General features: G+C 32.1%; 57 protein-coding genes and 1 other RNA gene (1 of these 58 running past the window's edge). 23 read left to right on the forward strand and 35 right to left on the reverse strand.

The window, feature by feature from the left end:
- Positions 1–93: 93 nt before the first annotated feature.
- The 10 genes from hpf to OS188_RS09355 all read right to left on the reverse strand — a co-directional run bounded on the left by hpf (position 94) and on the right by OS188_RS09355 (position 10,147).
- Positions 94–396 (reverse strand): ribosome hibernation-promoting factor, HPF/YfiA family, encoded by a 303-nt coding sequence (hpf, locus tag OS188_RS09310; RefSeq protein WP_267148566.1) that lies wholly within the window; start codon positions 394–396, stop codon positions 94–96.
- Positions 397–436: 40 nt separating this feature from the next.
- A complete protein-coding gene (locus OS188_RS09315) occupies positions 437–1,327 on the reverse strand; it encodes a tyrosine-type recombinase/integrase (protein WP_267148567.1) in 891 nt (296 codons plus the stop codon).
- Positions 1,328–1,463: 136 nt separating this feature from the next.
- A complete protein-coding gene (rpsU, locus tag OS188_RS09320; protein ID WP_267148568.1) occupies positions 1,464–1,658 on the reverse strand; it encodes a 30S ribosomal protein S21 in 195 nt (64 codons plus the stop codon).
- A 194-nt stretch (positions 1,659–1,852) separates the two neighbouring features.
- Positions 1,853–3,277 carry a carboxypeptidase-like regulatory domain-containing protein gene (locus OS188_RS09325; RefSeq protein ID WP_267148569.1) on the reverse strand — a complete coding sequence of 475 codons (1,425 nt, stop codon included), beginning with the start codon at positions 3,275–3,277 and terminating at the stop codon, positions 1,853–1,855.
- Between the two features lie 19 nt (positions 3,278–3,296).
- Positions 3,297–4,463 (reverse strand): acyl-CoA dehydrogenase family protein, encoded by a 1,167-nt coding sequence (locus OS188_RS09330; RefSeq protein ID WP_267148570.1) that lies wholly within the window; start codon positions 4,461–4,463, stop codon positions 3,297–3,299.
- A gap of 14 nt (positions 4,464–4,477) precedes the next feature.
- Entirely contained in the window at positions 4,478–5,353 is an 876-nt protein-coding gene (locus OS188_RS09335) for a ComEA family DNA-binding protein (RefSeq protein WP_267148571.1), read from the reverse strand.
- A gap of 6 nt (positions 5,354–5,359) precedes the next feature.
- On the reverse strand, positions 5,360–7,435 hold the full coding sequence (locus OS188_RS09340; protein ID WP_267148572.1) for an amino acid carrier protein: 2,076 nt from the start codon (positions 7,433–7,435) through the stop codon (positions 5,360–5,362).
- Positions 7,436–7,546: 111 nt separating this feature from the next.
- The gene (locus tag OS188_RS09345; RefSeq protein WP_267148573.1) at positions 7,547–8,566 is read right to left on the reverse strand and encodes a potassium channel family protein; all 1,020 of its coding nucleotides are present in this window, start codon (positions 8,564–8,566) and stop codon (positions 7,547–7,549) included.
- A 6-nt stretch (positions 8,567–8,572) separates the two neighbouring features.
- A complete protein-coding gene (locus OS188_RS09350; RefSeq protein ID WP_267148574.1) occupies positions 8,573–8,800 on the reverse strand; it encodes a PspC domain-containing protein in 228 nt (75 codons plus the stop codon).
- 75 nt (positions 8,801–8,875) lie between these two features.
- Positions 8,876–10,147 (reverse strand): DUF2851 family protein, encoded by a 1,272-nt coding sequence (locus OS188_RS09355; protein ID WP_267148575.1) that lies wholly within the window; start codon positions 10,145–10,147, stop codon positions 8,876–8,878.
- Positions 10,148–10,341: 194 nt separating this feature from the next.
- Here OS188_RS09355 and egtB point away from each other — a divergent pair, with 194 nt between their 5' ends.
- The 4 genes from egtB to OS188_RS09375 all read left to right on the forward strand — a co-directional run bounded on the left by egtB (position 10,342) and on the right by OS188_RS09375 (position 13,724).
- A complete protein-coding gene (gene egtB / locus OS188_RS09360) occupies positions 10,342–11,490 on the forward strand; it encodes an ergothioneine biosynthesis protein EgtB (protein ID WP_267148576.1) in 1,149 nt (382 codons plus the stop codon).
- 5 nt (positions 11,491–11,495) lie between these two features.
- Positions 11,496–12,443, forward strand: a complete 948-nt coding sequence (locus OS188_RS09365; RefSeq protein ID WP_267148577.1) for an L-histidine N(alpha)-methyltransferase — start codon at positions 11,496–11,498, stop codon at positions 12,441–12,443.
- Positions 12,444–12,447: 4 nt separating this feature from the next.
- Positions 12,448–13,116, forward strand: coding sequence for an aspartate/glutamate racemase family protein (locus OS188_RS09370; RefSeq protein ID WP_267148578.1), 669 nt, complete (start codon positions 12,448–12,450; stop codon positions 13,114–13,116).
- 194 nt (positions 13,117–13,310) lie between these two features.
- Entirely contained in the window at positions 13,311–13,724 is a 414-nt protein-coding gene (locus tag OS188_RS09375; RefSeq protein WP_267148579.1) for a hypothetical protein, read from the forward strand.
- A 114-nt stretch (positions 13,725–13,838) separates the two neighbouring features.
- On the opposite strand, the gene OS188_RS09380 is transcribed toward OS188_RS09375, so the two are convergent.
- Positions 13,839–14,819, reverse strand: coding sequence for a PLP-dependent cysteine synthase family protein (locus OS188_RS09380; protein ID WP_267148580.1), 981 nt, complete (start codon positions 14,817–14,819; stop codon positions 13,839–13,841).
- Positions 14,820–14,963: 144 nt separating this feature from the next.
- Positions 14,964–16,199, reverse strand: a complete 1,236-nt coding sequence (locus OS188_RS09385) for an ABC transporter permease (protein ID WP_267148581.1) — start codon at positions 16,197–16,199, stop codon at positions 14,964–14,966.
- On the opposite strand from OS188_RS09385, the gene OS188_RS09390 reads away from it, so the two are divergent.
- Positions 16,200–17,468, forward strand: a complete 1,269-nt coding sequence (locus OS188_RS09390) for an exo-beta-N-acetylmuramidase NamZ family protein (protein ID WP_267148582.1) — start codon at positions 16,200–16,202, stop codon at positions 17,466–17,468.
- A 4-nt stretch (positions 17,469–17,472) separates the two neighbouring features.
- Here OS188_RS09390 and OS188_RS09395 read toward each other — a convergent pair whose 3' ends face one another.
- From OS188_RS09395 to OS188_RS09410, 4 genes are all read right to left on the reverse strand, one after another.
- A complete protein-coding gene (locus tag OS188_RS09395; RefSeq protein ID WP_267148583.1) occupies positions 17,473–18,261 on the reverse strand; it encodes a hypothetical protein in 789 nt (262 codons plus the stop codon).
- Positions 18,262–18,492: 231 nt separating this feature from the next.
- Positions 18,493–18,852: a hypothetical protein gene (locus tag OS188_RS09400; protein WP_267148584.1), complete on the reverse strand. Its 360-nt coding sequence runs from the start codon at positions 18,850–18,852 to the stop codon at positions 18,493–18,495.
- 66 nt (positions 18,853–18,918) lie between these two features.
- On the reverse strand, positions 18,919–19,773 hold the full coding sequence (locus OS188_RS09405; RefSeq protein WP_267148585.1) for a sterol desaturase family protein: 855 nt from the start codon (positions 19,771–19,773) through the stop codon (positions 18,919–18,921).
- A 67-nt stretch (positions 19,774–19,840) separates the two neighbouring features.
- The gene (locus OS188_RS09410) at positions 19,841–20,335 is read right to left on the reverse strand and encodes a YkgJ family cysteine cluster protein (RefSeq protein ID WP_267148586.1); all 495 of its coding nucleotides are present in this window, start codon (positions 20,333–20,335) and stop codon (positions 19,841–19,843) included.
- A 100-nt stretch (positions 20,336–20,435) separates the two neighbouring features.
- On the opposite strand from OS188_RS09410, the gene OS188_RS09415 reads away from it, so the two are divergent.
- Positions 20,436–21,131, forward strand: coding sequence for a class I SAM-dependent methyltransferase (locus tag OS188_RS09415; RefSeq protein WP_267148587.1), 696 nt, complete (start codon positions 20,436–20,438; stop codon positions 21,129–21,131).
- A 289-nt stretch (positions 21,132–21,420) separates the two neighbouring features.
- Here the strand turns inward: OS188_RS09415 and OS188_RS09420 are convergent, their stop codons facing one another.
- From OS188_RS09420 to OS188_RS09430, 3 genes are all read right to left on the reverse strand, one after another.
- Positions 21,421–23,043: an amidohydrolase gene (locus OS188_RS09420; protein WP_267148588.1), complete on the reverse strand. Its 1,623-nt coding sequence runs from the start codon at positions 23,041–23,043 to the stop codon at positions 21,421–21,423.
- 213 nt (positions 23,044–23,256) lie between these two features.
- On the reverse strand, positions 23,257–24,990 hold the full coding sequence (locus OS188_RS09425) for a TonB-dependent receptor (protein ID WP_267148589.1): 1,734 nt from the start codon (positions 24,988–24,990) through the stop codon (positions 23,257–23,259).
- A gap of 101 nt (positions 24,991–25,091) precedes the next feature.
- A complete protein-coding gene (locus tag OS188_RS09430; protein ID WP_267148590.1) occupies positions 25,092–28,121 on the reverse strand; it encodes a tetratricopeptide repeat protein in 3,030 nt (1,009 codons plus the stop codon).
- 220 nt (positions 28,122–28,341) lie between these two features.
- Between OS188_RS09430 and OS188_RS09435 the strand changes: the two genes are divergently transcribed.
- The 6 genes from OS188_RS09435 (at position 28,342) to OS188_RS09460 (ending at position 33,668) form a co-directional block, all read left to right on the forward strand.
- Entirely contained in the window at positions 28,342–29,070 is a 729-nt protein-coding gene (locus OS188_RS09435) for a glycosyltransferase (protein WP_267148591.1), read from the forward strand.
- 1 nt (position 29,071) lies between these two features.
- Complete coding sequence (locus OS188_RS09440) at positions 29,072–30,418, forward strand: hypothetical protein (RefSeq protein ID WP_267148592.1); 1,347 nt, start codon at positions 29,072–29,074, stop codon at positions 30,416–30,418.
- Positions 30,396–31,085 (forward strand): cell division ATP-binding protein FtsE, encoded by a 690-nt coding sequence (locus OS188_RS09445; protein ID WP_267148593.1) that lies wholly within the window; start codon positions 30,396–30,398, stop codon positions 31,083–31,085. The genes OS188_RS09440 and OS188_RS09445 overlap by 23 nt, the downstream gene beginning before the upstream one ends.
- A 126-nt stretch (positions 31,086–31,211) precedes the next feature.
- Complete coding sequence (locus OS188_RS09450; RefSeq protein ID WP_267148594.1) at positions 31,212–31,742, forward strand: hypothetical protein; 531 nt, start codon at positions 31,212–31,214, stop codon at positions 31,740–31,742.
- Between the two features lie 93 nt (positions 31,743–31,835).
- Positions 31,836–32,729 (forward strand): glycosyltransferase family 2 protein, encoded by an 894-nt coding sequence (locus OS188_RS09455; protein WP_267148595.1) that lies wholly within the window; start codon positions 31,836–31,838, stop codon positions 32,727–32,729.
- Positions 32,730–33,668 carry a glycosyltransferase family 2 protein gene (locus OS188_RS09460; RefSeq protein ID WP_267148596.1) on the forward strand — a complete coding sequence of 313 codons (939 nt, stop codon included), beginning with the start codon at positions 32,730–32,732 and terminating at the stop codon, positions 33,666–33,668.
- Here the strand turns inward: OS188_RS09460 and OS188_RS09465 are convergent.
- Complete coding sequence (locus tag OS188_RS09465; protein WP_267148597.1) at positions 33,651–34,061, reverse strand: sugar 3,4-ketoisomerase; 411 nt, start codon at positions 34,059–34,061, stop codon at positions 33,651–33,653. The genes OS188_RS09460 and OS188_RS09465 overlap by 18 nt on opposite strands.
- Positions 34,058–35,161, reverse strand: coding sequence for a glycosyltransferase (locus OS188_RS09470; RefSeq protein ID WP_267148598.1), 1,104 nt, complete (start codon positions 35,159–35,161; stop codon positions 34,058–34,060). Before OS188_RS09470 ends, OS188_RS09465 begins: the two co-directional genes overlap by 4 nt.
- 103 nt (positions 35,162–35,264) lie before the next feature.
- Here OS188_RS09470 and OS188_RS09475 point away from each other — a divergent pair, with 103 nt between their 5' ends.
- Positions 35,265–36,413, forward strand: a complete 1,149-nt coding sequence (locus OS188_RS09475) for a glycosyltransferase (protein WP_267148599.1) — start codon at positions 35,265–35,267, stop codon at positions 36,411–36,413.
- Here OS188_RS09475 and OS188_RS09480 read toward each other — a convergent pair.
- Genes OS188_RS09480 through OS188_RS09490 form a run of 3 tightly spaced genes read right to left on the reverse strand, consistent with a single transcriptional unit; the run spans position 36,410 to position 39,798 of the window.
- Positions 36,410–37,720: an O-antigen translocase gene (locus OS188_RS09480; RefSeq protein ID WP_267148600.1), complete on the reverse strand. Its 1,311-nt coding sequence runs from the start codon at positions 37,718–37,720 to the stop codon at positions 36,410–36,412. The two genes, OS188_RS09475 and OS188_RS09480, sit on opposite strands and share 4 nt — an antisense overlap.
- A complete protein-coding gene (locus OS188_RS09485; RefSeq protein ID WP_267148601.1) occupies positions 37,721–38,821 on the reverse strand; it encodes a DegT/DnrJ/EryC1/StrS family aminotransferase in 1,101 nt (366 codons plus the stop codon).
- Positions 38,818–39,798: a GNAT family N-acetyltransferase gene (locus OS188_RS09490; protein ID WP_267148602.1), complete on the reverse strand. Its 981-nt coding sequence runs from the start codon at positions 39,796–39,798 to the stop codon at positions 38,818–38,820. Before OS188_RS09490 ends, OS188_RS09485 begins: the two co-directional genes overlap by 4 nt.
- Positions 39,799–40,074: 276 nt before the next feature.
- On the opposite strand from OS188_RS09490, the gene OS188_RS09495 reads away from it, so the two are divergent.
- Complete coding sequence (locus OS188_RS09495; protein WP_267148603.1) at positions 40,075–41,295, forward strand: hypothetical protein; 1,221 nt, start codon at positions 40,075–40,077, stop codon at positions 41,293–41,295.
- Complete coding sequence (locus OS188_RS09500; RefSeq protein ID WP_267148604.1) at positions 41,279–42,439, forward strand: glycosyltransferase family 2 protein; 1,161 nt, start codon at positions 41,279–41,281, stop codon at positions 42,437–42,439. The genes OS188_RS09495 and OS188_RS09500 overlap by 17 nt, the downstream gene beginning before the upstream one ends.
- Positions 42,440–42,442: 3 nt before the next feature.
- On the opposite strand, the gene OS188_RS09505 is transcribed toward OS188_RS09500, so the two are convergent.
- Together OS188_RS09505 and typA are read right to left on the reverse strand one after the other, a co-directional pair.
- Positions 42,443–42,673, reverse strand: coding sequence for a uroporphyrinogen decarboxylase (locus OS188_RS09505; protein WP_267148605.1), 231 nt, complete (start codon positions 42,671–42,673; stop codon positions 42,443–42,445).
- An 83-nt stretch (positions 42,674–42,756) separates the two neighbouring features.
- Positions 42,757–44,556: a translational GTPase TypA gene (gene typA / locus OS188_RS09510; RefSeq protein WP_267148606.1), complete on the reverse strand. Its 1,800-nt coding sequence runs from the start codon at positions 44,554–44,556 to the stop codon at positions 42,757–42,759.
- Between the two features lie 230 nt (positions 44,557–44,786).
- On the opposite strand from typA, the gene OS188_RS09515 reads away from it, so the two are divergent.
- The 3 genes from OS188_RS09515 (at position 44,787) to OS188_RS09525 (ending at position 47,077) form a co-directional block, all read left to right on the forward strand.
- Positions 44,787–45,149 carry a hypothetical protein gene (locus OS188_RS09515; RefSeq protein WP_267148607.1) on the forward strand — a complete coding sequence of 121 codons (363 nt, stop codon included), beginning with the start codon at positions 44,787–44,789 and terminating at the stop codon, positions 45,147–45,149.
- Between the two features lie 33 nt (positions 45,150–45,182).
- Positions 45,183–46,001, forward strand: a complete 819-nt coding sequence (gene kdsA, locus OS188_RS09520) for a 3-deoxy-8-phosphooctulonate synthase (protein ID WP_267148608.1) — start codon at positions 45,183–45,185, stop codon at positions 45,999–46,001.
- A gap of 242 nt (positions 46,002–46,243) precedes the next feature.
- Positions 46,244–47,077 (forward strand): hypothetical protein, encoded by an 834-nt coding sequence (locus tag OS188_RS09525; RefSeq protein ID WP_267148609.1) that lies wholly within the window; start codon positions 46,244–46,246, stop codon positions 47,075–47,077.
- 24 nt (positions 47,078–47,101) lie between these two features.
- On the opposite strand, the gene OS188_RS09530 is transcribed toward OS188_RS09525, so the two are convergent.
- Genes OS188_RS09530 through OS188_RS09540 form a run of 3 tightly spaced genes read right to left on the reverse strand, consistent with a single transcriptional unit; the run spans position 47,102 to position 49,478 of the window.
- Positions 47,102–47,461 carry a DUF1801 domain-containing protein gene (locus tag OS188_RS09530; protein WP_267148610.1) on the reverse strand — a complete coding sequence of 120 codons (360 nt, stop codon included), beginning with the start codon at positions 47,459–47,461 and terminating at the stop codon, positions 47,102–47,104.
- A gap of 11 nt (positions 47,462–47,472) precedes the next feature.
- Entirely contained in the window at positions 47,473–48,255 is a 783-nt protein-coding gene (locus tag OS188_RS09535; RefSeq protein WP_267148611.1) for an SDR family NAD(P)-dependent oxidoreductase, read from the reverse strand.
- A 17-nt stretch (positions 48,256–48,272) separates the two neighbouring features.
- Positions 48,273–49,478: an NAD(P)-dependent oxidoreductase gene (locus tag OS188_RS09540; protein ID WP_267148705.1), complete on the reverse strand. Its 1,206-nt coding sequence runs from the start codon at positions 49,476–49,478 to the stop codon at positions 48,273–48,275.
- A gap of 288 nt (positions 49,479–49,766) precedes the next feature.
- Here OS188_RS09540 and ssrA point away from each other — a divergent pair.
- Positions 49,767–50,161: a transfer-messenger RNA gene (gene ssrA / locus OS188_RS09545) on the forward strand.
- A 187-nt stretch (positions 50,162–50,348) separates the two neighbouring features.
- Here ssrA and OS188_RS09550 read toward each other — a convergent pair.
- Positions 50,349–50,612 (reverse strand): hypothetical protein, encoded by a 264-nt coding sequence (locus OS188_RS09550; RefSeq protein ID WP_267148612.1) that lies wholly within the window; start codon positions 50,610–50,612, stop codon positions 50,349–50,351.
- A gap of 471 nt (positions 50,613–51,083) precedes the next feature.
- Positions 51,084–51,311 carry a hypothetical protein gene (locus tag OS188_RS09555; RefSeq protein ID WP_267148613.1) on the reverse strand — a complete coding sequence of 76 codons (228 nt, stop codon included), beginning with the start codon at positions 51,309–51,311 and terminating at the stop codon, positions 51,084–51,086.
- Positions 51,312–51,428: 117 nt separating this feature from the next.
- On the opposite strand from OS188_RS09555, the gene OS188_RS09560 reads away from it, so the two are divergent.
- Complete coding sequence (locus OS188_RS09560; protein WP_267148614.1) at positions 51,429–52,316, forward strand: helix-turn-helix domain-containing protein; 888 nt, start codon at positions 51,429–51,431, stop codon at positions 52,314–52,316.
- On the opposite strand, the gene OS188_RS09565 is transcribed toward OS188_RS09560, so the two are convergent.
- From OS188_RS09565 to OS188_RS09580, 4 genes are all read right to left on the reverse strand, one after another.
- Positions 52,313–52,699 carry a rhodanese-like domain-containing protein gene (locus OS188_RS09565; protein ID WP_267148615.1) on the reverse strand — a complete coding sequence of 129 codons (387 nt, stop codon included), beginning with the start codon at positions 52,697–52,699 and terminating at the stop codon, positions 52,313–52,315. The two genes, OS188_RS09560 and OS188_RS09565, sit on opposite strands and share 4 nt — an antisense overlap.
- Before the next feature lie 45 nt (positions 52,700–52,744).
- Positions 52,745–53,059 (reverse strand): rhodanese-like domain-containing protein, encoded by a 315-nt coding sequence (locus tag OS188_RS09570; RefSeq protein ID WP_267148616.1) that lies wholly within the window; start codon positions 53,057–53,059, stop codon positions 52,745–52,747.
- Positions 53,060–53,153: 94 nt separating this feature from the next.
- On the reverse strand, positions 53,154–53,753 hold the full coding sequence (locus OS188_RS09575; protein WP_267148617.1) for a thioredoxin family protein: 600 nt from the start codon (positions 53,751–53,753) through the stop codon (positions 53,154–53,156).
- 5 nt (positions 53,754–53,758) lie between these two features.
- Positions 53,759–54,277, reverse strand: a complete 519-nt coding sequence (locus OS188_RS09580) for a TlpA family protein disulfide reductase (RefSeq protein WP_267148618.1) — start codon at positions 54,275–54,277, stop codon at positions 53,759–53,761.
- 382 nt (positions 54,278–54,659) lie between these two features.
- On the opposite strand from OS188_RS09580, the gene OS188_RS09585 reads away from it, so the two are divergent.
- The 3 genes from OS188_RS09585 to trpD form a co-directional block, all read left to right on the forward strand.
- Entirely contained in the window at positions 54,660–56,063 is a 1,404-nt protein-coding gene (locus OS188_RS09585) for an anthranilate synthase component I family protein (RefSeq protein WP_267148619.1), read from the forward strand.
- A 131-nt stretch (positions 56,064–56,194) separates the two neighbouring features.
- Positions 56,195–56,782 carry an anthranilate synthase component II gene (locus OS188_RS09590; protein WP_267148620.1) on the forward strand — a complete coding sequence of 196 codons (588 nt, stop codon included), beginning with the start codon at positions 56,195–56,197 and terminating at the stop codon, positions 56,780–56,782.
- Between the two features lie 54 nt (positions 56,783–56,836).
- A protein-coding gene (trpD, locus tag OS188_RS09595; RefSeq protein ID WP_267148621.1) for an anthranilate phosphoribosyltransferase crosses the window boundary here: on the forward strand, positions 56,837–57,671 show its 5' portion. Its footprint extends 164 nt past the window's final position; the window shows 835 of its 999 coding nt (coding positions 1–835); the start codon lies at positions 56,837–56,839; its stop codon lies beyond the right edge, outside the window.

Raw genomic sequence — 57,671 nt, forward strand, 5'->3', positions numbered from 1 at the left:
AAAAAAAAAGCCCGCTATTTCTAACGGACTGCAAATGTATAGATTTATTTTCTTTTTCAAAACATTTTTTCTGAAAAATTTACTAATAATTTATTATATATGTGCTCTAAGTTTTTCTTTTCTTTTTTTAAGTTGTCTTTCTAAAGAAGCAATTGCCATATCTGTACCTTCTTCAAACGTTTTACATTGTTTCTTTACTATCAAGCTATCTCCCGGAACATTAACGCGAGCTTCAAAAATTTTATTTTCTTTATCGCTTGTGTTTTCTAATTTTAAATAAACATCTGAGCTGATTACTTTGTCATAAAATAAATCTAACTTATCCATACGCTTTTGAACAAAGTCTATCAATTTCTGATCTGCATTAAAATTGACTGATTGCGTGTTTACTTTCATACTTCTTTTATTTTTTGATTAGACAATAAATTAAACTGTTTTATTTTTTACTTCTGGGATGCGAATTTAGATACACTTTTTTTAATTCGGATATACTATTATGTGTATATACCTGTGTAGCAGCTAAACTAGAATGCCCTAAAAGTTCTTTAACAGCATTTAAATCTGCACCCTGGTTTAGTAAATGAGTGGCAAACGAATGTCTTAATATATGAGGACTCTTTTTTACCTTACTAGATGCTAAACTAAAATACTCATTAATTATGCGGTAAACAAGTGTTTCGTAAATTTTAACTCCTTTTTTTGTTAAAAAGAGAGCTTTAGAATTTGTTATTACTTCAAGCTTATTCCTGTGTTCCAAATAGACTTTTACAGACTCTATAACTTTGGGCAACAAAGGCACAAAACGTTCTTTATTTCTTTTCCCTAAAACTTTTAAGGTTTTATTGGAAAAGTCAATGTCTTTTAGTTTGAGTTCTATCAACTCAATTCTTCTAATTCCGGTGGAATAGAAAAGTTCAATAATCAATTTGTTTCTTACACCTTCAAAATCGGATTCAAAATAAAGTTCGTCTAAAACAGTTGTGATTTCATTTTCGGAAAACGGAACTTGAATTTTTTTACTGGTTTTTAATGCTTTATGTTTTGCTAAGGGGTTTGCCTGAATGCTTTCTGTTTTTAATAAGAATTTATAATAGGAGTTTAAAGCCGATACCTTTCTATTAATAGTTCTATTAGAAATACCTTTTTCAACCAAACTTACAATCCACGATCGAATTTGAGGATAATTAACGGTTTCAATTGATGGGGTGTCAAATTCTAATTCTATAAAACTTAAAAATTCAGTTAAATCATTTTTATACGCTTGTATAGTAAGCTTAGAGTAATTCTTCTCAAGCAACAAATAGTCTATAAAAGGTGTAAATGGCATAGCATATATATATGATTAAGTAAATATATAGATTTAAAAAAGAAGACAACTACTTGTACAAAAAAAATCCTGTCTAACCATTGCAAATGCTTTGGTTAAACAGGACTTTATGTGGATTTAACAAAAATTAATGAGATTAGATATTCTCTTGATCTCTTAAATTCTGAATGTATTGTGCTTTTGAATTCTGAGCTCTTTTAAGAACTGAAGGCTTATCAAACTGTTTACGAGTTTGTAGTGCACGCTTAGTTCCAGTTCTATCAAACTTTCTCTTATAACGCTTTAACGCTCTATCTATATTTTCTCCTTCTTTAATTGGTATTATTAACATAGTGTCTTAACCTCCTCTCTTTTAGATTTTCAAGGCGCAAATATAGAAACATTTTAATAATCAGCAATCAAAAAATTAAAAATTATTATTTAGCACAAATTTCTGTTAAAACAATAAGCATATATAGACTCTAAAAACCTATTAACCAGCCTAATAAAACTAAATTAAAAAATTGCTTCAAGACCAAATTACTTTTATTCCTTATATAATGATGAGCGTTTTGTTAAATCCTGAATAAGTTTTTCTTCTTCTTCACTTTCTAACAAGGTATTATAGTTTTTCCAAAACTCTTTATTATAAGGTCTGGACATAAAAATATCTGGATCCCAAGGTGCATCTAAAGCTTCCTTAATTTTTTCTTTATCAAGGATAATCTCTGTAAATAAAATTTCTTGAACAGTATAATAATATCTTTCTTCAGGATTGCTTTCTACTTCTTCTCCTTTTGTACTAGTTCCAACCTTTGAGCCAACATTTACAAGTTTTGGGGTTTCGTAATATATATAACTAGGATACATCTTATCTTGATATTCCATATAGTTAATAATTAATTTATGGTTTACCTGAGTTCCGAAGAGCGTTTTACTTCTGCTTTTTTGAGCACTAGAAGCTGCAACTAATTCGTATTCAATTTTCTTAATAGCATACGTATCCCAATAAATATAAATCCAACCATTGGCGTTATAACCGTCGTTGTATATACCTTTTGTTTCAAGGTTGATATACTCTTTCCCTTTATTAATTTTAATCTTGTAAATTTTTCTGTCGTTATCCACCAAAACGGTGTCTAAAGAAAACAGATGTTGATCTAAGATATTTTCGTTAAATAAAGCTCTTGGATTATTAGAGTTTCTAACTAGGTTTAATTTTCCTTGAAAAAAATTCTCCAAACCATTAATTCTAGTGTCATTCCATTTAATAGCCTTTACTAAGGAAGAGGTTTTTATTGTATCTCTTCTTAAATTTCTTGCTTTTAAATTTCTATTATTAGACTTATCTTTTAAGTATGCTGTATAAGTTAATAAACTATCTACATCTCTTAAGTCGTAACTTTTTCTAACCTCATCGACATTAATCTTAAGAAACTCCGAAGTTTTTGTTTGGTAACTAGAATCGTACAATGTAATAGCGCCTTCAACTAACCATTTAAACTCCTTTTTATTACGTTCTTTATGCCTAACAAAACCTTTTTCTATATAAGCAGAGTCCGGTAAATTTTCGGACAACCTTTCAATGGCACGAAGCACAATATCGTTCCCTGTTTTTGGTCTCGAGTCTGCCACAAGAAGTATTTCGTCTAAAGAAGCCACATCTGGCTCTAAATAAACATCAAAAGAACTGTCGAATTCATTAACAGGAACTTTATAGCTTTTAAAACCAATGGATGACACCACCAAAGTATCGCTCTTATATTTTTCCGGAACGACTAAAACAAACTTCCCATCGGCATTAGTAATAGTACCAATAGTTGTATTCTGAACATAAACACTAGCACTTTCCATAGGCTGAAAAGTTTCTGCATCCAAGACTGAGTTTTTAAGTTCAGTTTGAGAAAATGCTGAAATCCCACATAATAGGACAAGGGCTCCAAAAAGATGTTTGATATATTGAGGCTTCATAGAACTATTTACTTAAAATTTAGGTTGCAGGTTTATAGTTTTTATCGTCTAAAATCATTTTAGCTAAGATTTCACGAAGAATCTCTGAAGTTCCTCCTCCAATTGGTCCTAATCTACTATCGCGTAATAATCTTGCCATTGGGTATTCTTCCATATATCCATAACCTCCTAAAAACTGAAGGCAATCGTAAATAACTTCGTCTGCCATTTTAGTTGATTTCAACTTAGACATAGTAGCTTGTTTTACTACATATTCACCTTTATCAAGTCTATAAGCTACAGAATAATTAAATTCTCTACAGATTTCCATATCTGCATATAACTCTGCGAACCTATGTCTTAAGGCCTGGAATTTATCAATAGTTTTTCCAAAAGCTGTACGCTCACTCATATACTGCTTAGCATAATCCAATGCAAACTCTGCCCTGGCATGCGAGTTAACTCCCATAATTAATCTCTCTAAAGCAAAATGCTGCATAATATATGGGAAACCTTTTCCTTCTTCACCCATTAAATTACCAGCAGGAATAGTTACATTATCGAAAGCAATTTCTGCAGTATCACTAGCTCTCCAGCCTAATTTATCCAATTTAGTTGCTGAAATTCCTGGCGTATCTCTATCCATAATAAAAATACTCATTCCTTTATGTCCAGCTTCCGGATCTGTTTTGGCTGCAACTACTAAATAATCGCTATAAACACCGTTAGTTATAAAGGTTTTAGAACCATTAATAACATAGTTATCGCCTTTTTTAACAGCTGTGGTTCTCATTCCCGCAACATCACTACCTCCAAAAGGCTCTGTAATGCACAAGCAACCAATTTTATCTCCAGCAATACTTGGAGTTAGATATTTTTCTTTTATTTCGTGATTTCCTTCTTTATTAACATGGGTCATAGCTAAATAGGCATGTGCCCACATATTTGCAGCAAATCCACCTGAATTTATTTTTTGAAGTTCTTCTAAAAATATGACGGTGTAAAATAAGTCGAGATTTAATCCGCCATATTCTTCAGGATAGGCCAAACCAAAAAATCCCATATCGCCAAACTTTTTCCATATAAAGCGCTCTACAGTTCCTTCTTTCTCCCATTTCTCAATATGTGGAACAACTTCCTTTTGTAAAAAATCTTTAAGACTTTCTCTAAACAATTGATGTTCTTCTGTGAAGTACATACTATTCATACCTTTTTTCTTTATTAATTTAGCTTCAAATATAATTTAATTATATCGATTTTGTTTGATGGGAAGCTTTTAACTTTCAACAAATCGTCCAGAGATTGATATCCATCCCTTAAGGTTCGTTGCTCTATAATGTGGTGTGCTATCTCGTAATCAATATACTGAATAGTAACGAGTTCCTCTATAGTAGCGGAGTTCAAGCTTATTTTATCAACTTCTTTGGGCGTTTTTACTGTGAATTGCTCTGTGAGTCTCTCAATAACTTCTGGCGACAAGCCATAAATCTCTTGCAATTGGACATCGGCAATAAAACCACCATACTTTTCTCTATATGCTACAATTCGTTTTGAATATGCTTCGCCAATACCATTAACCTTTTGTAATTGTGTGGCTGAAGCTGTATTTAAATCTTGTTTTTGAGTATAGGTTTTTGGCTGATTATTATTTTTATAGGCATATTCCTTTTTGGGTTTTGGGTTTGTAACCCATTCCGGAAACTTGAAGTACGGTGAAATTTTTGACAGGAAAGAATCTGACACCTGAGTGACATCCTGAAACTCTTTAGCAGAATTAACCCATTTATCTTGTTTTCTGAAAGCTAATAATCTGTCAATTTCTTCATTAGTCATTCCCAAAGTATAACCCTTGTAATCGGTTATATAGTTAGGATTAAACGGATAGATTTTTGGTTTTCTCTTTTCAATTTCTACCAAACGTAAAGAATCTATCTCTTTTTGGAAGGCTTGCAATTCGTCTTGATTTACTTGAACATCTTCTGAAGAAAAACTAACAAAAAAATAAACAGCTTGCAATCCAACTATAATTAAAACCAATAAAAAAATCCCATTCCGTTGTTTTTTTGAAAACGTAAAATGGGATTTAAAATTTTCCATGATTGGTTATTTTTTAGTCTCTATCTGTTTTCGAAACAGCAGATTTGCTTTTAATTTTTTAGTATAGGCATCTAAATCGAATTTAACCTCCTTAGACATAATATACAGTCCTATAATATTTGGAAAGGACATAGCAAGAATCATCATATCTGAGAAGTCTAAAACAGCTCCTAAACTTACCGATGCTCCAATAACTACAAATACTAAGAACAACATTTTATAAATAAACTCAATTTTTTTACTCTTTCCAAATAAGTATGTCCAAGCTCTCATTCCATAATAAGACCAAGAAATCATAGTTGAAAAAGCAAATAAGAAAACTGCTAATGCTAAAACGTAAGGGAACCAAGAGATTTGACTTCCAAAAGCATCAGAAGTTAATTGAGCCCCAGCCATTCCTTCTACCTCATGCATTCCAGTAAAGATAAGAACTAATGCTGTTAAAGTACACACAACTACTGTATCTATAAACGGTTCTAATAAAGCTACAAAACCTTCAGAAGGCGGGTGATTCGTTTTAGCTGTACTATGTGCAATAGCTGCCGAACCTACACCTGCTTCGTTTGAAAAAGCTGCACGTTGAAATCCTACGACTAATACTCCAATAATCCCTCCTTTTAATGCAGACGGACTAAAAGCACCGTCGACAATTGCAGAAAATGCAGGTCCTATATTTTGAATGTTCATGATAATAACAGCTAAAGCAGCAACCACATATATAGAAGCCATAATTGGCACCACACGACCTGTTACCTTTGCAATACTATTAATACCTCCAATAATTACTACACCTACTAAAATAGCAGTTATAATACCGAAATAAAATCCATTTCCTTCTAACATTGGAAACTGTCCTGCTAATTGCTCGAAAGACTGATTGGCTTGGAACATATTTCCACCACCAAAAGAAGCTCCTACGGCAAGAACAGCAAACATTCCAGCTAGGACTTTCCCTAAACCTTTCATATTTCGTTTTTCCAGTCCGTGACGTAAATAGTTCATTGGGCCACCAAAAACACGGCCATCAGGTAAGATATCTCTGTATTTTACACCTAAGGTACATTCTACAAATTTGGTAGACATCCCTAATAATCCACAAACAATCATCCAAAAAGTTGCTCCTGCTCCCCCTAAGGAAACAGCTACGGCTACTCCAGCAATATTACCAAGACCAACGGTTCCGGAAACAGCTGTTGCCAAAGCCTGAAAATGTGTTACTTGTCCTGGTGCGTCCGGATCGTCATATTTTCCTCTTGCCAAATCGATAGCATGCTTAAATCCGCGAATATTAATGAAACCCATTCTTATAGTAAAAAACAAAGCTCCAAATACCAACCAGATAACAATAAAAGAAATAGGTTTAGTAAGTGGATCTCCATTTGGGTGCGTTAAAACAATAGGCTTATCGTATGCTATTTCTGCAAAAATATGCGCTCCTTGCTCTATAACGTGTTTTTTATTTTCAGAATTATAAATGGTTTGACCTGGTTGGGTAAAATGCTTTAATGTTCCGTTTGCCAAAGAGTTTACGGTAATTTCTTTTTCGCTTTTATCTGTAATAACAGCTATAGCTTCTCCTTTGGACACATGAGCTCCATCTTGAACTAACCAGTCTTTTAGTACATACTTATTATCTACTTCGTTTGTCCAATTAGGAATTCCTACTTGTTTAGAATCTGCGTAAACTACAGGGTCGTAAATTCCAACAGCTGCAAATGGATCCCAAAATAATATGGAACCTAATGCACTAACTGCAGGTGTCATTGCGCCGTTAAAAACCTCTGTAATGGCTTCAGTTTTTACAGTAAAGACAGCTGTTTTTGTATCTCCAACAGCATCTGTAACAACAACTGTATATGGGATACCTTCGGTTAATCCAGTGGATCTATTAGAGGTTAAAGCTGTATTTTGATTACTCCATCTGTAAGTATATGGTTCTACACCTCCAGTTACTTTTAAGGTTACAACACCATCGTTAATAGACTTTGATGGATTAGATACAAGTCCCTCAACATTAAAGTCTTGAGCAAAAGCTATTATAGGTAATATTAATGTGAAAATTAAAAGAAGAACTTTCTTCATAAAAATTTATTATTAGTTAGTTTTGAGTTTTTAAGGACAGCAAGATGCTAAAAAAAAATGGTTTATTAAAGTTTCAACTTTAATTTAACGCTATAAGAAATAATTTAAATATTATAAATTATATAATGAATTTAATTTTTGAATTTGTTCTGGCCTACCTAAAACAATGATTTTAGACTTAGAAGTTAGTTTTAATTCTGCTTCGGGATTAATAATATATTCTCCTTTTTCGTCTTTAAAACCAATAATACTACAGCCTGTTTTATTTCTTAAATCTAAATCTCTTATAGTTTGAACTTCTGAAGTGTTATAAAGTTGCTCCACAGCTATTTCTTCTATATTGACATTCGCTTTTCCAACTATAGACAAATTATCTATAAACTCCAACAAGCCAGGTACTACTACTAAAGAAGCCATGTGATCTCCTCCTATTTTATCTGGAAGAATAACATTATCAGCTCCGGCAAGCTTTAGTTTTTTGTAGGAGGCTTCTTGAGAAGCACGACTAATTATATTTAATTTGCTATTTAATTGCCTGGAAGAAAGAACAACAAATAAATTATCCGCATCGTTTGGCAAAGCTGATATTAATGTAACTGCATGCTCTATTCCAGCGTGCAAAAGTGTTTCATCTTCGTTAGCATTTCCAATTATAAAAGGAACTTCTTCACTTTGATGCTTTTCTGCCAGCTCTTTATTTCTTTCTATAATTACAAACTCTTTATTGTACGCTAACAGTTTCTTTGCTGCTTGTTTTCCGTTTCGCCCATAACCACAAATAATAATATGATTTTTTAGACTGTCTATTTTCTTTTGCATCTTTCGTTGTTTTAAACCTTCAAAATTGTTTCTGCTTAAAATATATTCGGTAATTACACTAATGGCATAACCAACAATTACAACACTAGTTAGAATTAAGAAAACTGTAAAAACTTTAGAACTTTCGTCCAAAGGTTGCACCTCTCCAAATCCAACCGTAGTAATAGTAATAACTGTCATGTATAAAGCGTCAATCCAACTTAGTTGAGATAGAATTCTAAAACCAATAACCCCAGCGCTCAATAGCAGTATTAACAGTGCTATTGCTGTATAAATTTTAGATCTTAGAAGCTTTATTAATGGGTTATGCATGATGTTTTATAAATCGAAAACCGAAGATCGCTTGGTGTATAACAAATCTTTAATATGCATCCAGAACGCAATAAAAAGATAAAGAGCGAAGCCAAATCCAAGAGTTACAAAGGTTAAATACATAAAAGATGTTCTAACAACTTTGGCTCTAATCCCTATTCTATCAGCAATTCTCTGACAAACATAATAGCCGTGTTTTTGAAAAAAAAGGAGGATTTTATAAAAAATGTTCATGTTGCAATGTACTTATAAAAATTAATAAAATTAAATCCAAAAAATTAAAGAAGCCAAATAATATTGTATGTCAGTTTATGAAACAATTAAAGTATTACCGATAGCACATTCTAGACATTTATTTTTATCACAATATTCGGTTTTTAACTGAATTAAAGCCTGAGATTCCAACGCAGAATGCGACACCTTTTTCAAATTATTAAAAGCCGAAACAATGCTGTTCTTCTCTGAAGGAATTTGTTTGACTAACTCCAACAAGCCGTCATTCTCATCCTTACCTTGAAATCTTGCATAGGCAAATTTAATAGGGATGATTGTATTTATTAAAAGTAAATCGACAAATGACTTTGCGATGCTTTTTGACGATACTTTAGATTCTTTTCCAAAGGTGAAATGAGATTTCCAAAAAGAAGACGTGTTTACGTGAAAGAGCTCGTAAAATTCTTTTCTAGAATTAAATTCTATAACTTTTGAAAATAAATTATGCTGTAAATGATAAAGAGTTGCTAGTTGTGATAAACGGATAGTTGGAAAGTTCTGTGGTCTCAATCTAAAGAATTGAATGGACATGACATCGTTATTAGTTAATTTAAATTTTTGTTTTAAAAAACCATACTCTTTCTTAAGTTCTAAAAAATAAGACTCTTGTATATCTTCTTCCAATAAGCCAGATTGTCCAAAAAACAAGGCTTCCAAAGCTGTTTGATTAGTTTGTAGTTTTCTAATTATGGTATAATCAATTGTTTTTGCCATGCTAAAAAAAGCATCTCCATTTACTTTCAGTCCAAAATTTTTAGCAAGCATTCTAAATAAAACGGCTTCCCAATTATTTTTGGAATATTTTAATAAGTTCTCGACAACTTCAGATTTTCTTTCAAGACGCTCAAAATACAAGCGTTCCAACCAATTTTCTATGACAAAATTATCAACCTCTGCAAAATCTGATTCACAATTAATCCATTTGTTTTGAGAAGACATTAATCTGATATAGTTTTTAAAGAGCTCTTTATCTACAACATGTTTTAATTCCAAAGTTGGAATTATAGAATTATCCTTTCTAAATATTTCGGTATCGTGTTCCCAAACTACATGTAAAATCACATTGTCATATGCCTGATCTGTTTCATGATGGTGCACAAACCAATCGCTAGAATTAATATGAATTTCAACATTTCCAGCCCAAAGTTGACCAGCTATTTTTAGCTGAGCATTAAAAAAGTCTGGTCCCGAATTGGTATTATGTTGTCCAACCGAAACTATTTCTAAGGCTTCAAACTGAGTTGTTTTTAAATTAACAACAGCCATTTTTTTATATTGCCAGATATAATGTAAAAATGATTCTTGCATAATCTAAAAATACTAAATTATCTTGTATATTTAACTAATTACTAAGGGATTGTTATTATAAATACACGTAAAAATTAGCAGCCTCCATTTTGAAAGTAAAGTCTTTAAAATTAAAGCATTTTATTATATAGGTATTGTTAAAGTTATCTTACTCTATATCTAGTTTTCGTAAAACCTTTTTATATTTAAAGTATATGGAAATATTAATACAATTATATACATCTACAAGGAATAAAACCCAAGATCTCTGTAAGCCCTTAAAAAAAGAAGATTATACACCGCAATCTGCCGAGTTTGCAAGTCCTCCAAAATGGCATTTAGCACATACATCTTGGTTTTTTGAAGAAATGATTCTAAAAGCTTACTCTAATGCTTATCAGGTTTTTGATGCTTCTTACAGCTTCCTATTTAACAGTTATTACAATAGTGTTGGAGAAAGAATTGAAAGAAAAAACCGAGGATTAATAACAAGACCTTCTATTGATAAGGTTTATGAATATCGTGCTTATGTAGACAAACATATGACAGCGCTTCTACAATCAAATCCATCTAAAAAAATTGAAGAACTAACCGTTTTGGGGGTCAATCATGAGCAGCAACATCAAGAACTATTAATAACCGATTTAAAACACACATTTTCCTGTAATCCTATTTACCCAAGATATTCCGAAACAAATTATATGGATGCCCAAAACAAAAGCAACGGCTGGGTAGAAATACCAGAAGGGGTTTATAATATAGGTCATGACGGAACCAATTTTTGTTATGATAATGAGCTTGGAAAACATCGGGTATTTTTAGAACCCTTTAAAATGTCTAAAGCTTTAGTTACAAATGCCGATTATATAAAGTTTATAAACGACAATGGATATGAACAAGTAAAATATTGGCTGGACGATGCCTGGCATTGGATAAAAGAAAACAAAATTAAAAGTCCCTTATATTGGAAATTAATTGATAATGTTTGGCACCAATACACCTTATCTGGCTTACAGCCTGTAAATCCTGAGGCTATTTTAACACATATTTCTTATTACGAAGCAGCTGCTTATGCGTTTTGGGCAGGATATAGATTACCAACAGAATTTGAATGGGAAATAGCTTCCAAACAATTAGATTGGGGATCAGTCTGGGAGTGGACCAATTCGGCTTACCTACCATACCCAAATTTTGAAATTGCAAAAGGAGCCGTTGGGGAATATAACGGGAAATTTATGGTCAATCTCATGGTACTTCGAGGCGCATCTTTAGCAACGGCCAAAAACCACAGTAGAAATACCTATAGGAATTTCTTTTCCCCTAGTACACAATGGCAATTTTCCGGAATACGATTAGCTAAATAATCTCTATGAACAAAAAATTTAAAAATGATATAAATGAAGGTCTTAGCAAGTTATCAAAAACCTTACCTTCAAAATATTTCTACGACAAAATTGGAGACGCCTTATTTGTAAAAATAATGAATCTCCCAGAATACTATTTAACAAAAGCTGAATTTGATATTTTTAAGAATCAAACTAAAAACATCATTTCATCTTTAGATATAAAACCCAACACCTATTTTGAGTTAATAGAATTAGGTGCTGGAGATGGCACAAAAACCAAAGAACTTCTTAAAGTCTTATTATTAGAAAATTTTCAGTTTGAATATCTTCCTGTAGATATTTCACAAAACGCTCTCGACAACCTAGAAGCTAATTTAAACAAAGAATTGCCAAAACTGAAAGTAACAAAAAAACAAGGCGATTATTTTAGTGTTCTAGACAGTTTAAAAACATCTAAACATCCCAAAGTTGTTTTGTTTTTAGGTTCCAATATAGGGAATATGGAAGACGAAAAAGCCAGTAGATTTATTACAAACCTAAGTAATAGCTTAAACACTAAGGGCAAAATACTTTTAGGAGTCGATTTAATAAAAGCCCAAGACATAGTTTTACCTGCATACAACGATAAAGCAGGAGTAACTAAAGCATTCAATTTAAATTTATTACATAGAATTAATAGAGAGTTGGATGCGAATTTCAGTATAAAAGATTTCTCGCATCAACCTGAATACTCAGAAAAAGAGGGCATTGCAAGAAGTTATATTGTAAGCAATATAGACCAAGATGTATCCATTGGCGCTTTAAACAAGGTTTTTCATTTTAAGAAAGATGAAAAAATCTATACGGAAATCTCCAGAAAATATAACGATCTTGTTTTGAATGAGATTTTAAAAAACAGTGAACTTAAAATTGTGACAAAACTATTGGATGCTAAAGGGTATTTTGCAGATTATATTCTTATAAAAACATAAAATCATGCTCAAAACCCAAAATATTTTAGGAATTCTAGGCTTGGGCAACAGAAGTACCTTGTTTTATATAGATACATTAAATACTGCGTATAACAATGAAGAGAAAGCATATAGCACCTTCCCTTTTTTACTTTACAACACAGATTTTAATGAAATAAATCCGTATTTACCTGATAATTTTAAAAAACTACTTCCAACACTTTCAGAATGTTTTAATCAATTAGAAAGACTTCCTATAAGTCATCTTTTAGTTCCAAATATCACGTTGCATGAAGCTATTGACAAACTTAAAACACCTTTTCCTATTCTTCATCCATTAGCTTTAAGCCTTAATTATTTAAAGGAAAACAAAAAAGAGCAAGTAGTGATTTTTGGATCAAAATATACAATGACTTCCAGATATATTTCAAATTACTTAGCTAAGGAAGACATTGAAGCAACTTCGCCTTCAAAAAAAGATATGGAATTTATTGATAATTTAAGAACCAAAATCTATTCAAATTCTGAAACTCCTTCAGAAATAGAAGCCTATAATATGTTGGTAAAGAAATATAGTCGAAATGCTCTTGTTATGATTGCTTGTACAGAGCTATCCATTTTAAAAAGCTCTATAGACGTTTTAGACTTGACATGCCTTCAAGTTGAAAAAGCTTTAAAACTCCATAAAAATTGAAACTCTTCTCATAGAATTAAATTATTTCAAACTTACTATTTAATGTTTAATAAATATGACAGAGAGCTAAGAGTAAAAAATAGTAATCATTGGTTCATATGGAAGAAGTTTATAATTTTATATATTCGCATCTTTACATAATCAGCCATTATTTAACTAGAATTAAATTATAATGGCGTATAAACCTTAAATCTATGAAGACATATTTAGCAGTTTTATTATTCGGTGTATTTTTATTTTCCGGATGCGAACAATCTAATTCTAAGAAATCAGACACTAATACAGATCAGACTGTTACTAAAGAAGAGCAGGTAAATAATGCTCCTGAAAGTAGTTCTGATAATGGTTCTGATACTCCAAAGCCTGCCAAGGCAGCTACAGGTTTGAATCCAGCTCATGGTCAGCCTGGTCACGATTGTGCTATTCCTGTTGGAGCGCCATTGAACAGTAAGAACAATTCATCGCCTATGGTAAACCCTGGAAGCTCATCTCCTATGGTAAATCCAGGAAGCTCATCGCCTCTTAAGGCTGCCCAAGGCACGAATCCTGCTCATGGACAACCAGGTCACGATTGCGCAATTCCAGTTGGTGCCCCATTAAATAAATAGTTTTCTGACTTAATTATTTACAGTCAAAAAACTAATAAGAATTAATAAAAAAACCTGAGCATTTGGATCAGGTTTTTTATTATGTATTGTTTTTCTGTCCTACTAAAAGTTATATTATTCAATATACCCCATTTTCTTCATCCAGTCGTTGTTAAACATTTTACCCACATATCTACTACCATGATCGTGAAATAAAACCACCACCACATCATCTTTTGTAAAATGTTCTTTTAATTGCAACAAACCTTTAATAGCAGCTCCGGCAGAGTTCCCAAGAAACATACCTTCTTCTTTAGCTAATTTTTGAGTATATACTGCTGCATCTTTATCGGTTACTTTAGTAAACCCATCAATAATATCGAAGTCTACATTTTTTGGTAAAATATCTTCTCCAATTCCTTCGGTTACATAAGGATAGATTTCATTTTCATCGAAGATTCCTGTTTCATGATATTTTTTAAACACAGAACCATAGGTATCAATTCCCCAAACTTTCACATCCGGGTTTTGTTCTTTCAAATATCTACCAACTCCAGAAATGGTTCCCCCTGTTCCAACTCCAACAACAAAATGAGTGATTTTTCCATCAGTTTGTTTCCAAATTTCTGGTCCCGTGCTTTGGTAGTGAGCTTTTGTATTACTTAAATTATCATACTGATTTACGTACCACGAATTTGGTGTTTCTTCACCTAAACGTTTAGAAACAGAATAATAAGATCTTGGATCGTCTGGTTCTACATCTGTTGGACAAACAACCACCTCTGCTCCTACAGCCCTCAACATATCAATCTTTTCCTTGCTTTGCTTGTCGGCCATTACAAAAACACATTTGTAGCCTTTTACAATTGCCGCTAATGCCAAGCCCATTCCTGTGTTTCCGGACGTTCCTTCAATAATAGTTCCTCCTGGTTTTAAACGTCCATCTGCTTCAGCATCTTCAATCATGGTTAATGCCATTCTATCTTTTACAGAGTTTCCTGGGTTAAAAGTTTCGTATTTTGCCAATACCAAACAAGGTAAATCTTCTGTAAGTTTATTCATTTTAACCAAAGGCGTATTCCCAATAGTTTCTAAGATGTTATTTACGTAATCCATATATTTGAAAACCCCATTAATAATGGGAAAGTATCTTTTATAATTAATCAAAAAATTTCAAGTGCAAATGTAAGATTTTGCTATGAATTCACGAATTGTTTTAAGAAGGAATTATATTAGAGCGTCTAAATTGACTTAGGAATATTACTCAAATCGGATAGCTTTTACCGGCGAAATTTTTGTAATAATATAAGATGGCAGTAACAACATAACCAAGCACAGTACAAAAGTTCCAATATTTAATGCCAAAATATAACCTAAACTAATATAAACTGGAGCTTCAGTTACATAGTACACATCTGGGTTTAACGGAAATAATTTTAAATACTTTTGAGCAAATAATAGACCAAGTCCAATTACATTTCCCCAAATTAAACCTAAGCTAATTAAATAGGAGGCGTTGTATAAAAATATTTTTCTAATGGCCCAATTGTTAGACCCAAGCGCTTTTAGAATCCCAATCATTTGCGTGCGCTCCAAAACTAAAACAAGTAAAGCGGTTATCATATTAATACCCGCAACTAAGATCATAATGCCAATAATGCCATAAATATTTTTGATAAAAATTTTAATCCATTCAAAAATAGAACCGAACTTTTGTTCAACTGTTACTACATTTAATAAGGATGGCGTATTTTGATACACTTGATTAAAGGTCTCATTTAACTTAGCATAATCTTTAACAAAAACTTCAAAGTGACCAGCTTGGTCGCTTTCCCATCGGTTTAGACGTTGTAAATGTCGTAAATCTCCAAGTACGTAGGTCTCGTCAAAATCTTTAAAACCCGAACTATAAATACCAACAATATGATATGTAATCATACTTGGTGGCTTATTAGGATCTTCTTTTCTAAATAACGTTGTAAAACTATCTCCTAATTTAAATTGCATTCTATTTGCTAAATATTTAGAAATAAGCACATCTTCGTTTCTACCTTCACTATAATCCGGAAGCCTTCCTTCTATTAAAAAATCTTGAAAATAAGACCATTTAAAATCGGCCCCAACGCCTTTCAAAATAATAGCCTCAAAATCTGTTTCCGTTCTAATAATTCCAAATTTAGTAGCTACAGCTTGAATATGCTCAACCTCATCTACCGATTTGAATTCTGGATAGAAATCCTGATTCATGGAAATGGGCTTTCCACTTTCTTGTGAATTATTACTATCGAAATTTGAAATAATAATATCGCCATTAAAGGCCACTACTTTTTCTCGAATCTTTTGCTGAAGCCCTATTCCTGTAGCAATAGCAATCATCATAACTACAATTCCTATAGCAATAGCGGCAATACCAATTTTTATTATTGGTGCCGAAACACTACTTTTATACGCTTTACTATCAATTATGCGTTTTGCTATAAAATATTCGAATTTCAAATGATGCAATTAAAATTTATACATGTCAAAAATACAGTTTTATTATTTGTTTTAATAGGCATTTCATGTGGAAACTTTTCTAAAAACAAAAGCGAAAACCGAGTTCAATCTTCTACTCATGTAATTGCTAAACCTCAAAATCCGCACAAGGATAAAAATATAATTGTTGCTGCCAATCAGACCGAAAAATATCTTCCTTTATTAAAAGGAAAACGGGTTGGAATTGTTGCCAACCAAACCAGTGTTATCTTTAAAAACGCAGATCACACTAAAAACACACATTTGGTAGATTCTCTAATGACTTTGAATGTAGCGATTAAAAAAGTGTATTCTCCAGAACATGGTTTTCGGGGAAAAGCTGATGCTGGTGAATTAGTAGCTCATGGAAAAGACACAAAAACAGGCTTATCTATAATTTCGCTTTATGGAAAAAATAAAAAGCCGTCTCTGGAAGCTGTTAAAGATATTGATATCATGATTTTCGATATTCAAGATGTTGGGGTCCGGTTTTACACCTATATCTCAACATTACATTATATGATGGAAACTTGCGCAGAGGCCAATATTCCTTTACTGATTTTAGACAGACCCAACCCCAACGGACACTATATTGATGGGCCAACCCTAGAAATTGAAAACAAAAGTTTTTTAGGAATGCATCCCATTCCTTTGGTACATGGATTGACAATTGGCGAATTTGCGCAGATGTTAAATGGTGAAAAGTGGTTAGAAAATAAAGCACAATGTAATATTACGGTTATTCCTGTTAAGAATTATACCCATGACACTTTTTATAGTGTTCCAATAAGACCTTCTCCAAACTTACCTAACGACCAGTCTATAAAATTATATCCAAGTCTTGGACTTTTTGAAGGCACAGATATTAATGCCGGTCGTGGAACTGAATATCAGTTTCAACGTTACGGCGCCCCATTTTTAAATAAGAATGTTTTCTCGTTTAGTTATACACCCAAAGAAAATTTTGGTGCTAAAAACCCAAAACATAAAGATGTGCTTTGCTATGGGGAAGATTTACAAAACAGCGATTTGAAAAATGAAGTATCTCTGCAATGGTTAATAAAAGCCTATAACAACGCTACAGACAAATCTAAAGTTTTTAATACAGCTAATTTTACCAAACATGCTGGCACGGCCAAACTACAACAACAAATTGAAGCAGGTATAAGTGAAAAAGACATTAAAGCCAGTTGGCAAAAAGATTTAGAAAACTATAGAAAAATGCGTGCTAAATATTTAATTTACAAATAAACAATTAATCGTAAGGCTTCCCGTTTGGCCTTAAATTATTTCTTCTGTAATCTGCTCTAGATTGAATATTATCTCTTCCAGAGCGTATATCTGTAAGATTATAAGCTTTAGAATATGAAGGTTTATTGTTTCGTTCCAGAATATTATCAATTTTTCTAGTTCGCAAATGCTTAGCGTCTAAAGTCTCTTTTTCTTCTAAAGAAGCTAAGGTTTCAGGGGTTACAGCACTAGTTGAAACCTCGATACTATTAGCATCTAAGTTTATATGGTTATTAGCTGTATTTTCGGCTAACTCAGTAGACCTTGGAAAGTCTTTTATAATTTTGTTTTCTTCAAGATCTAAAATTGGAATATTACTATCCGCTAAATTTATCGAAGATGGCAAGGGTTTCATTCCCTTATAGGAATTCATATCTATTGGAAGTAATCTGGAAATTTTAAAAACAATACTCTTTGTGTAAATATAAGTATCATCGCGACCTTCAGTTTGCACAACTGCAAAAGTATAATCGCCAATATCTAAAGCGTTTAAAGGAACTTTAATTGTTTTTGTAATATTATTAATTGGGTAAATTTCTAAACCATCATCACCAATAATTTCAATTCTATTAAGGTCGAATTTACTCTCTAGATATAAAGTATCACCAGAAGCGTTTAGTTGGTGCTTTAAATTTTCGGCTGTTTTGTTTACGTTTTTAAAAAGTGAGGAATATACAACATCTTGACTGTAGGATGTATTTACAACAATCATAACGATAAACATAAACATTTTGAAATTAGGGGTCTTCTTCATAATGTGTATAATTTTGTTCTACAAATAACTTAATGTAATAAGTAATTCTTTGTGTAACAATTCAAAAATAAGATAATATGAGAAGCAAAAGCAAAATCGATTTAGATATTCGACAAGTCCATGTGTATAATAGACAAAGTGTTTTTTAAAATACTTAACAACTACATTTTAAGCATTTAAACGGATGGTACCAAGAGGTTTAATTGGAAAAATAATTTTAGAAAACTAGCTTTAATCGTCTGTTGCCAGTAAAGACGTATAACCTAAAACACGAATAACAAAGAGGATTTTTTTCGGGGTTTGATCCACAATAAACACATGCTTTCCTGGAGATAAATCAACAAGAGAAATTTTTGTACTGGTTGTATTTAAGTACACATCTATTTCTTTTTCATTCTCTGCATTTAAAGAATAAACATGTGAAATTTCATTTTTACTCTGTAATAATAAGGTGTCTTTTGTTGAATTTAGTTCATGAAATAAACTACTAGCCAAAAGGTTTTTATTTTTTTCGAGCTTAGCAAAAGCTGCTTGAGAAAAAACAGAACTAGTAAAAACGACCAAGCTAAAAGTTAATAAAAGTGATTTCAAAAAAGGTTTCTTAGAATTATTAGATGTGCAAAATACGTTATAATAAACTTCAAAATTCGTTTGTTGTTATATTTTTTTAAGAATTTCTTTTTCCGGAATAACAGTAGATTCTTCGTAGTTTGTAAATGGCTGCTTTAATAGTTCCTTTATTTGACCATTTTTAACTTCATCTGGAAACACATCCACGCCATAAACTAATTTCTCTCTATCAAACTCCATATAAGTTCCAAAAATCCGGTCCCAGATAGAAAAGATATTTCCATAATTAGAATCCGTATATGGCAACACGTAATGATGATGAATTTTATGCATGTCTGGAGACACAAAGAAGTAACTCATTAATTTATCCAGTTTTTTAGGCATTTTTATATTGGCATGTGTTAGTTGCGTAAAAACTACAGATAAAGATTGGTACATAAACACAACGGCAATTGGAGTTCCAACAATAAACACACCCAATAAAGTAAAAGCGAAACGAATAACACTTTCTAAAGGATGATGTCTATTTCCGGTAGTTGTATCCACATAATGATCTGTATGGTGAACAATATGAATCATCCATAAAGGTTTTACTTTATGTTCGACATAATGTGCTAAATATGCTCCAAAAAAATCTAATAATAAAACACCTAAACCAGCATAAAGCCATAGAGGCATTTCTGGTAACCAGTTTATAATTCCGAAGTTATTTGCTTTAACCCAATCTGCTGAGAATAACAACAAAAATGCCAGACCAAAATTAATTATTATGGTTGTGGCTGTAAAAAAGAAGTTAGGCCAAGCGTGTTTCCATTTTTTATATGAAAATTTAAACAATGGTAAAGCCCCTTCCATAATCCAAAATAAGGTAATTCCTCCAGCTAGAAGTAATGCTCTATGAAGTGTTGGAATGGTCTCGAAATAATTAAAAATAGTTTCCAAGAGTAATAATTTTGACTAAATATACTAAAATTATTAAAATTTCAATTTTACAATTAAAGAATTCAAGTTACAGTTTAATTCGTTTTTTCATTTCTTCAACAATATTATAAGCCGCCGGACAAATGGCGACGTTTTTAAGAGTTAAATTGGATATTTGCTGAAACTTTTTCCGGTCGGTATGGGGAAATTCGCTACAAGCTTTGGGTCTTACATCGTAAATAGAACAATAATTATCTGCTCCCAGAAAAGGACATGGCACAGCTTGTAAAACATAATCGTTGTCCTCATCAATACGTAAATAAGCATCTATAAATTGCTGTTGTTTCATTTTAAAATGCTTAGAAATACGCACTATATCTTTATCTGTAAACAGAGGACCAGTAGTTTTACAGCAGTTGGCGCAGTTTAAACAATCGGTTCGTTCAAACTCCTCTTCGTGCAATTCCTGCATGATATAATCCAATTGTTTTGGAGGCTTCTTTTTAAGCTTAGCAAAGAAGGTTTTATTTTCCTTATGCTTATCTTTGGCGAGTTTAGGAAGTATTTTAATAAATTCTTGCATAAAACAAAAGTAATGAAACTTGTTATTTAGAGCGAAGCGAAGAATCTAAAATTTAAAAAAGATGTTTCGACTGTGTTCAACATAACACAAACAAAATACCTTGAAAGACCTATTTGGAAAAGCCTTATTAGATTATCAAAATGATAATTACACAGAAGATATAATAACTTCTACCAATATTTCGGACGAAGACGAACTAGCGCTCCCCTATCTTTTTAGGGACTTTAAAGAAATGCCCAAACTAGAGCAAAAAGCTTTAAAACTGTCTAAAGGAAAGGTGTTGGACGTTGGTTGCGGTGCTGGAAGTCACAGTTTGTATTTACAAGAAAAAGGGCTTGATGTAAAAGCTATTGATATCTCTAAAGGCGCCATTGAAGTTGCTAGAAAACGGGGTGTTTTAAAGGTGGAACTAAAAGATATTTTAGATGAAACTGAAACTTTCGATATTATTTTATTACTTATGAATGGTACAGGCATTTTTCAAGAACTTTCTGAAGTTGCCAGATATTTAAAACATTTAAAATCGCTTTTAAATCCGAAAGGACAGATTCTGATAGATTCTTCAGATATTAAATATATGTACGAAGATGAAGATGGCGGACTTTGGATTGATACCAATGCGAATTATTACGGCGAATTAGATTATTTTTTAAGCTATAAAAATGAAGATGAAGCGCCAATGAAATGGTTGTATTTAGATTTTGAAAGCTTAGAATTTGCTTGCGAAAGTGTGGGATTGAAATGCGAAAAAGTGATGGACGGCGACCATTTTGATTATTTGGCGAGACTAAGTTAATTTCTCACTAAAGCTTTATAATTTTTCTCGCAAAGATGCAAAGGCGCTAAGTTTACCAACATGTCGTACTCAAAGACACGATGTTTAAGCTGTAACTAAAAAATATTCAACCAATAAAGTCTACCTAAAGGCACAAACTATATCACTTATTTATAATATTATCTACAATACGTTGTTCAGTGGGAAATCTCATAATCGAGTTTTTATATCTATTTCCGTTAACGCTTTTGACTTTTAACAAAAGTATCTTTAAAAGCTAAACCAATCTATTCAGCAACAAGCAACAAGCCTATTGCTTTACACCACCTATATACGTTTGTTCCACTTTAGTACTTGGAATGTTTTTTAAATCTGTGGTCATTAAATCATGATCTAAAATGATAAAATCCGCAAACTTTCCAACTTCAATACTTCCTTTTTCATTATCTTCAAAATTGGCATAAGCGGCCCAAATAGTCATGCCTTTCAAGGTTTCTTCCCTAGATAAACCATCTTCTATATTAAAACCACCTTCAGGATATCCGTCTACATCTTGTCTGGAAACCGATGCGTAAAAAGTTAACAACGGACTGACATGTTCTATTGGAAAATCGGTTCCAAGAGCCACTTTCCCACTTGCATTTAGTAGAGTTTTAAAGGCATAAGCTCCTTTTATACGTTCGGCTCCTAACCTATCTTCAGCCCAATACATATCGCTTGTAGCGTGAGTAGGTTGCACTGATGGAATGATATTTTCGTTTTTAAAGATTTCAAAATCGTTGTCTGTAATTATTTGTGCATGTTCTACGCGCCAACGTCTATCTCTTTTTGCTTGTAAAATTTTATCATAAGTTTTTAGAACAAAACTATTGGCAGAATCTCCAATAGCATGCGTATTCATTTGAAAACTGGCAGCTTCAAGTCTTTTTGCTAGACTTTCTAACTCGTCAAGTCCGATAACCATGGCGCCAAAATGATTCTCCTTATCTGAATAAGGAGCTTTTAAAGCCGCACCACGAGACCCTAAAGCCCCATCGGCATATACTTTTACTGATTGTACATTTAGTCTGTCTGTTTTAATTTTTCCTTTTGGAAGAAAGTAATCCAAATTATCTTTAGAGTTTTCTACCATGGCATATACACGCATTTGTAAATCGCCTGTTTGCTGTAAACTATCAATTAACTCGATAACATTTCTATCTAATCCAGCATCTGAAACCGTTGTTAAACCCAATTCTGTACAGATGTCTTGTGCATCTAAAAGGGCGTTGATTTGAAATTCTCTATCAGGTTTTGGAAAAACGTCATAGACCAATCCCATAGGGTTATCGACTAAAACCCCTGTTAACTCACCATTTTCAAGAACTATTTCTCCGCCTTCAATTTTTGTTTTCTTGGTTATTTTCGCCAAATCTAAAGCCGCTTGATTACACAACAATGCATGACCATCAATTCTGGTTAAAGCCACTGGTGTATCAGGAAACAAGGCATCTAATAATTTCTTATTAGGGAAGTTTTTATCTTCCCAATCGTTTTGATCCCAACCACGTCCTATAATGAAATCTGTTTGTTTATCGTTTTGGTAATCCAACACGCGTTTCATGACCTCATCAAAACTCGTTGTTCCTCTTAAATCTACTTTTTGAAGATTTGTTCCTAAGCCATAAAAATGACAATGTGCATCTATAAATCCTGGAAAAACGGTCTGTCCTTTAGCATCAATAATGGTATCTGCTTCAAAAGTCTCTTGAAGTTCTTTAGATGTTCCTATTTTATAAAACTTACCGTTTTTTATAGCGAAGGCTTCAGCTTTATCAAAACTTGAATTAACCGTATAAGCATTGGCATTGATAACAATAGAATCTACGTGTTCCTTGTCTTTACTACAAGAAAGAATGGAGATTAAAACGAAAATAGAAAGGAGTTTTTTCATAGGTATTTCCCATGTACATGGGAATCTTTTAGATGAATATCAGAAAATTTGTGTAAATATAAAAAAACACCTTTAATAAGCAAGATTCGCGAAATTCAATGAAAGAATGCTTTCATCTCAATAATCCTCAAGGGGACAAAAAAAGCGTTCAAATTTTGAACGCTTTTATTAATGATTTAGAATTTTTTGATGAGATTCCCACTTTCGTGGGAATTAGAAATCAAACTTATAAGTAGCTCCTCCAATAATTTGAATGCTTTGTACTGGGTAATTTAACCAACGTTGATAATTCTGGTTTGCTAGGTTATTCCCTTTTACAAATACCGAAAGTCTATCGTTTATATGATACCCCACATGAGCATTGGCATCAAAATAGCCATCTAAAGTCTTGGAGGTAAAAGTTACTGGCGCCACCATGCTATCATACACTTGATCTTTGCGCTCGCCAGTATAAAACAAGCTGGCTCCTGCAAACCAATTCTTATCAATCTGGTAATCCATAAATAAAGAACTGGTTATATTTGGTAAGTTCCAAGCTTCACTTTCATTATCTGTGCTATATGCAAAGAAATCTGCTTTAAGGCCTAATTTAAAATTTCGGTTCACATCAATACTTAGCTCACCTCCGATATTGAAAGTTGACACATCATCATAAACCACAGAGAAAGAATTCCCATACTGGTAGGTTTTTTCTGGGTTGATAAAAACTATGTCGTTGTGTCTATAAAGCGCTTTGTTCTTTTCGGAGAAATAAGCTCCTTTAATATCATAACTCACACTATTAGATACTTTTCCTCTTAAACCAACATACCCATGATATTGTTGATTGGTTGGGGTAATTAATAAAGTAGGTGATACAAACTTATTTTCTTCCGTAAAATTCTCGTAGGTGTTTTGAATTAAACCTCCTTTTATTCCTCCATACGCAATCAATACTTCGGCTGCCAAACGGTAGGAAGCTGCAATATTAGGATAGATATAAAACTTACTTTCTTTAGCCTGAGTATCGTTTAAATAAAATAGAGATACTCCTAAATCTAAAGTCAAGTCGTCTTGAGTATATCTATAAGTTGGAGCCAAACCAATACTAAAATTGCCATACTTGTTTTCAGAATCTATATTATAATATCTATCGAAAGATCCTCCAAGGAATTCCAACATCACTTTGGCCGAAATATCCAAGTCTGAAATAGGAAGATCTGCTAAGAAATCTGCTGAAAATCTATTTTCTCCCGAGTCGTAATTATCGCCAAAATGTCTAAACATAACATTGGCTTTTCTAAAATAGGAGTCTTGAAATGAAATATCTCCTCCAATATTTGCTCCGTAATAAGTATGACTAACACCATATTGAGATTCTGGAGAGGTTACATCGTAATAAGGTTGTGGCAAACCATACCAGTTAAACACTTGATGTTTAAAACCACCTTCCACATTCCAGTTTAAATCTCTTTCCTTTCTGGAGAATTTTACATTTAAATTGGTATCATAAAAATAATCGTCTAATAACACATCGTCAATACCTCCTTGTGAAGAGTGATGACTTAAGTAACCGCCAATATTATCTGTGGAGCTCAACTCATGATTTAAATAAACTTCGCCTAAAATGGTTGTATAACTTCCTAAACCAAGGGAGGCATAATTATCGTAAAATATAGCAGGTTTCTCCTTATCTATAACAGCTGCTTTTCCTTTTGCAGGTTTAAAGGTTGAAGCTACGGGAAAAGAAAAAATATTGTACTCTATTTCTTTTTTGGCTGTAGTTTCATCGTCGTCTAAAGTTGGTATTTCCTTCACCTTAAACGCATCTGAGATGGTTGGCGTATATGGTTTTACTACTTGAATAACATCGGTTTTAATGGTATCGTTACCTCTTTCTTGAGCCGAAGTTATACTTACTTGGAAAACAAGAATTAAAAGAATGATTTTATGAATGTGCTTTCGCATAGATTTAAATTTTATGGACGAATTATGATTTACAAATTACTACTAACCGAGACTGTCTGACCGCCTGAGATTGTAATATAGACGGACGACTGATAACTAAATCAATCTTCATCGTCTTCTGGTAAAATTGAGGCATTGGTTTTGGCTTGTTCCGTTTTAATTTTACTTAACTCTTCTTGAGCTTGAGTAACTACTTCGCTAAATTCTTTGAAATTTTCTATTACACTTTCTAGGATATAAGTGGCTTGAAAAGCATCGTCTAATTGGTAAAAGTTCTTAGCCATTAGCACCAAGCCTTTTGCACTAAAATATTTATAACTGGAAAAGTCCTTAGCTAAACGTTGAACCACTTCGTTGGAAGCTTCATAACTTCCAGCTCTATTTTTAAAATAGGCATTATAGTACAAGGCCTCGGCAGCAGCTTCTCCTGTGGCCGTTTTTTCAACTTCGGCATAAGCTGTTTTTGCTCGTTCTTCGTTTTTGGTTTTTATAGCAGATCTGGCAATAATTAAATGAGCATCGCTTTTAATTTTTGTATCCACAACCCCTTGATTCAATACTTTTTCAGCATAAGAAACAGCTTCAGTATATTTATTTAACTGATAGTTGGCTTTCATTAAATTAGATTGTGCAAAAATAACGTTCTGTGGAAAACTCGCTTCTTGCTCCAATCGCTTTAATACTGGAATAGACTGAATCCAATCTTTCTTCTCTAAATATATTTGTGATACTTTGGATAATGACTCTTCAGTAAATTCACTTGGAGAGGCATCTGCTACATATTGGTAATGTGGGGCAGCATTCTCTTTTAAACCCTTTTTATAATACAATTGAGCTAAATAAAAATGAGCTTTCAAGCTGTTTAAACCTTTTGGAAACTGATTTAAATAGCTGTTAAATTGCTTGATAGCATCGTCTGTTTTATTATCTATATACTTCTTTTCGGCAGATTCGTACGTGGTATTATCTAAATCTGCATCTGTTACTTCCATATAATCCAAGGTTCTTACCCAAGTAGCATAATCGTTAACACGACCTAAATCTATATAAATTAATCGGGCTGTAGCTACTGCTTGATTAGCTTCTGGTGTTCCTGGATAATCTTTGGCAACTGTTTTAAAAGTATTTAACGCTTGTTCGTTATCACTTTTATTATAGTGAATTAAACCTTGCCGCAACATAGACCTTGGTACAAAGGTGCTCATTTTGTAATCTGCCTGAAGTTTGGAATATATTTTTAAGGCTTTTACATCTTCATTTGCTTTTACGTATGAATTCCCCAAATCGAACATAGCATCATCGCGCAAGTTAGAATTTGGATATTTTTGAAGGAAATTTTCTAATTCTGATATTTTTTTAGCCGATTTACCTTCGTAACCATAACTTATAGCTTGTTGGAAGAATGCATAATCCGCATCAATTTTATTTATTTTTATAGCTTCGTCATAAGCTTTAATGGCATTACCATACTGACTTGAAACAAAATGTGCATCTCCTAACCTTAAGTATGCATCGTTTAATCGAATAGCATCATTTTTTACGTTTGAAATATACTGTTTGTAATGTGAAATAGCTTGAGTATAATTTTTCTGCTTAAAATATGTGTAGGCCAGATTGTAATTAATGTTTTTATTTTCTGGTGTTTCAGAAGCATTTGCTTGTTGCTGGAATTGTTTAAAACCAATTAATGCATCTTCGTAATTAGTTAAAACATAATTTGTTTCTGCTTTCCAAAAAGTGGCCCTTGTGGTAAATCTGGCATCCCTAGGTTCCTTTAAGGAGCTGGAAAACATTTCTAAAGCTTCCTGATATTTTGCGTCATCATAAAGTTCCAAGCCTCTATAGAATGTTACTTTTTGATAAGCCACTTTATTCTCGAAGCTATTTTTTCCTTTAAGTAACTGTAAAGCTTCCTGGTAATTTTTAGAAGTGATATAAGAATCTATTAAAAGTGTTTCTACTTCTTCTTTATAAGCTGTATTTGGATATTTAGTTAAATAACTGGTTAAAACCTGAGGAGCTGATTGGTATGGATTTCCAATCTCATAACTAATTTTAGCATAATTTAACCAGGCGTCTTCCTGAATTTTTAAATCGAAATCCATTTGCGAAGCATTTCTAAACGCGTTTAATGCTTCTTGCTTTTTTTCTAACTCCACATAGCTTTCCCCTAGATGATAATAAGCATTTTGAGCTACAGAATTGTTTCCATCAATTATTTTATTGAATTCCGAAATGGCTTTTTCGTAATTATTTTGTTTGTAATAGGCATAGCCTAATTGATAATAATCGGTATTATTCCATTTACCTTTTCTGCCTCTGTATTCGGTTAAATAAGGAATGGCTTCGGCATATTTTTCAAGGTTAAAATAACTTTCACCTATAATTTTATTCAACTCAGAAACTTCATACCTATCGCTGTTAGGCAATTGTTCTTTAGCCAGCTTAATTGCTTCTTCAAATTTCCCTAATTTAAAGTTTAAATCGGCTTGATAATAAGACAGCTTTTCTCTGTATTTATCATTGTCGCTAACCTGATCAAAATACTGATTTGCCTGGTTATAATCGTCACTTTCATATGCCATAAACCCAATATAATATTTAGCTTGCGATCCGTATTTCTGAGAGTTTTCTACACGCGTAAGGTATTTTCTGGCGTCTTTAAAGTTTTTTGTTGTAAAAGCGACATAACCATTATTAAAATTAAACTTTTCACGTTCATTTCTGGCTAAAGAATTTTCATCTACCTTATCGTACCATTTTTTGGCATGAGCATATTTTCCATTTTTAAAGTAATATTCAGCCACATCTACATAGGCTGTATTTCTTTTGGTACTGGTTGGATAATCTTTTACAAAACGCTCCATTAATTGGTCTGCATTTCTCTGGTTTAAACGTATAGCACTATTGGCTATATAGAAAGCACAGTCCGATTGTAAAACCTCGGTTTCTGCTGTTTTTTGAATTTCTGTGAATAAAGCTTGAGCAGCAGCATATTGCTGATTGTCGTACAATTTTAAAGCTTTCTGATAGTCTGCCAAATGATTGGTGTAGATTGCAGATTCCTGACTAAAAGCATTTAAATTAAAGCTAAAAGCAATAACAAAAATTAGAATTCTAGGGATACTCATAGAGGCGTTTTTACAATTAAAATCAAAGATAATTCAATCTTAATTTTATAACGTTAGAATTATGTTATAATTATAAACAGACTTGTTATTATTGTATTTTGGCTTCAGAATTAGTTCGTTTTAAAGTTTGGTTCTATTTTTATAAATTGAGAAATATTTCATTAGTATTAAATCTTAACTCGTTACTTTTACAAATCTTAAGAAAGGTAGAATCTATTGTATGCAAAAAACCTGTGTAATTATTCCTTGTTATAATGAAGAGTTTAGATTTCAAACTGAAGATTTTAATACCTTTTTAAAAAATCATCACGAAATAGACTTATGCTTTGTCAACGATGGCAGCTCTGATAATACCGTCTCTTTATTAACCAATTTACAATCAAAGTTTGATAATGTTTCGGTGTTTAATCTTGAAGAAAATGTAGGAAAGGCTGAAGCTATTAGATATGCTGTATTAAACTTAGATGCCGAGAAATATCAATACCTGGCTTATTTAGATGCTGACCTATCTACTTCTTTAGATGAAATACTACGCTTAACTACATTTACCTCCAATACAGCAAAATTTATAATTGGATCTCGCATAAAAAAACTAAACTCATCTATAGAAAGAAGTCAAATACGACATATTTCAGGAAGGTTTTTGGCTACAGTGGTACACACATTTATATTAAAAATGCCTATTTACGATACCCAATGTGGTGCTAAAGTAATTGAAACAAAATTAGCTAAAGAGATTTTTGAAGAAGCTTTTGTTAGTAAGTGGTTATTTGACGTAGAACTCCTGCTAAGAACTAGCAAATTAAAGGGAAACGATTTTTGCAAGGAAGCCATTCTTGAAGTGCCTCTGAAAAAATGGCATGATAAAGGAAATTCAAAAATCACCTTTTTCGATTTATTAAAAGTTCCTACAGATTTAATTAAAATTTATTTTCAATATCGGAAATAACATGTTTAAAAAATTAAATACATATATTAATAAATATCCCTTAGCTATTTTGCTTAGTTATGGCATTATTATAAGGTTATTGGTGTTTATTTTTTACCAGGGTGTTACCATTTACCCAGATTCTGAAGACTATCTCAATCTAGCAAATTATCTATTAAATTTTAGTTTAGAAAACTATTCTGGAGAACGCACTCCTGGCCTGCCTTTATTAATAGCTTTAGTTGGCGGAAATATATACCTCACAGTCTTTATCCAAAACTTACTCGGTCTTTTAAGTCTTTATCTTATTTTCGATTTCAGCAAAACAAAAACCGGAAGCACAAAAACAGCCTTTTGGATAGCTTTTATTACAACATCATTTTTACATTTCGTTTTTTACGAGTTTGCTATTCTAACAGAAACACTCGCCCTGTTTTTTCTGTTTTTATCCTTTTGGTATCTTCAAAAATTTAAAGTTTTAAAATCTGAAACCTCGCTAAAACATTATATAATATTATCAATTATATTGAGCTTTCTGTACCTGATAAGGCCAATGTTTATATATGTTCCTATTGGTTTTTCGCTGTTCTATTTAGTAAAAAACTTCAACTTCGGAATAAGACAAGTTCTTTTAAAAGCAGTTATATTAAGCTTTTTACCACTACTTACATTTTATGGTTGGTGTTCTTTAAACGAAAGAAATATTGGACAGTTTACTAGCTCGTATTATTTTGGAATGAATTTAGCCCAAATGACTACCTCCTTTTTTGAAAAAGCGCCCGATGAAGATGCCTTAATAAGAGATGTTTTTGTGAAAAACAGAGATTATATTGAAGAAAACCTACCCTATTACAAATACCCTATGACAGCTTGGTATGCCTACGATGAATTGTTAGAGGAAACAAATTTAACAAAACATGAGCTAGTGCTGGAGTTTGGTAGAATTTCTAAAGCGTTAATAAAAAACAATCCAGATTTATATGCAAAACAAGTATTGGTTTCCTTTAGAGACTTTTGGTTTACCACAACACTTTTATGGAATGTAGAAAAATTTGAAAATTTCTATATTAGAAAAGGACTTATTGGCTTATGGATATATTTACAGAATTATTTACTCATTCTTTTAAATATATTGTTCTTAATTTTTTCTATAAAAAAACTCTTCCATTTTTTTAAATCTAAATGTCAGATTTTCGACCTCGACTTATTAATTGTTGCCATTGTTCTTTCCGGATCTTTGGCGCAAGCCTTAGTAGCTTATGGTTCAAATTCTAGATTTTCCTTTCCCTATTTCCCTTTAATTGTTTACTTTGTGGTGGTAAATATAATGACCCTAAAAAACAACTATGCAAAACGTACTTTATCTTAAAGATGCTTCTATATTTCAAGGTGAAAACCTTGTACTTTCCAATATTAATATTGAAATAAACAAAGGTGAGTTTGTTTATTTAATAGGAAAAACTGGAACTGGAAAAAGTAGTTTTATGAAAACTCTTTACGCCGATTTACCCTTAAATAAAGGAGAAGGAAGTATTGTAGATTTTAATTTAAGAACTTTAAAAGAAAAAGATATTCCGTTTTTAAGACGAAAATTAGGGGTTGTTTTTCAAGATTTTAAATTGCTAACAGATAGAACTATAAACGACAATCTGTTATTTGTTTTAAAAGCTACTGGATGGAAAAACAAAAACGATATGAATACTCGTGTAGATGAAGTTTTGAAAAAAGTTGATATGAAAACCAAAGGTTTTAAATATCCTCACGAACTTTCTGGTGGCGAGCAGCAACGGGTAGCTATAGCCAGAGCTTTACTTAACGATCCGGAGTTAATTCTAGCAGATGAGCCTACAGGAAATCTAGACCCTCAAACGAGTATTGAGGTTATGGAAGTTTTACAGGAGATTAATAAGAATGGAAATACTATTTTAATGGCAACTCACGATTATGCTTTGCTTTTAAAATACCCGAGTAAAACTCTTAAATGCGACGAGAACCAAGTGTTTGAAGTGGTACAACGTAGCAAACCTACTACGTAATTTTAGTCTTAGAAAGTGATACCAAAACATGATTTCTTATATATCGGACTATGATTCTTACAGGTAATTAGTAGTGACTTAACACATATATAGCATTTCAACAAAAAACCATCAAATCTCTACTCTATGATTCTTGAAAATATAATTCCTATTTTAATAGTCTCAATCCTAATGGCTTATCTTTACAGTGCTTCAAAGAAAGCACCGAAAAGAAATAAAGATAACGATATCATTCTTCAATTACCAAAGCTGTATTTATGGGTTGGAATTATAGTTTTAATAGCTGGTATGGGTTTATTTATTTTCGCTTCCTTTTTTGCTAATGGAACTGACAAAACTCTAGCATCTATTTCTGGTATAATAGCAATAATTACCGGGTTAATTCTGTTTTCTAAAGCATATATAGCCCATATTAAAATAACAGATACCGGAATTGTAGAAACAACTATGTTTGGAAAAGTGAACGAAATGAAATGGAAAGAAATAAAAGACTTCTCTTTTGGAAAAGTTAGTTCCGAATTAAAAATTATCAGTTCAGACAATACCATTAAAGCCCATATGCATTTAGTTGGATTCCAGGACCTAGTTTCCATATTAGAAGAGAAAACCGGAAAATCCAGACTTGATAAAGGCATACCAGATGGAGTAAAAAAATAATTACATAAAACTTCCAAATGGTTTTTTAGTTTGAACTATTGAACTTACAAAAAGTGTTCATCATATTAATTTTGAAATATTATTAAAGCGCAGATGCTGTCTATATTAATTCCCACATACAATTATAATATTACTACTCTTGTTGCTAAAATACATGAGCAAATTACCCAGCTCAATATCCCGTTTGAAATTTGCTGTTATGATGATGGTTCTACCAATCAAACCATTATAAGTTCCAATAAAAGCATTAATAAATTAACCAACACTTCTTATCATATTTTAAGTAAAAACATGGGGAGAAGCGCTGTTAGAAATCTATTAGCCAAGGATGCCAAATATAAATGGTTGCTGTTTTTAGATGCCGATGTTATTCCAAAAAGCACCAATTTTATTTCCAGATATTTAGATGCTATTACAGAAACTTCACAAGTTATTTATGGCGGCATTTTATATAAAGAAGAAAGACCACACCAAAATAATTTACTGCGTTGGGTGTATGGAAATGAACGAGAAGCCCTTAATGCAATAGAACGAAATAAGAATAAATACTTAACATTCTTAACTCTAAATTTTCTAATTAAAAAAAGTGTTTTTTCTAAAGTTTCTTTTAATGAAGATATTCCTAATTTAAGACATGAAGACACACTCTTTTCTTACAATTTAAAAGTTGAAAATATAAAAGTAGAGCATATTGAGAACCCAGCTTACCACATGGGCTTAGAAGAAAGCGATCATTTTTTTAAGAAGTCTTTGGAATCTGTTGATGCTTTATATTTATTCTTAAATCAAGGACTTATTCCAAAAGATTACACCAAAATTACACGCGTATTTTTTAAACTAAAAAAATTCGGACTCCATTATATTTTAGCTCTAGTTTATAAAGTTTTTAAAGGCTATTTTAAAAGAAATTTGCTTTCCAAAAAACCTTCGCTATTCATTTTCGATTTATGTAGATTAAGTTACCTTTGTAGTCTATACACGCGATAAATGCCATTATTTTCCATAATCATTCCATTGTACAATAAAGAAAATTTTATTGTAAAAACCGTTCAGAGTGCTTTAGACCAAACCTGTCCGGACTTTGAAATAATTATAATCAACGATGGCTCTACAGATTCAAGTTTAAAACAGGTTAAAAATTTAACAGATTCTAGAATTAGAATTTTTAATATTGAAAACCAGGGGGTTTCTCATGCTAGAAATTTTGGTATTACAAAAGCGTCTGCCGAGTATATAGCGTTTTTAGATGCAGACGACTTATGGTTACCCAATCATTTAGAAGCATTAAAAAATTTGATTGATACCTATCCTGATTGCGGACTTTACGCCAGTGCTTACGAAAAGAAAATAGGACATATATCTATAGCATCAAATTACCTAAACATTCCACAAAATTGGACAGGAATTGTAGACGACTTTTTTAAATCTAGTTTAGTGAGTTGTATTGCCTGGACTTCGGCAGTAGTTGTACCAAAAACTGTTTTAAAAAACCTAGGTGGTTTTGATGAAAAAATTACACTTGGCGCTGGAGAAGACACCGATTTATGGATACGAATAGCACTCCAATACCAAGTTGCTTTCAATAACCATGTTACGGCAATTTATAATCTACACGCAGAAAACAGGATTTCTAATTCCAACACTAATCTACGTCAGTTTTTAGATTTAGATGTTTATGAAGAAGCTGCTAAAAAGAATCCTTCGCTTAAAAAGTATTTAGATGTAAATCGGTTTTCTATTGCACTCCAATATAAGCTAGTTAATAATAAAAAGCAGCAAGCATATTATATAAATAATTTAGACAGAGGAAATTTAAATTACAAGCAACGGTTTTTATTAAATTGCCATAAAAATACGCTGGTTTTACTTTTAAAAACCCAACATATTTTACGCCAATTACATATAGATTTAAGTCCGTTTAAATAGCTTAAAATCTTCGTAATCACGAATATAATCAGACTCATCATACTCTTCAGACGCCAATACTAAACATACTGATCCTGAAGAGAAATTACCAATCTCTCTCCATATACCAGGTACAATTAACAGACCTTTATCCGGTTTATTAAGTGTGATTTTTGTTTCATTTTCACCATCTTTTAAATGCACTTCGAAGCTTCCACTTAAAGCGACCAAAACTTGATATAATTTTTTATGAGCATGACCTCCACGATGGGCAGAACTTGGTACATCATACAAATAATATACACGATTAATATGAAAAGGGATTATATCTTTTTCTATAAAAGCCAGATTCCCTCGTGGATCCTGAACTTTTGGGATGTCTATTATTTCTAAATTTTTTATGCTGGTAATCATACTGTGTTTTTTAATAAATCTTCCCATTGTAGTGCTATATGCTCCATAGAAAACGGCAAGACACTTTTTCTAGCATTTTCTTTACATGTAAGATATAAAGCGTCATCAAAGATAAAACTATTCATGGCTTCTGCGAATGCATTCACATTAAAATTTGCAACCAATAAACCATTAAATCCATGTTTTATTATTTCGTTAGGACCCGATTTACAATCTACAGAAATAACGGGTGTTTCTAAACAGAGAGATTCGGGTATAACAAGAGGAAATCCTTCATACCTACTGGTAAGAACAGTATATAAAGCTTTTTTGACATAAGGAAACGGATTTTTTATCTGAGGCTTAAATACAACGTCATTGCTTAATTGCAAGTCTTCTGCATATTGAATAAGATGCTGTTGGTCCGGACCATTTCCTAAAAGCAATAGTTTTATATTATTGGAACTAAGTTTAGATGCTTTATATGCTTCTAAAAGAAGTTCTATATTTTTTGAAGAATTATCCAAGCGTCCATAAAACAAAATAAAACCTTCGTTTAAAAGTTTGTCTGTAACTGGCTCTTCTGCGCGTTTTTGAATCTCTTCAAAAAGAAAAGAATTATAAATAGTTTGAATCTTGGTTAGCTGATATTCATTTTTATAAAAGTCTGTAATTGCTTTAGAAACGCCTACCATAATTTCGTTTTTGTATAAATACGTATTTAAAGCAGGGTACTTGGTAAACATAATCGAGGTTTCAAACGAATGAATAACATAAATAGTCGGACTTTTATAAATGAATTTGGTAATAATAAATTCACGATATGCCTGAACCCGAGATCGATGATCTATAATAATATCAAAATTCTGTTCTTTTAAATAGTGTTTAAATTTTAAAAGCCTTGACATTCTATTCCAAACAGAATTCTTCTCACTCTTATAAAGTCCCAAATTAAACAAAGTCCCAGAATACGCGTAAAACACTTCAGGAAAAACAGTTACAATATGAACCTGATATCCTAGCTTAGCAAGCATTTGAGATTGAATGGCAGCCGAATGCTGCGCACCTCCTTTTCCTAAAGAAGATACAACCAAACAAATCTTTTTATTGTTACTTTGCACAGATGAGATTTAAAAAATCAAATATAATAAATGAAATAGCGCTTAGTCTAAATAAAGTCTTTTAAATTGCTTTTTCAAATTAGGCACTAAACTAATAATTAAAATGAAAATCTTACTTCTTGGTGAATATAGCAGATTACACAACTCTCTTAAAGAAGGACTGCAAGAATTGGGTCATGAAGTAGTAATTGCCGGAACCTCTGATGGTTTTAAAAAATACCCTGTTGATATCTGTTTTAAAGAGAATTACAAAACAGGAGCATCCTTACTTTCCAAAAAGGTAATTAATAAGTTAACAAAAACGGATTTGACGTCAATAGACCTTCAAAACCAGTTTAAGAAACATCAAAATAACTTAAAAGGATATGATGTTGTTCAATTAATAAACGAAAACAGTTTTTATACAGTTCCAAAAATTGAAAAAAAGCTACTGGATTTTATATTTTCAAATAACAAAAATGTTTTTCTTTTATCCTGTGGTGCCGATGTTCCAAGCGTAGAATATGCCTTTCAGAAAAAATTTAAATACTCTATTTTAGATCCCTATTTTGAAGGCAAATTATCAAAAAGAGATTATTGGTCTGTCCTTAAGTATTTAACAAAACCATATCAAGACCTTCATAAATATATTTACAAACATATACAAGGTGTTATAGCTTCAGATTTAGATTATCATATTCCATTAAAGGACCATAAGCAGTATCTGGGATTAATCCCTAACCCTATTAACACTAAAAAACTTGTGTATTCTCCATTAGATCTTTCAGATAAAATTGTAATTTTTCATGGAGTGAATTCTGAAAATTATATTAAAAAAGGAGGTCCCTTTTTCGATTCAGCTTTAAAAATTATAGCTGATAAATATCCGGATAAAGTTGAAATAATTAGAACAGAAGACCTTCCATATAATCTATATCTGGAAAAGTATAATCGCGCACATATTATACTGGATCAAGTTTTAGCCTACGATCAAGGTTTTAATGCCTTAGAGGCTATGTCTAGAGGGAAAGTGGTATTTACTGGGGCCGAGCATGAATGGCTAGATTATTATAATCTAAAAGAAAATACGGTGGCAATAAACGCTTTGCCTCAAGTTTCTAATTTAGTAAAACACTTAGAATGGTTAATAGACCAACCCGAAAACCTTTTAGAAATCTCCAAAAACGCGCGTGCATTTGTTGAGAAAGAGCACGACTATATAAACATAGCTCGAACTTATTTAGATACCTGGAAAAATCACTCTAAGGTTTAAGAATTATAATCATTTTTTTCTGGAATAACTCCAAAAAGTGAAGAGCTAAAAATTAAAAGTATCACGCCATAATACAATACGTAAGTTACAAAATGTGCAATATTTGCACCTTTAACTCCATACATATCTATAAACAAGACACTAGAAAGATATAGAACTATTACAGAAAAAGCTTCAGTAATCATATAGTGCCAAAACATTTTTTTTGCTAGAAATTGATAAGCAATTACAATAGACAACACCTTTACAAAGTCTCCTAAAAGCTGCCATATAAACAGTTCTTCCATAGGCTTAAACTCACTGGAAAAAACAATAGTAATAATATAAGTTCTAAGCAAATAGATAAGAAACAACCCAAATGCAAAAATTGGTATTATGGTTTTGTAAAAATTAAACACTTCATTTCTAAATTCTTTAGCATTGTCAATTTCGGATAATCTAGGTAAAATGTATAGTGTTAATAAAGAACTTACAAACATTAAATAATAATTAGAAATCCGGTTCATCCCTTCCCAAAAACCTGCTTCTTTAAAGCCCACATTATCTATAATATAAGACCTTATAGCAATAGCTACAAAGGGTAAAACTATAGCAGAAAACAAAGCCATTATAGAAAATGAGCTTAGTTTTTTAATGGTTGTAAACCTAACATTACTAACTTTTATAAGAGGCATTAAACTACGTTGATTAATAATACCTACAAGCGTAATTAAAAAGATTAAAGATTCTGAAATAGCTACCGAAATTAATGCGCCATCTATACGGTTTTTATAGATTAAAAGTAGAGTCACCGAAACACCTAAGATTTGTCCGATAATGTTGATTATAATCAAAATTTTAAACTTTGAAAAACCATTCATTATAGAAAAAGTAAACAGGTTTAAGGTATAAAAGGGAAGAGCTATAGCAAGAACTCTTATTACATAGGCGTAATCGTTATACTCGGGAAAAATTATATTGTTAATCGCTTCTGCATTAAAATAACATGCAAATGACACGATTACTGTTGAAATAAAACCTAGGTAAAATGCAGATGAAATTGTTTTACTTAACTCAAAAGTATTGCTTTTAAATTCGGCAACATATTTCACTACTCCGTTGTATAAACCTAAAGTAGAAATGGACTGAATGGAATATAGGAAGTTTCTTAAATTTCCAATTAGTGCCATCCCTTCCGGCCCAATAAAATGGGCTATGGCATTAGAAGTTAAAAGTCCTCCAACAATTCGAGTAATTAAAGACACCGAATTTAACGAAGCTACCTTAATTAACACATTATTATTTATATACTTTACAAAGCGTTTCAACTAATAAGAGTTTATTATTTTTACAACCTGAGCTATCTCTTGGTTAGACATAACTGGACTTATTGGTAAACTAACAACTGTTTTATGAATCTGTTCAGTAATAGGCAAATTTAAATGACTAAAATTAATTAAAGCCTTCTGTTTATGAGGGGGAATTGGATAATGAATTAAAGTTTCAATATCATGATTTTTTAAATAGGACACAAATTTATCTCTATTTTTTACCCTAACAACAAATAGATGAAATACATGGTTTTTAGAACCATCGTAAAAAGGAAGTTCCACTTTTTTAGATGAAATTTCACTAAGATATCGGTTTGCTATTTCCTGACGTTTCAAGTTATCAGAATCTAAATGCGCCAATTTCATATTTAAAAAAACAGCTTGAATTTCGTCCAATCTATGGTTATAACCTATTAAGTCAAATTCGTATTTTCTTTCTGTTCCATAATTATGCATTTTTTTTAACACTTCAGCCAAAGCCGCATTGTTTGTTGTAATGGCTCCACCATCTCCCAAGGCACCTAAATTTTTACTTGGATAGAAACTAAAAGCAGCAGCATGACTCAAGTTGCCAGCTTTTATTCTTGTCTCAGTTTCTGCGCCGTGAGCTTGTGCTGCATCTTCTATTACTAGCAAATTATGTTTTTCTGCAATGGTATTAATTGCCCCTATATTAGCTAATTGTCCATACAAATGCACAGCCATAATAGCTTTTACTTTAGGGTTTATATGCTTCTCAATTTCTTGAATGGATATATTAAATGTTTCTTCTTCTGGTTCTATAAAAACAGGTACCAATCCGGAATTTACTACAGATAAAACACTGGCAAAAAACGTGTTAGCAGGTATTAAAACATGGTCTCCAGGCTTTAAATTGCCCAAGCATAAATAAGCTTTAAATATTAAGGTTAAAGCATCTAAGCCATTGCTGGTTCCTATACAGTACTTAGTTCCACAATAAGCTGCAAAATTTGTTTCAAAAGCTTTAACCTCTTTTCCTAAAACATAATGACCAGAATCTAAAAACTGCTGAAATTTCTTTTGAAATTCAGGTTCAAACCTTTTATTGATTTTATATAAATCAAGAAACTTTATCATAATAAAACATCGTTTAAAAAATGATGGTTTTTTGTAAAAACACTATAAAAATCATGAGAAATACTACTAGCTCCAAAAGATTCTTTCCAAGCTTGTAAACCAGAATTTATTTGTTGTCCATTTTTTTCGCTACATACTCCAAAATCAAAATAAGGTTTCGATTTATATTCCTCATGAATTAAATGATGAAACAAAAAGTCCAAACTTCCATACTCTTGTTTAGTATGGTTTGCAGAAATATATTGTGCATGAACAACCTTCTCGGTCTCAAAAACAGTTGTTCCTGCAATTATACTATTGTCTTTATACACATTAAACTGCCTGATGTTTTTAGGAAACTTAGATTTTAAATAACGTATTTCTTCTAGAGTATGAACAGGCTCTACCCCGTGTTTTTCTTCTAAATTTGGAATTAATATCTGATTCCAGAACCCTTCGAAGTCTTGCTCTTCTTTAACAAAAACCTCGTTTTTTTGAGCTCTTTTCAAACCTCTCTTTCTGTTTGACGAACTTACTTTAATAGGCTGTGTTGTATCTATAGCCAAAGACAAATCCCTTCTTAATAGTTGAGCTTTAAGCTTAAATAATAAATAATCCACCTCATCACTTGGTTGTACATGATACATTCTTGGGGTTGGCTTAATTATCAATTCTTCAACTCCTATCTCTTCTAAAGTTTCTAGCAAAGCTTTAAAAGCTTGTAAAGTAGTTTTAAAGGTTGAGTTCTTTGCAACTATTAAACCGCCATAAGTAAGACCTTGATGCGAGTATATAATATGGTTTTTAATATTGGCAGGGAAAACCGCTACGAGTTTCTTATTTTTAAAAATTAAAAAGGACTGATCTTGGAATCTATCTTTATGATATTCCATAAAATCGCGATGACATAAAAAAGTTCCATTTTTTGAATTTTGAACAAATTGGTTCCAAAGTTGGAAGTTTTTATCGGAATATGTTACAACTTTAAAGTCGCTCATGAGTAGGGATGTGAAAATCTAAATTTAAAGTTCTTTTCTTTCAAAAAAAATTTATGACTGTATTTTTATAAAATAAATCGTTCACAATGTAAGGGAATCCTATTTCTAAAACACGACATTTTCTTAGAATTTTGATTCTAGAGACTATAATTTATGGCAATAACATTTTTAGTTAAATGGATTACTTATATTTAATCGCTAAACGAATTTTCATTGAATTTCTCAAAATACATAAACAAACAATCTGGGTTTCTAGCTGTCTATATTATAACCTTTATGATCTTAATTTTTCATGAAGCTATTCATACTCCAGACACTTTCAGCTATTTACATGCTAATATTTACAGATCTCCTGGCTATGTGATTTTTGTCAAACTATTTCAAGTTGTTTTTAAAGATTATTTCGATTTTTTTACGGTAGGTTTTCAGCTTCTCTTCGGACTTTTCGCTACACACCTTGTATTGACAAAAGTTTCAAAAGCACTCAACTTGCATATTATAAGTGAATTCATTTTCCTGGCCATTTTAATTTTTCCTTTTTTTGCTCCCCTATATATTGCAAATAATATTTGTTCTGAAGGTTTGAGTTATCCGCTTTATCTTTTATTTATTGCATTTACCGCAGATTTCTTTACAGATTATAATCAAAACTCATTTCGATTACTATCGGCTACCTTCATCTTATTGGCTTTAACTCGCGGACAATTTATAGTGCTACCAATTATAATAGCCGTTATTTATATAATTAAAATTAAAAAATTAGCTCTTAGAAGATACCATCTTAAAAATATTGGTTTGCTGTTTTTAATTCCTGTTCTTATTATTTTAATGGATAAAAGCTATCACAAATTAAAAGACGGGCTTTTTGTTTCAACTCCTTTTACTAATATATGTTTATCTGGAGCTGCATTTTATGTAAGTGATGCTTCAGATATAGAATCTATAGAAAATAAAGACGATAAGATTATTTTTAAAGACTGTTATGGTTTTTTAGAGGAAAACAACTGGTTATTATCAAGTAAAAAAAGAGATTCTTATACAGAATATTATAAGCATTTTCACAACAACTTAGGTAATATATGCAACTATACAGTACACGATCGAGGTACTGAATATTATCTAAATCAAGGTTTTGATATAAGAGAAGCCAGAGTAGGAATTGAAAATAGTAGTGGAGATATTGTAAAGGTTTTAATAAAGAATAATTTCAGTAAATGGATAAAACTATATTACAGCAATCTAGTTCATGGATTTAAATCGGAATTACTCATGTTTTTTATACTACTTGTTTTTATTTTTAGTGGCATAAAATTCTTGTTTTCAAGGAATAATTATATGCTCTATTTATTTTTATTTTCATCTTTAATACTATCTAACGCCTTGATTGTTGCTTTGGCAGGTCATTCCATTATGAGGTATTTATTCTATAATTATTCTTTGTTTTTCTTAATACTAATCATTCTTTTAAAATTACTCAAGCATGAAAAAAAAGCCTGAATTATCAATCGTTATGCCTTGCTTAAATGAAGCTGAGACTCTAGAAGTTTGCATTTCTAAAGCAAAACGTTTTTTAGTTAAGAATCAGGTTAATGGTGAAATTATTATTGCTGACAATGGTAGCACCGATGGCTCTCAACAGATAGCGGAAGCATTAGGAGCTAAAGTTATTCCTGTAAAAGAAAAGGGTTATGGAAGTGCTTTACGAGGAGGAATTGAAGCTGCATCGGGAACTTATATAATTATGGCAGATGCTGACGATAGTTATAACTTTGAAGCGCTCTCTCCTTTTTTAAAAGAACTTAGAGCCGGAAACGACTTAGTTATGGGAAACAGGTTTAAAGGAGGTGTAGAAAAAGGTGCTATGCCGCTCTTACACAAATACTTAGGTAATCCTGTTTTATCTTTTTTAGGGCGTTTGTTCTATAGAATAGATATTGGCGATTTTCATTGTGGCTTAAGAGGTTTTAGCAAAGAAGCCTATTACAAAATGGATTTAAAAACAACCGGAATGGAGTTTGCTTCAGAGATGATTGTAAAATCTAAATTGAATAATCTAAAAATAGTTGAAGTTCCAACAACCCTAAAACCAGATGGAAGAACTAGAGCTCCACATCTTAATACATGGAGAGATGGCTGGAGACATTTAAGATTCTTACTTTTATACAGTCCGCAATGGCTATTCTTAATTCCAGGTATATTTTTAATCTTAGTTGGATTTATTTCTTCTGTACTCATTATAAGTCATCCAATTAGTTTTAATACAATTCAATTAGACGTCCATACCTTACTTTACACCTCAAGTGCTGTACTTATTGGTTTTCAGTTTATCGTATTTTATGCGTTGACTAAAATTTATGCCGTAGAAAATAATTTACTACCTAAAAGTACGCGTTACAATAAGCTATTTAAGTATTTAAACCTTGAAACAGGTTTAGTTATTGGAGCTCTTTTTCTAATTCTTGGATTAGTACTAAGTTATTTCGGACTCGATATTTGGAGGCATTCGAATTTTGGTGAACTAAACCCTTCTGAAACCTTAAGAATTATTATCCCTGCAGTATTTACCATACTTCTAGGAATGCAAATAATTTTCTTTAGTTTGTTTTTTAGTATTCTTGGATTAAAGAACACAAATAAATAACCATTAATTCTTTTTAAGAACTAAATAATAAAGATTAATTAGCGCTATAGCACCATTAGAGATAATAATTGGCCAAGAAGTTTGCAACATAAAACCATAAATTACAAAAAGAATACATCCAATGGTATTAATAATTCTTAGTTTTCTTACATCCTTCATAGTGAAGGAGATTAATAATCCTGCCATGGCTGCATACCCAACCCATTCTGTTAGAGGAATTCCAAAAAAATCCATATAATAACTGTTTATTTAAGTCGAAAAAAGAGGAATCCGTTTATAGGATTCCTCTTTTTAATATATTAATTGAACTATTTAAATTAAATAGTTTTATTTCTTTTACGTTCTACTTCTGTCAATAAAATTTTACGTAAACGTATGTGATTTGGTGTTACTTCAACATACTCATCTTTTTGAATATATTCTAAAGCCTCTTCCAACGAGAACTTAATAGCTGGTACAATTTTAGCTTTATCGTCTGCACCAGAACTACGTACGTTACTCATCTTTTTAGTTTTAGTAACGTTTACAGTCATATCATCTCCACGAGAGTTTTCACCAATTACTTGACCTTCATAGATGTCTTCACCTGGATCTACAAAAAACTTACCTCTATCTTGTAATTTATCAATAGAATAAGGAATAGCTTGCCCCTTTTCCATAGAAACTAAAGATCCATTCTGACGTTCTGGAATACCTCCTTTTAAAGGTTGGTACTCTTTAAATCTATGTGCCATAATAGCTTCTCCGGCAGTAGCTGTTAACAGTTGATTACGCAAACCAATAATCCCTCTAGATGGAACTAAAAATTCACAAACCATTCTGTCTCCTTTAGCCTCCATGCTTAGCATTTCACCTTTACGCATAGTCACCATTTCAATTGCTTTTCCAGAAACTTCTTCTGGTAAATCGATGGTCATCTCTTCCACTGGTTCACATTTAACTCCGTCAATTTCTTTAATAATTACTTGTGGTTGACCAATTTGTAATTCGTAACCTTCACGACGCATAGTTTCAATTAAAACCGATAAGTGTAATACACCACGACCAAAAACCATAAACTTATCAGCACTATCGGTTTCATTAACACGTAAGGCTAAATTCTTTTCTAGTTCTTTGTTTAAACGGTCTTTTATATGTCTAGAAGTTACAAACTTTCCGTCTTTTCCAAAGAAGGGCGAATCGTTAATAGTAAACAACATACTCATTGTAGGCTCATCTATTGCTATAGTTTTTAAACCTTCAGGATTTTCAAAATCGGCAACGGTATCACCAATTTCAAAACCTTCCAATCCAACAATAGCACATATATCTCCAGGTTGAACTTCTTCAACCTTCTTACGTCCTACTCCTTCAAAAACATGAAGTTCTTTAATCCTATTTTTTACAATACTTCCATCTCTTTTTACCAAAGAAATGTTTTGTCCTACTTTTAATTCGCCACGAGTTAACCTACCAATAGCAATACGTCCTGTAAAAGAAGAAAAGTCTAAAGATGTAATTAACATTTGCGTATTTCCTTCTGGAATTTTTGGAGAAGGAATATGTTCGATAACCATATCTAATAATGGTTCGATATTTTCAGTTTGATTTTTCCAATCATCACTCATCCAGTTGTTCTTAGCAGAACCATATACCGCTGGAAAGTCTAATTGCCATTCTTCAGCACCAAGTTCAAACATTAAGTCAAATACAGCCTCGTGTACATCGTCTGGCGTACAGTTTTCTTTATCAACTTTATTAATAACCACACATGGCTTTAAACCTAAATCAATAGCTTTTTGTAATACAAAACGTGTTTGAGGCATAGGACCTTCAAAAGCGTCAACTATCAATAAAACACCGTCGGCCATATTCAATACACGTTCAACTTCACCTCCAAAATCGGCGTGACCAGGTGTATCAATTATATTTATTTTAGTGTCTTTATAAATTACAGACACGTTCTTAGAGGTAATTGTTATTCCTCTTTCTCGTTCTAAATCGTTGTTATCTAGAATTAAATCGCCAGTATTCTCGTTTTCACGGAATAATTGACAATGGTACATGATTTTATCAACCATAGTAGTTTTACCGTGATCGACGTGGGCAATAATTGCAATGTTTTTAATGTTAGCCATATAGGTGCTTTATTTTGAGCGTGCAAAGTTACGTTTTATTTTTTTAGCACAACTGTTTTATTCTTATTAATAGTTAATTAAATGTTATAGTTCCCTATGTATAAAGTATCAGTTTGTACCTTTCGTTTATAATGTTATTAATTTTTAGCAAAAGGCATTGCTCAGCAAATTACCAAACTTAATAGCATTAATTACCTTGGTTTGATTTAGATAATAAAATCGCTTATAACATGAAACTCCTGATTAACAAATATACAAAATTCATTCCTTACCTATATTTTATAGCTGCTGTAGCATATTGGTTTTCAAGCGTTAACAAAATAGAAGGAGTAACTGCCTACCCGATTCTATTATTTGGGATCCCATTTGTTTGGCAACTAATAAAACCCAGCAAACAATTAAACTTTTCTTTGGGGATTATTTTTGTTTGCTTATCTTCTTATATGATTCTAGCGTATTTAATGAACTCCCTTAATATCATTTCTTTTTCCGAAACCATCCAAGACTTCCTTATTCTTAGTGGCGTATTTGTTTTTGGCAACTTTTTAATGTCGCTTTGGATGATAAGAAATAGTATGAAAAAAGCATTCTAAATATGTATCTTTGCAGTCTAAATTTAAGTAGATATGACTCTCAACGAAGTACCTAAAATAAAGTTTACTAATTCCAATAATTTTTTTCTACTTGCCGGACCATGTGCCATTGAAGGAGAAGATATGGCTATGCGTATAGCCGAAAAAATTATAACTATTACTGATAAACTCGAAATTCCGTTTATTTTTAAAGGTAGTTTTAAAAAAGCAAACAGAAGCAGAATTGATAGTTTTACGGGTATTGGAGATGAAAAAGCGCTTAAAATTCTTCAAAAAGTTTCTAATACATTTAGCGTACCAACGGTAACAGATATTCATGAGGTTTCTGATGCTGCAATGGCTGCCCAATATGTAGATGTTCTACAAATTCCCGCTTTTTTAGTGCGCCAGACAGATTTAGTTGTTGCTGCTGCAAAAACAGGGAAAGTTGTCAACCTGAAAAAAGGACAATTTATGAGTCCCGAATCCATGAAACATGCAGCGCAAAAAGTATTGGATGCTGGAAATAATAAAGTTTGGATTACAGATAGAGGCACCATGTTTGGCTATCAAGATATGATTGTCGATTTCCGTGGTATTCCTACCATGCGCCAATATGCACCCACTATATTAGACGTAACCCATTCTTTACAACAACCTAATCAAAGTGCTGGAGTTACAGGTGGTAGACCAGATATGATTGAAACCATTGCTAGAGCTGGAATTGTAAACAATGTTGATGGTCTTTTTATTGAAACACATTTCGATCCGGCACATGCTAAAAGCGACGGTGCTAATATGTTACACCTAGATAATTTAGAGAAGCTATTATCTAATTTAGTGGCTATTAGAAAAACCGTTCAAAGCTTATAATAAATATAGCTGTAATAGTCATGTCTTATTACCTTCTTATAGGATAATTATCCCTATTTTTGCAAACCGAAAAAAGAACTAGCTGCAGTTTTTCTGTTATACGTATTTTCTCTAAAAACAAATAACAGCAAAACTGTTGCTTTTTTTTGCTCGGATGTTAAGGAACCGACAACCTTGACGTCTAACACTAGAACTAAATATAAAGTAACTAACTAATGACAGTAAACTTGTCTAAAACGTTAATGATATTACTCTTTAACGTTTTAAGCTGGAGCGTCTTTGCCCAAAAAGATTCCACATCGCTTTACACTTCGCATAATAAAGGTAAATTATTCTTAAGCTGGGGAGGTAATAGAGAAGCTTTTACAAAATCTGATATCACATTTAAAGGTGATAACTACAAATTTACATTACAGAATGTTAAAGCCCACGACAAAGGAAAAGGTTGGCATATAGATTATATAAACCCTAAACGCCTAACCATTCCACAAACCAATTTTAAAGTAGGCTATTTTATTACAGACAATTATTATTTAGCTTTTGGTCTTGATCATATGAAATATGTTATGACCAAAAACCAATATGTAAATATAAATGGATATATCGATTTACCAAGTGACGAACCTGGTTCTATATATAATGGTGTTTATCAAAATGAAGAAATTCAAATGACAGAAGATTTCCTGATGTTTGAACACACAGATGGGCTAAACTATCTGTATTTAGAGTTTGGTAGATTTGATGACATATCATCAATTTTTGGAATTACTAATACAGATAAGTTTCAAGTAAATATTACTGAAGGAATTGGCTTTGGAGCTCTATACCCAAAAACAAACACTACCCTAATGCACAAAGATCGTTACGACGAATTTCATTTGGCTGGCTATGGTATGTCTTTAAACGTAGGACTAAACCTTACTTTTTTCAAGCATTTTTATATTCAAGGAGATGTAACAGGTGGATATATTAATATGCCGGATATTAGAACAACAAGAAATCCTAACGACAGAGCTTCTCAGCACTTTATGTTTATTGAATCTGTTATTTCATTCGGAGCCATTTTTAAAGTTTAATTGGTTATAACTTGACGCTTGGCTTTAGTCATAAAACCTCCTGTCGCGAATACTATAAGCTCCGTTTACAAGATCTTTAAGAATACTTTCATCAATTTCCTCTAGACTTTTATAACGCAAAGATTTCATCTTTTTTCGTCCCGCTAAAGTTAAATGTTCGGTATGAACGGTTAATTTTCTACCATTCCAAAAAACGACATCGACATAATCTTTACTATGGTTTAAATAGCAAAGTGGTCGTGTTCCCACATAAAAAAATGGCAAACGCCATTTGTAAAGTAAATTAGCATCAGATACTTCCTGCTGAATAACACGTTGTAAATAAATTAACATGGACTGGAATGGCTCTGGCTGATTTAATATGTATTCTTCGGCTGGTTTCATTAAATGCTATCTTAGTCCTCTCTATTCTTCTCCTGGATCTTTTTAACAATAGTTGCTGCAGTATTTCTAGGCATTATACGAGGCAAAGTAGCTAATAGCTTGTTAAACCTTCCTGGAATAGCATATACTTTCCCCTTATTCATAGCTTTATAACCATAGGCAGCAACATCTTTAGAGCTAGCCATATTGAAAGTTATTTTATTATTAGATGAACTACTGGAAACCACTTGCTGAAAGGATGTTTTTGTAGGTCCAGGACATAAGGCTGTAACTGTAACTCCCGTGTCTTTTAATTCGCACGCAATGGCTTCCGAAAAAGATAAAATATACCCCTTAGTCGCGTAGTATAAAGACATTAGTGGCCCTGGCTGAAAAGCTGCCAAAGAAGATAAATTCAAAATCTTTCCGGAATCTCTAGCAATCATACCTTTAAGCACTAGTTTTGTTAGTTGAGTCGTGGTCATAACATGTAAATTGAGCATCTGCTCCTCACGTTTCCAATCGGTTTCCAGAAAGGTACCGAATAAACCAAAACCAGCATTATTAACTAACACATCTATTTCTAAACCATTTAATTCGGCCATAATTTTCTCAGAAATATTGACTTGACTTAAATCCTTAGTTAAAATTTGAACGCCAACCGAGTAATCAGATTCAATTTGTTGTTTCGCTTCCTTAAGTTTTTCTGCTTCAATATCTATTAAAACTAGATTATGAGCATCTTTAGCCAGTAAAAGTGCTAACTCAAGACCTAAACCAGAAGCTCCCCCTGTAACCAATGCGGTTTTACTCATCCAAATTATTTTGAGATTTACTTTCCATCTACATAATCTTGTAAATAAGAGAACCTATCTGTAAGTATTCCGTTTTCCGTAGTAATTCTTGCTCTTTTTAAAATTCCACGTTCATCTCCATTAAAGAAAGCAGGAATTACGTGCTCTAAAAACATTTCTCCAAAACCTTCACTAGCATCCTTAGGTAATTCGCATGGTAAATTATCTACTGCCATTACTGTTATGGAACCTTTAGTATTAAATGGCACTTCACTTTCCGCTTTTGCATCATAGCCATAAAATGGATCAGCTATAGTGGAAGCTCTTAAGGTAGAAGCTACAGGCCCATCGACATCACAACTAATATCTGCTACCAAATTAATTCTAAAATCAGCGTGTTTAGCATCTTCCCTGGTAAACAAATAAGGTGCATTATTGCCATAAAAATGACCAGCAATAAAATAATCTGTCACCTTAGCATAAGGCATAAAATTACTTTTATATCCAGTTGGATCTTTATAAAACTCTTGTTTTCTTCCCACCTTACCGTCTATACGTACGTTATATTCCATAACATCTGCCATACAGTATACTGGCTCAGAGAATTTAGAAGTTAAATACAAGGCGTCGCTCACCTCCTTTATTTTTAAATGGTCTAGAATTTCTTTAGCTCCTTGAGCAACTTTTCCTGTTCCTGTTAGAACTATTTTAATATTTGGAATTGTAATTTTATCTAACTCTGCCTTTACTTCATTTAAGTCTGCCAAAGTTTCCACTTTAGGTAAGTTAAACAAACCATCTCTTAAACCTAAAGCTCTAAACCCATTGTAAGCCCCTACCAAACCAGCATAACGACCAAAGCCTATTAATCGTGAATTACTTTTTTTAACAATACTCTCGTGATCGTACATTTCAATCTTTTTGTCAAGCATGGCTTGAAGCAATTTCCTATTATAAGGTTGCTTTTTGATAGTATGTGAGAAGTAAAAATACTTTTTATTTGAAATTAAATTGTCAATAGGAACTTCTTTTACCCCAAGCATTACGTCGCAATCACTAACATCGTCTGTCACTTCAAAACCCAAAGCCTTATAGGCCGAATCAGGAAAAACACGAATATCGCTGGCTTCTACTTTAAAGCTTGCCTCCGGGAATTGACTTCTTACTTCTGCAAGTTTTTCTGGTGAAAAAACCACACGTCTATCTGGTGGATTTTTGCGTTCTTTTATAAGGGCAAATTTAATGTTCATTGATAAAAAAAATTTAAATTGATACTATATTGTTTCCTTGGGAAATATCTCGAGGAGACAATAGATTTTGGTATAGAATTTGCACGAAAATACATGGATTTATGAAGTTGCACAACTTTTTTTTTGTAACTTCGCTTTCCTTTTAAAAAAGTTCTTTATAATAAAGAAAATTAGATAGAAGGTACTTACAAAACTTTCTAAGTATTGGAACGGGATAAGCTTATAATAAGAGAACTTATTTTTTTATTTAATTAACAAAATCCCTGTTGTAATAAAAATATTGGGGTCGACTGGTTTTGACAGCGAGATTAATTAGATAGTAAGCACGTCGTGTAATGACTTTGAGACACGTAAAAGGCTAGGTCACACTTTTAAACGGCGAGAATAACTACGCTTTAGCTGCCTAATCTGAATTATAGTAAGATTGGCCTAGGTACACAAGGTGTACAAGCTAAATGTCTCCTGAAAGCCTTGATTAACGGCGTTCGAATAGAGGCATCGTAAATGTTAATATAGAAAGTAGAACGCTTCGGTTTACTTTTGAAACTAAAGAAGATAAGTTGCAAGTGGGTTGTCTTTAACCAGCTTGTAATCGAAAAACCAAGAAAAGAATAAACGTGTAGAAAGCTCTTTGATTACTTGTTTGGACGAGAGTTCGATTCTCTCCGACTCCACATTTAACCCTTGTATGCACCAGCATACAAGGGTTTGTTTTTTTAGGTAACAAATTAGGTGTCAGTTTTATAAATCTTACTTCATTAGTCTAAACCTTTAACTATTGAATAAGTACTTAAGTATGCTATAACAAAAAGCCTCTAAAACAGAATATGTTTTAGAGGCTTTTTGTTTAAGATTTGTAAAACTCTAATTAGCTTGTATTTGCTTTGAGTTTTTTAGTTCAAGAAGCTCTTGTTGTATTTCTTTACTTCGTTCAATAAATCTATCAAGTTTTTGACGTCGCTTTTCGGAGCGCTCTTTTCGACGAGCATTATAAGCCATTTCTAAATGACGTTTTTTCTCCCAAATTTCTTTTCGCTTTTTGTCCTCTAAAATTACAGTTCGATAAGAATACGCGTAAATAGCGAGAAACATAAGGCCAATAATTGCTAAAATAAGATAACCGTTCATAATGATAATAAGTTTTAGTTAATAAATGATACTACCTACGCTTTATGAATGAAAATTTGGGGCCTTATTCTTTAAATACGTAATTACTTAAACATACAACAAATTATCAACGAACTACAAAAGAACGGACTAAGGTCAAGTTTATTAGACGAACGTACATTATTAACACATAAAATATTAAAAAACAAACAAATATTTAAAAATTAACATAATATCTTAGACTTTTATCAGCCGCCTTATTATTATTATTTCTTTTTCGGTTAAAGGTTTATTCTTTAAGGAACGAAACAATTTTGAGAGCTTCCTACTACTTTCCAAAGAGACCACCTCTGCACTAAAATCTATTTGCTTGAGAAGTTCCCGTAAATTAAAAAGAGCCTCCAATAAGTCTTTATTTTTTTCAGGTTTCTGAATTAATTCTTGCTCTAAAAACAATAATTTGGCTTGAATCATAACTATTTACACCTTAGTTTAATTGAAGGAGTTTGGATTTTTATTATCAAAACGCTTCTTAATGATTTTATTTTCATCCATAATCCTATTCAACTCATTAAGACAACTTATAACAGCATCTATAGTCGCCAAACTACTAATACTTTCCTCGAAGGCTTGAGCTACAATTAATTTATTTTCTTCCCGCCTTATATGTTCAAGATTAAACAGCTTATCATCGTCTCCTTCACTTGTAGTTTTTACCATTTTATAGTTTTACAGTTTATTGAAGCAAATGTAAAACCTAAGCAGTTTCTATGGTATGACATATCATGTCATTAAATTAAAAAAACCTATTTTTACATAGATAAAGAAAAAAGTTCTATGAAAAAATACACATCTTTAGGTGCTTTATTTATAGATTTTAGAAGCTATAAAAATATGTCTCAGGCCGAATTGGCTGGTAAATTTGATGTGGATATTAGAACCATAATTAGATGGGAAAAGAATGAAACCCTACTAAAACCAGATAAGGAAGAGGCTATGGTAGATATAACTTTTATTCCGTATCAGGTAATTAGAAATCTAAATGCCCCTGTATCTATTCCTACTTTTTACGATTTTAATGTAAGAAGATACTCTTTAAGCACAATGTCTAAAGAACTACCGGATCCAAATTGGATTTTAGACCTAAAAACCTCAACCAATAGATTACGAACAATAAAATATGATTCAGATTTAAATGAAATTATTCGCTCTACTTTAATACAAGCGCATATTTTAAAACCTATTTCTAAAGAATTAATTCTGAAGGCCACACAATTGCTCCCTGAATTAAATAAGATTATTTTTGATAGCTCTGGATTCTATTCGGGACATACCGTATTTCTACCAATTTCTAAGAGATTTTATAATAAAATTAAAAAAAGAGAGCTAAGCGAAGAAGATATTACAATAAACGATTTAGTTGATTATAAGAAACAGAAGACCCCCGTTTTTTATGCTTATGATATTAACACGGATTGTAATGAGAATTTTATGCTGTTAACTGCAGAGATATTTAATTTCTTTAAAAGAATAAATAGAGACTATTTATATGCTTCTTATGCATCCAGAAATGACAGTTTCGACTTAAATTCGATTATAGGTGTTCGAATAATTTGGGAAGATAAAGAGCTGCAAAAAGAACTTAAGAGCTTAGCTCCGCCTAGACTTTATGAAAGCGATTACGAAACGATTAAAACATTTATCGATAAACACTTTTTTCACTAGTTATTAGTTTCCAATCCTTGATGTTTCCATTGAGTTATTCCTCCTTTTAAATCGTAAACTTTAACAAAACCAGCTTCTACTAATTTTTCAGAACAAGCAGCACTTCGTCTACCTGATTTACAATATAAAATAACAGGCTTGGATTTATCTAATTTTAAAATATCTTCTTCAAAAGTATCGGAGTAAAAATTGATGTTTTGAGCATTTGTTATATGACCATCATTAAACTCTTCAGGCGTTCTTACATCTATTAATTGAACCTCTTCTAAATCTAATATATCTTGCATTTCTTCTGCTGTAACAACTTTTATTTGCTCGCTTCTAGTTTCTTTACAACTAAAAAATGTAATTAAAAATAAAGAGAATATTAAGACGTGTTTCATTATATAAATTTTTTAAAATTGAAAGCTTAAGAACATCATGCAAGTTTATTCACAGGTTGTTTCACCTTCCCATTCACTAATTCCACCTAACAGGTTATAAGTGTTTTTAAAACCTAATTGTCCCATAATAGCACAAGCTTGAGCACTTCTTCCTCCAGAACGGCAATAGATGTAATAGTTCTTACTTTTATCTAAACACTCTACCTTGTCAATAAATTCTTGTCCAAGATAGATATCTATACAGATGGAATTTGGAATTTTTCCTTCCTCTAATTCTTCTTCTGTTCTAACATCTAAAATTTGAGCGTTTTGATCTTTAGATAACTGCTCTTGCCATTTGTCTTGCGTTAAATCTGCCATAAAACTTGTATTATTTTTTTTGCAAAAATACCAATTCTTATTCAATTAAAACCAATAAAACCCTTTAGAATTGCTGTTCAATATATAGATAGAATTATATTTTTATAGTACAGCCTACAGCCCTGGTATGCGTCTCTTTTATAGGCTGATCTTCCAATAAAGCATCTACAGCATTTTCAACATATTTCTGATTTACAGAGTCTGGATGTTGGTAGTTATCATCAATGGCACCAATATATTTTACTTGGTTTCCCTTTTTCGCTTTTTGTAAGACATAGACATGTGGCGTTTTGGCTGCTCCGTATTTTGGGTAAATATGCTGGCCTTTATCCATTAAATAAGGAAACGTAAATCCTTTTGCTTTAGCCCTAGCCTGCATAGCTTCCATAGAATCACCTGGACTAGCTGCTGGATTATTTGTCATAATAGCTATTACAGGATAACCTTTAGAGACATACTTTTTATTTAGAGCATTAATCCTATCTTCATATGCCACAGAAAAAGGGCAAGTATTACAGGTAAATACAATTATAAACCCCTTGGACTGACTGTAATCTGATAATGAAACCATTTTTCCATCAACATTTTCTAGACTAAAATCTGTTGCAATATCCCCTACTTTATAACCACTTTGAGCCATGGAAATAACTGACATGAATAATGCAATAACCGTAAATATCTTTAATTTATACATAATAATTATTTTAAAAATTGATTAATTTCGTGTTCTAATTCGGCGTAAGTAAAAGCCTTCTCAAAAAACACACGTTCTTCTTTATTAAAAATTAAAGTGGCAGGAATAGCACCAGACCAACTTTTATCTACTTTTGGAATCCAGGTATTAGAATCCATATCGTTTAATACTACAACTTTAGATTCTAAATTATTCTCCGCTATAAATGGCTTTAATTTAGTTTCATATACATGTGGAAAATCTAAACTCACCAAGATAACTTCTACGTTCTTATCGGAATATTTTTTATTTAAAGTTTCAAAGTAAGGCAGTTCCTTAATACAGGGCGCACACCAGGTAGCCCAAAAATTAACAATATAAGTCTTATCTGTGTTAGTACTTAAGTATTTTTCCAAACCCTTAAAATCCACAATCTCTAAGTCCGATTTTTGCACCTCTGTACTCGCAGACTCATGTGCTTTTACTTCTCTTTCATTTTTACATGAAATCAACGAAAACACCAATAAAATCAATAAATACCTCATGGCATAAAATTAGGAATCACTTTTCAAGAAAATCTAACTTTAACAAAATATTAAACAGATTTCCACTAAAATAAGAAAAATTATAGGCATCGGTTCCTTTCATTTCAATTTAAATAAAAATTATTAAATTTTTATTTGATAAGCTCATTATCATTTCTATCTTTGACTTCTTAGAAAATTACAAATGAATCTATTTTTAAATAATACTTGGTGGTGGAACTTTCGAAACGCAAACTTCGTGAAGTAACTCCATTGTATATTTTAAACTCAAAATAACAAGGCTTGTCATTCACGACAAGCCTTTTTTTTGTTTAAATTAATTAGAAATTTTCACTTAATGCTTGTCAGATAGCAAGTGCAGAAAAAAACAATAACAATTAGTATGAAGACATTTAGTTTATACACACATTATAAAAAAATACTTGCAGATACCATGACGCCTGTCAGCATTTATCTTAAAATACGGGATAAATTCCCCAATAGTATTCTATTAGAAAGTAGCGATTACCGTGTAAACCACAACAGCTTTTCGTATATCTGTTGCAATCCAATTGCCTCTATAGAAGTAAAAGACGAAGTAATTACTCAAACCTTTCCTGATGGGAGTATTTTTAAAAGCAAAATAGATAAAAACACACATGTTCCAGATCTGCTCCATAAATTTACAAAACGTTTTAAAATACAATCTGACAAGAATTTCAAATTTATAAATAATGGCATTTTCGGATATATAGCTTACGATGCCGTTCGATATTTTGAAGATATTAGTATTTCAAAAAAGGAAAACAACCTTCGCATTCCAGACATTTATTATACTGTTTATCAAAACATTATTGCCATAGATCATTTTAAAAATGAAGCCTATATATTTGCTCATTGTTTTAATGCTGAAAATAATATAGACACCTTACTTCAACTTATAAAGTCTAAAAACTTTGCCGCTTTCAGTTTTTCAGCACAAGGTAAAACCAAATCAAACCTTAGCGATAATGAATACAAAGAGCAAGTTGATCTTGCAAAAAAACACTGTGCTCGTGGCGATGTATTTCAATTAGTGCTTTCAAAAAAATTCTCTCAAGACTTTAAGGGCGACGACTTTAATGTGTATCGGGCGCTACGCAGTATCAATCCCTCACCTTATCTCTTTTATTTCGATTATGGGAATTTCAAAATCTTTGGAAGCTCTCCAGAAGCACAATTGGTTATTAATAAGAATAAAGCTGAAATTCACCCAATTGCAGGAACTTTTAAACGCACTGGAAACGATGAAAAAGATGCTGAATTAGCAAAAAAACTAGCATCGGATAATAAGGAAAATGCCGAACACGTCATGTTGGTCGATTTAGCGAGAAACGATTTAAGTAGAAACGGAAGTGAGGTGGAAGTACAGAAATACAGAGAAGTTCAATTTTTTTCGCACGTCATACATTTAGTGAGTAAAGTAGTTGGTACTGTACATAAAAACACAAAAACCATGCAAGTTGTAGCAGACACATTTCCAGCGGGGACTTTAAGTGGTGCTCCCAAATATAAAGCGATGCAGCTTATTGAAAAATACGAAAAAACCAATAGAGGCTTTTATGGTGGAGCCATTGGTTTTATGGATTTTGAAGGAAATTTTAATCACGCCATAATGATTAGAACCTTTTTAAGCAAAGATCATCAATTACATTGGCAGGCTGGAGCTGGTTTGGTGTCAAAATCAAATCCTGAAGACGAACTACAGGAAGTTTATAATAAATTAGGAGCCTTAACAAAAGCTATTGAAATTGCGGAGGAGATATAAATTCCTGCGAAGGCAGGAACCTCGTGAATGATAACTATTTTAAATTTGAAAATTAACAAATCTCAAATCTTAGCTTATTATTCAAAAAATAAATATTAACAAAAAGATTCCCACTTTCGTGGGAAATGACTATGAAAAACATATTAGTTATTGATAATTACGACAGTTTTACCTACAACCTGGTTCACTACTTAGAAGATTTAGCGTGTAAAGTAACCGTAAAAAGAAACAACCAACTTCATTTAGATGATGTTGAAGCATTTGACAAAATTATACTATCTCCAGGTCCAGGGATTCCAGACGAAGCTGGTCTGCTAAAACCAATTATTAAAAAGTATGCTGCCACAAAAAGTATTTTAGGTGTTTGCCTAGGACAGCAAGCTATAGCCGAGGTATTTGGTGGCAAACTAATCAATTTAGAAACAGTATTTCATGGCGTAGCAACAAAAGTTACAACATGTGTTACAGATGAAGTTTTATTTAATGGCTTGGACAAATCATTTCAAGTTGGAAGATATCACTCGTGGGTAGTAGACACCAATCTCCCAAAAGAATTAGAAGCAACCTCTTTTGATGACAATGGACAAATTATGTCTTTAAGACATAAGTTTTACGATGTAAAAGGCGTTCAATATCACCCAGAGTCCGTTTTAACACCACATGGAAAACAAATATTAGCAAATTGGTTACAAATTCCTGAAAAAGCAGGAATCCTATAAACAAAAACAATCATTTAACACCAATTAAAAAACGTCTGCTATGGCAGGATTAATATGAAACAAATTTTAAACAGCCTCCAAAATCAAGAGCGTATTTCTAGGGAAGACGCTAAACAAGTTTTGGTAAATATCTCTAAAGGGAACTATAACCAAAGCCAAATGGCATCTTTTCTAACTGTTTTTATGATGAGAAGTATTACTATTGAAGAACTTTCTGGGTTTAGAGACGCCCTTTTAGAATTGTGTATTCCAGTAGATCTAGAGGCATACAACACAATCGATTTATGTGGTACTGGCGGGGATGGCAAAGACACGTTTAATATTTCAACCTTGGCCTCGTTTGTAACAGCTGGAACGGGTATAAACGTAACCAAACACGGAAATTATGGCGTATCATCGACCTGTGGGTCTTCCAATATTTTAGAGTATTTAGGTGTAAAGTTTACAACAAACACAGATATTCTAAAACGCTGTTTAGACAAAGCTGGCTTTTGTATTTTACATGCACCGTTATTTCACCCAGCCATGAAAAATGTGGCTCCAATTAGACGAGAACTTGGAATGAAAACATTCTTTAATATGCTCGGGCCTATGGTAAACCCTTCGTTTCCTAAACATCAACTGGTTGGTGTTTTCAATTTAGAATTACTGCGTATGTACGGTTATTTATATCAAAATACAGATACAAATTACACCATTCTCCACGCTTTAGATGGATATGACGAAATTTCTCTAACAGGACCAACAAAAGTTATTCAAAACAATTCCGAATTTATAATAAGTCCTGAAGATTTTGATGTAGAACCGTTAGAACAAGAAGCAATTCATGGCGGAAATTCTGTAGCAACTTCAGCAAAAATATTTACTCATATATTAAACGGTCAAGGTA

It is taken from the genome of Xanthomarina sp. F1114, from assembly GCF_026410255.1.
GTDB lineage: Bacteria > Bacteroidota > Bacteroidia > Flavobacteriales > Flavobacteriaceae > Xanthomarina.

What these genes read in the sequence shown, in the direction of transcription:
- OS188_RS09465 (WP_267148597.1), bottom strand. Translation starts at nt 34,061, where the DNA reads ATGATTACCAGCATAAAAAATTTAGAAATAATAGACATCCCAAAAGTT.
- OS188_RS09365 (WP_267148577.1), top strand. Translation starts at nt 11,496, where the DNA reads ATGAACAAAAAATTTAAAAATGATATAAATGAAGGTCTTAGCAAGTTA.
- OS188_RS09420 (WP_267148588.1), bottom strand. Translation starts at nt 23,043, where the DNA reads ATGAAAAAACTCCTTTCTATTTTCGTTTTAATCTCCATTCTTTCTTGT.
- OS188_RS09580 (WP_267148618.1), bottom strand. Translation starts at nt 54,277, where the DNA reads ATGAGGTATTTATTGATTTTATTGGTGTTTTCGTTGATTTCATGTAAA.
- OS188_RS09375 (WP_267148579.1), top strand. Translation starts at nt 13,311, where the DNA reads ATGAAGACATATTTAGCAGTTTTATTATTCGGTGTATTTTTATTTTCC.
- OS188_RS09505 (WP_267148605.1), bottom strand. Translation starts at nt 42,673, where the DNA reads ATGGATTTTTTTGGAATTCCTCTAACAGAATGGGTTGGGTATGCAGCC.
- OS188_RS09565 (WP_267148615.1), bottom strand. Translation starts at nt 52,699, where the DNA reads ATGAAACACGTCTTAATATTCTCTTTATTTTTAATTACATTTTTTAGT.
- OS188_RS09570 (WP_267148616.1), bottom strand. Translation starts at nt 53,059, where the DNA reads ATGGCAGATTTAACGCAAGACAAATGGCAAGAGCAGTTATCTAAAGAT.
- hpf (WP_267148566.1), bottom strand. Translation starts at nt 396, where the DNA reads ATGAAAGTAAACACGCAATCAGTCAATTTTAATGCAGATCAGAAATTG.
- OS188_RS09435 (WP_267148591.1), top strand. Translation starts at nt 28,342, where the DNA reads ATGCAAAAAACCTGTGTAATTATTCCTTGTTATAATGAAGAGTTTAGA.
- OS188_RS09390 (WP_267148582.1), top strand. Translation starts at nt 16,200, where the DNA reads ATGATGCAATTAAAATTTATACATGTCAAAAATACAGTTTTATTATTT.
- OS188_RS09445 (WP_267148593.1), top strand. Translation starts at nt 30,396, where the DNA reads ATGCAAAACGTACTTTATCTTAAAGATGCTTCTATATTTCAAGGTGAA.
- OS188_RS09530 (WP_267148610.1), bottom strand. Translation starts at nt 47,461, where the DNA reads ATGAAACCAGCCGAAGAATACATATTAAATCAGCCAGAGCCATTCCAG.
- OS188_RS09450 (WP_267148594.1), top strand. Translation starts at nt 31,212, where the DNA reads ATGATTCTTGAAAATATAATTCCTATTTTAATAGTCTCAATCCTAATG.
- OS188_RS09500 (WP_267148604.1), top strand. Translation starts at nt 41,279, where the DNA reads ATGAAAAAAAAGCCTGAATTATCAATCGTTATGCCTTGCTTAAATGAA.
- OS188_RS09440 (WP_267148592.1), top strand. Translation starts at nt 29,072, where the DNA reads ATGTTTAAAAAATTAAATACATATATTAATAAATATCCCTTAGCTATT.
- OS188_RS09350 (WP_267148574.1), bottom strand. Translation starts at nt 8,800, where the DNA reads ATGAACATTTTTTATAAAATCCTCCTTTTTTTTCAAAAACACGGCTAT.
- OS188_RS09325 (WP_267148569.1), bottom strand. Translation starts at nt 3,277, where the DNA reads ATGAAGCCTCAATATATCAAACATCTTTTTGGAGCCCTTGTCCTATTA.
- OS188_RS09330 (WP_267148570.1), bottom strand. Translation starts at nt 4,463, where the DNA reads ATGAATAGTATGTACTTCACAGAAGAACATCAATTGTTTAGAGAAAGT.
- rpsU (WP_267148568.1), bottom strand. Translation starts at nt 1,658, where the DNA reads ATGTTAATAATACCAATTAAAGAAGGAGAAAATATAGATAGAGCGTTA.
- OS188_RS09490 (WP_267148602.1), bottom strand. Translation starts at nt 39,798, where the DNA reads ATGAGCGACTTTAAAGTTGTAACATATTCCGATAAAAACTTCCAACTT.
- OS188_RS09525 (WP_267148609.1), top strand. Translation starts at nt 46,244, where the DNA reads ATGATATTACTCTTTAACGTTTTAAGCTGGAGCGTCTTTGCCCAAAAA.
- OS188_RS09395 (WP_267148583.1), bottom strand. Translation starts at nt 18,261, where the DNA reads ATGAAGAAGACCCCTAATTTCAAAATGTTTATGTTTATCGTTATGATT.
- OS188_RS09410 (WP_267148586.1), bottom strand. Translation starts at nt 20,335, where the DNA reads ATGCAAGAATTTATTAAAATACTTCCTAAACTCGCCAAAGATAAGCAT.
- OS188_RS09550 (WP_267148612.1), bottom strand. Translation starts at nt 50,612, where the DNA reads ATGAACGGTTATCTTATTTTAGCAATTATTGGCCTTATGTTTCTCGCT.
- OS188_RS09555 (WP_267148613.1), bottom strand. Translation starts at nt 51,311, where the DNA reads ATGGTAAAAACTACAAGTGAAGGAGACGATGATAAGCTGTTTAATCTT.
- OS188_RS09515 (WP_267148607.1), top strand. Translation starts at nt 44,787, where the DNA reads ATGAAACTCCTGATTAACAAATATACAAAATTCATTCCTTACCTATAT.
- OS188_RS09475 (WP_267148599.1), top strand. Translation starts at nt 35,265, where the DNA reads ATGAAAATCTTACTTCTTGGTGAATATAGCAGATTACACAACTCTCTT.
- OS188_RS09495 (WP_267148603.1), top strand. Translation starts at nt 40,075, where the DNA reads ATGATCTTAATTTTTCATGAAGCTATTCATACTCCAGACACTTTCAGC.
- OS188_RS09590 (WP_267148620.1), top strand. Translation starts at nt 56,195, where the DNA reads ATGAAAAACATATTAGTTATTGATAATTACGACAGTTTTACCTACAAC.
- OS188_RS09430 (WP_267148590.1), bottom strand. Translation starts at nt 28,121, where the DNA reads ATGAGTATCCCTAGAATTCTAATTTTTGTTATTGCTTTTAGCTTTAAT.
- typA (WP_267148606.1), bottom strand. Translation starts at nt 44,556, where the DNA reads ATGGCTAACATTAAAAACATTGCAATTATTGCCCACGTCGATCACGGT.
- OS188_RS09460 (WP_267148596.1), top strand. Translation starts at nt 32,730, where the DNA reads ATGCCATTATTTTCCATAATCATTCCATTGTACAATAAAGAAAATTTT.
- egtB (WP_267148576.1), top strand. Translation starts at nt 10,342, where the DNA reads ATGGAAATATTAATACAATTATATACATCTACAAGGAATAAAACCCAA.
- OS188_RS09535 (WP_267148611.1), bottom strand. Translation starts at nt 48,255, where the DNA reads ATGAGTAAAACCGCATTGGTTACAGGGGGAGCTTCTGGTTTAGGTCTT.
- OS188_RS09355 (WP_267148575.1), bottom strand. Translation starts at nt 10,147, where the DNA reads ATGCAAGAATCATTTTTACATTATATCTGGCAATATAAAAAAATGGCT.
- OS188_RS09485 (WP_267148601.1), bottom strand. Translation starts at nt 38,821, where the DNA reads ATGATAAAGTTTCTTGATTTATATAAAATCAATAAAAGGTTTGAACCT.
- OS188_RS09370 (WP_267148578.1), top strand. Translation starts at nt 12,448, where the DNA reads ATGCTCAAAACCCAAAATATTTTAGGAATTCTAGGCTTGGGCAACAGA.
- OS188_RS09585 (WP_267148619.1), top strand. Translation starts at nt 54,660, where the DNA reads ATGAAGACATTTAGTTTATACACACATTATAAAAAAATACTTGCAGAT.
- OS188_RS09380 (WP_267148580.1), bottom strand. Translation starts at nt 14,819, where the DNA reads ATGGATTACGTAAATAACATCTTAGAAACTATTGGGAATACGCCTTTG.
- OS188_RS09340 (WP_267148572.1), bottom strand. Translation starts at nt 7,435, where the DNA reads ATGAAGAAAGTTCTTCTTTTAATTTTCACATTAATATTACCTATAATA.
- OS188_RS09425 (WP_267148589.1), bottom strand. Translation starts at nt 24,990, where the DNA reads ATGCGAAAGCACATTCATAAAATCATTCTTTTAATTCTTGTTTTCCAA.
- OS188_RS09575 (WP_267148617.1), bottom strand. Translation starts at nt 53,753, where the DNA reads ATGTATAAATTAAAGATATTTACGGTTATTGCATTATTCATGTCAGTT.
- OS188_RS09345 (WP_267148573.1), bottom strand. Translation starts at nt 8,566, where the DNA reads ATGCATAACCCATTAATAAAGCTTCTAAGATCTAAAATTTATACAGCA.
- kdsA (WP_267148608.1), top strand. Translation starts at nt 45,183, where the DNA reads ATGACTCTCAACGAAGTACCTAAAATAAAGTTTACTAATTCCAATAAT.
- OS188_RS09455 (WP_267148595.1), top strand. Translation starts at nt 31,836, where the DNA reads ATGCTGTCTATATTAATTCCCACATACAATTATAATATTACTACTCTT.
- OS188_RS09560 (WP_267148614.1), top strand. Translation starts at nt 51,429, where the DNA reads ATGAAAAAATACACATCTTTAGGTGCTTTATTTATAGATTTTAGAAGC.
- OS188_RS09315 (WP_267148567.1), bottom strand. Translation starts at nt 1,327, where the DNA reads ATGCCATTTACACCTTTTATAGACTATTTGTTGCTTGAGAAGAATTAC.
- OS188_RS09335 (WP_267148571.1), bottom strand. Translation starts at nt 5,353, where the DNA reads ATGGAAAATTTTAAATCCCATTTTACGTTTTCAAAAAAACAACGGAAT.